The organism is Actinoplanes sp. NPDC023801, assembly GCF_040639655.1.
GTDB lineage: Bacteria > Actinomycetota > Actinomycetes > Mycobacteriales > Micromonosporaceae > Actinoplanes.
In genome coordinates, this window is sequence record NZ_JBFAAI010000039.1 from 1 (window position 1) to 57671 (window position 57671).

Genomic DNA, 57671 nt, shown 5'->3' on the forward strand with positions numbered 1-57671 from the left:
GTGGGCTCTTTTTGTATGTTGGTTTTTTTGTGTTTAAACAACCCCGTGCCCGCCCCCCCTCCGCGTTTGGTGGGGCCCCCCCCCCGGGGCCCCCCCCGACCCGAAAACGATCACTAGCGCATCACGGTTCACCTCAGACTGATGCCATGACGGCAGGAGGCACCTATGGTTCCTCCTACGTGTACGGACAGGAGGCCCCCCTGTGACTTACAGCGCGTTCGGCATCTCTTCCGGGAGACCGACCGGTGTACTGGCTGACGTCTGGGGTCGTTCCGTCGTACGCGATGTGCTCCTGCCCCTGGGCGCCGCCGCCGCCGTCGGTCTCGCCGCGCAGATCGCCATCCCGGTACCCGGATCGCCCGTCCCGATCACCGGACAGACCTTCGCGGTCCTGCTGGCCGGGGCGGCTCTGGGCGCCACACGCGGCGCCACCGGCATGCTGATCTACATGGTGGCCGGCATTCTCGGAGTTCCGTGGTTCGCGGGCGGCACCTCCGGATGGCCCTCGGCGACCGCCGGATATCTCGTCGGGTTCGTGCTCGCGGCCGCTCTGATCGGCCAGCTCGCGGCCCTGGGCGCGGACCGCCGCCCGACCTACACGATCGGCCTGATGGCCGCCGGCAACGCGCTGATCTATCTGGTCGGGGTGCCGTGGCTGGCGTTCGCGACGGGGATGGACCTCACCGCCGCGGCGAGCCAGGGCCTGGTGCCGTACCTGATCGGCGATGTGGTGAAGACGCTTCTCGCGGCGGCCCTGCTGCCTGTCACGTGGTTGCTGATCAACCGCCGCCAGGATTCCAACGACCGATACTGATCAGTACGGGCAGTGGGAGCCGGTGATCTCCCGCAGCTGAGCCGTCCGCCGCGTTCGCCCCACAGCAAGCATCTCGGCGCCGTAACCCACAGGCTGTGCACACAGCCTGTGGATAACTCGAACACCTGTGCGAATGCGGTCAGCGGACCAGCCGGGGCAGCCCGATCCGGGTCCGCACACCCGGTGACGAGTGGACCAGTGGCCCGCCCGGCGGGGCCGGCAGACCGGCCGCCGCCGTCAGATCCTGCTCCAGGTCCAGCACCTCGGCCCGGTACAGCACCCAGGACGGATGCCACACGTCGACCGAGATCAACCGGCCGGCCACGACGGTGTAGAGCCGGTACTGCGTGGTCAGGTAGTGATCGATCGGGCCGAGCTCCTCGATCGGGAACGGCTCACCGGCACGGACCCGCAGCCGGTACCCGGTACCGCGCGGCTCGGCGAGGCGGCTGCCCCGGTACTCGGTCACGGCGCCGTCGGTGCGCAGCGACATCCGGGACCAGCGGTACGGCAGGTGAAGCGTGGCCCGCGCGAGCGCCACCGCGGGCAGCCGGGCGGCGTCGAGCGAGAAGAAGTAGATCCCGGCGTGACCGTCCGGGCCGCGTACGTACGTCCGCAGGTTCGTCTCCGGGAACGTGGAGAGGTACGGCAGCCCCGGCAGCCAGGGTGGGCGCACCTCGTCCATCAGGAACGGGAGCATTCCCACCCAGACCTCGTCGTCGTCGGTGTCGGGGACAAGACCGTCCGGGAGCAGGGGGCGGACTGCATCGACGGGGTACCGCCAGTGCAGGAACGTCATCCGCCGCCACTGCTGGATCATCATGGCGGTACGGATCTCCGCCATCGGGGGCGCGAGCACACCCTCACTCTAGATGTCGAGCGTCCCCTCGATCCGCTTCAACCGGTGACGGGCCAGGGCCAGGTTCGCCCGGTCCTTGTTCAGCGCCAGATAGAGGAACAGCCCCTGCCCGGAACGTCCGGTCAACGGCCGGATCAGGTGGTACTGGGTGTCCAGCGTGATCAGGATGTCCTCGATCTTCTCGTGCAGGCTGAGCATCTCCATCGTGCGCAGCTTGGCGCGTACCACCTCGGTGTTCGCGGCCGACGCCACCTGGAGATCGAATTCGCGGCCCCCGCCGGCGACCCCCAGCGCCATCCCGCTGGAACGGTCGACAAGCGCGACACCGATGGCGCCGTCGATCTGCATCGCGTCCTTGAGCGCTACGTCCATTTCCGGCATATCGATCCTCCACTCGCTCCGGGTCTGCGGCAGAGCGTGTACGACACCGGACGGAAGCGGTCGCACACCGCGTGCGCCTCGGTGACCGCACAGCGTGGGTTCATGGTTTGTGCGACGACCGACTTGAAGATTTCTGCAACTCCGAAACTGCTGATCGCTTCAGGTAGCGGTCCGTCGTGCGCGCGCATGCATGGAGCAACTTCTGCGGTACGCCGTAACCATGCCCGCGCCTCAGCGGTTGGATGCCGGTAGAGCTGGAATCTCGGCGGAGAGGGCGCGACGTGTCAGTGCCGCTGTACCAGGCGAAGGCCGAGATGTTCCGGACGCTCGGGCATCCGGTCCGGATCCGGGTGCTGGAGCTGCTCCAGAACGGCCCCCGGCCGGTCCGCGACCTGCTCGCCGAGATCGACGTGGAGGCGTCGAACATGTCGCAGCAACTCGCGGTCCTGCGCAGGGCCGGCATCGTCACCTCGTTCCGGGACGGGGCGCTCGTCATGTATGCCCTCAGCACCCCGGACGTCGCCGACCTGCTGGCCGCCGGCCGGCGCATCCTGGGTGCCGTCCTCACCGACCGGGACGGCCTGCTGGTGGAACTGCGCTCACAGAGCCCTAGCTCTCGCAGTTGACCGCGATGTCCGGCACCTTGTACGTGCGGTGAGCAGCACGACCAGCCCCAAGCGGGTCACCGGTCCGGCGGGCGCTGTCCTCGCCGGCCGGGCCGCAGCGACATCAGGCCCAGCAGCGGAAAGAGGCGTTTGGGTCCGTACGGCATCCCCGGAATCGTCGGTTCGATCTTCGGCACCGCAACGGCCGGTGGCGTGCTCACGACGCCCTCCGGGCCCAGCACCCGCCGCAGCCGATCGACGAAGACCGCCATCGCATCGATCGCCGGCACCGGCGTCAGGACCTCGTCGAACAACTCGGTCAGGCCCGGCCAGTCGCCGATGATCCGGTCGTCGGCCTCGCCCCGGCCCGGCCACGGATTGCCGGTGAGGGCCAGGAACAACAGGGCTGCCAGATCGGTGACGTCACCGCCCGGCGTCCGCACCCGGTTCGGCCGCGGCACGGCGAAATCGGTGAGCATCGGTACGCCCGACGCGGCGACGAGGATGTGCCCGGCCCGGATCCGGCCGTGGACCATCGGCGGGCGCAGCGAATGTGCCCAGACCAGCGCGTCCGCCAGCGTGATCGTCAGCCGCAGAGCGTCGGCCGGGGACGGCGGATCGTCGCGGAGCACCTCGGCCAGGATGCGGCCCTCGATCAGGTCGAACGCCAGCCACGGCCGGCCGGTCGCGGTGATCCCGCCCGCCCGGACCGGCACGATCGCCGGATTGCGTCCCAGACCGACCGAGGCGGCGATGTGCGTGGCGAAGGCCGCCTCCTCAGAACGTCCGCCGACGAACCGGTGGAAGAGCTTGAGAACCGCCCAGCGGCCGGCGCGCTCGTCCCAGGCCCGGTAGACGTCGGCTGCCGCGCCTGTGCCGATCCGTTCCAGGCGGGTGTAGCCGGCCGGGGTGTCTATCCCCGCCACGTATCGCCTCCCTCGCGGTCGGTCACGCCGCCGACGTCCCCGAGGCCGTCGCGGATCCGCTCGGCGAGCACCTGATCGAACACCATGCCACCAACCTAGGCTCTCCGGCCGGTCCCGTCCTGCCGTGATCGGCCGGGGACCGGTTCGCGGGCGTCGTTGACCGCGAACCGGTGGTCTCACCGGCGCCGGCGAGCGTCAGATGCTCCGGTAGCCGGCGATCGTGTCGGCCAGGATCTCCCGGCCGGGGCGCTGCCAGAGTTCCTCGTTCATCACCTCGACCTCGATCGGGCCGGTGTACCCGGCCTTCTCGACCGCCGTGTGGAAGGCGCGCATGTCGACACAGCCGTCACCCGGCAGGCCCCGGCCGGTGAGGACGCCGGCCGGCAGCGGGGTGATCCAGTCGGCGAGCTGGTAGATCGCGATCCGGTCGCCGGCGGCCTCGATCTTCGGCAGCACGGTGTCGTCCCACCACAGGTGATAGGTGTCGACGGTGACACCGACCTGACCGGCCGGGTGCTGCTCGGCGATGGCCATCGCCTGGTCCCATGTGTTGATGACGCAGCGATCGGCGGCGTACATCGGGTGCAGCGGCTCGATCGCCAGGGTCACCCCGGCGGCCGCGGCGTGCGGGACCAGCTGGGCGATCGCGTCGGCGACGTGGGCCCGCGCGCCGGCGATGTCCTTCGAGCCCTCCGGCAGGCCACCGGAGACCAGTACCAGGACCGGGGCCCCCAGGGCGGCGGTCTCGTCGATGGCCCGGCGGTTCTCGTCGAACCAGCCGTCGAGCTGGAAGAAGCCGCTGCGGCAGAGCGTCGTGACGGTCAGGCCGGCGTCACGGACCAGGGCTGCGGAACGCTCCAGGCCGTATTCGGCGACCGGCTCGCGCCACAGCGCGACCTTGTCGACGTCGGCCTCGACCAGACCCTTGACCAGGTCGGTCAGTTCCCAGTGCTTGGCCGTGATCTGGTTGAAGGAGAACCTGCTCATCCGGCCACCACCTCGAAGAACCGGTTCGCCCGGTGGGCCGCCAGATCGGGATCGAGGAACAGGTCGGCGTCGTCGGCGAGCTCGATCAGCCTGGCGAAGTGCGGCACCGAGCGTCCCGACTGCAGGCCGCCGACCATGGTGAAGTGGTCCTGGTGACCGTTGAGCCAGGCAAGGAAGACGATGCCGGTCTTGTAGTAGAACGTCGGCTTCTGGAAGATGTGCCGGGACAACGGGACCGTCGGATCGAGGCACCGGTTGTACGTCTCACGGTCGCCCCGGTCCAAGGCCTCCAGCGCCCCGGCGGCGGCCGGCGCGATGGCCGCGAAGATCCCGAGCAGCGCGTCCGAGTACCCCTGCTCGTCACCCATGATCAGCTGCGGGTAGTTGAAGTCGTCGCCGGTGTACATCCGGACCCCGTCCGGCAGGCGGCGGCGCAGCCGGATCTCGTGGTCGGCGTCGAGCAGCGAGATCTTGATGCCGTCGACCTTGGCCGGGTTGCTGTTGATCAGCTCGAGCACGGTCTCGGTGGCCTTGTCCACGTCGGACGAACCCCAGTAGCCCTCGAGCGCCGGGTCGAACGCGGTGCCGAGCCAGTGCAGCACCACCGGCTTGTCCGAGGCGTCCAGCAGCTCACGGTAGATGCTGAGGTAGTCGTCGGCGTCCCGGGCCGTGGCAGCGAGGTGCCGGCTGCACATCAGCACCGGGTCGGCGCCGGCGGTCAGGACGTCGGCGAGCTGCTCGGCGTAGGCGGCGCGGACCTGGTCGAGGGTCACCGCACCCGGCGCGAGCTGGTCGGTGGCGACGCCCGCCACGATCCGGCCGCCGTGCGCGGCGGCCTCCGCCGAGCTCCGCCTGATCAACTCCCGGGTGGCCGTGTAGTCCAGGCCCATGCCGCGCTGGGCGGTGTCCATGGCCTCGGCGACCCCGAAGCCGTACGACCACAGGTGCCGCCGGAAGGCCAGGGTGGACTCCCAGTCAAGGGCGGCCGGTGCGCCCGGAGCATTCTCCGCGAACGGGTCGGCCACCACGTGGGCCGCGGCATAGGCGATCCGCCTGCTCGGCGGGGCGGCCGGCGGACCCCACCCGGCCTCGGTGGAGAGGGTCAGTGCCCGCCCGCCGGGCAGGTTGACGATGCTCATGTCAGGCTTCCCCGATCGCGATCCGGCGGCCCTCGCGCGCCGACTGCAGGCCGGCCTCGGCCAGGCGCACACCCCGGGCGCCGGACTCGAAGTCCCAGTGGAACGTCTCGCCCGCGACGACGTGCCGCAGGAACGCCTCCCACTGGACCTTGAAGCCGTTGTCGAACTCCTCGTTGTCCGGCACCTCGGTCCACTCGTCGCGGAACGACTTACCGGTGAGCGGCAGGTCCGGGTTCCACACCGGCTTCGGGGTGCTCGCCCGATGCTGGATCTTGCAGCCGCGCAGGCCGGCGACGGCGCTGCCGTGGGTGCCGTCGACCTGGAACTCGACAAGCTCGTCCCGGTTGACCCGAACCGTCCAGGAGGAGTTGAGCTGGGCGATGATGCCGCCCTCCAGCTCGAAGATCGCGTAGGCGGCGTCGTCGGCGTCGGCCGCGTACTCCTCGCCGCGCTCGTCGACCCGCTTGGTGATGTGGGTGGCCGTGGTCGCCTGGACCGTGCGGACGTTGCCGAACAGCTCCTCGAGCACGTAGTTCCAGTGCGGGAACATGTCCATCACGATGCCACCGCCGTCGGCGAGGCGGTAGTTCCAGCTCGGACGCTGAGCGACCTGCCAGTCCCCCTCGAAGACCCAGTAGCCGAATTCACCGCGTACCGAAAGGATCTGCCCGAAGAAGCCGCCGTCGATCAGGCGCTTGAGCTTGCGCAGACCGGGCAGGAACAGCTTGTCCTGGACCACGCCGTTCTTGATGCCCGCGGCGGTGGCCAGCTCGGCCAGCTCCAGCGAGGCCGCGGAGCTCTCGGCAAGCGGCTTCTCGGTGTAGACGTGCTTGCCGGCGGTGATCGCCTGGCGGATCGCCTTCTCCCGCTGCGAGGTCACCTGGGCGTCGAAGTAGATCTCCGCGTCCGGCCGGGCGAGCGCCGCGTCCAGATCCGTGGTCCACTCGGTGAGGCCGTGCTGGGCCGCGATGGCGGCGAGTTTGTCGGGGTCGCGGCCGACGAGGATCGGCTCGGGCCAGATGTGCCCGCCGCCGGCGAGCGGAACGCCGCCCTGCTCACGGATGGCGAGAAGGGAGCGAACCAGATGCTGCCGGTAGCCCATCCGGCCGGTGACACCGTTGACGACGATTCCGATCGATCTACGCGCTGCCATTCGGCATCCCTCCGGAGGTTAATAGGAAAGCGCTTTCCTGCTGCTGGCAGCGTAGGCGTACAAACCGCTTCCGACAAGTCCTAGTTGATCACCGCAGGCAGTCGGCCCTGCCAGAGCCGCTTTCCGGACCTCCCATGCACGGGGTGACTTACGGCTCACCGGTGGGCGCAGGTGTGGTGCGATCTACGGAACAGATGGCGGAAGCTCGGCCAGCAATCGGGCGCCTACCTCGGCGACATCGTCCGCGGTCCAGTCCAGAGCGGGCCCCGCCACGGTCATCTCGGTCATCGCCCAGCCCGGCACGTCCGCGTCCCGCCAGTTGCCGGCGAACCAGATCCGGTCCCGCTCGGCCATGGTCAGCACGGCCTCGTTGAGGGCGTCCGCCGGACCGGGCAGCCACAGACGGAACTGATGGGTGTGCGGTGGCTGCGGGAAGACCTTCGCCCCCGGCAGGGCGGCCAGAGAATCGGCGATCGTACGGGCATGCGCGACATATTCCGGCAGCCGGGGCAACTCACGGTCGAGGCCCGCCATCGCGATGAGCACCGCCGGCCACTGCTGGAAGAGCGTCCCGCCGTACCGGTGGCGCCAGGCACGGGCGTACCGGCCGAGGTCCTCGGTCCCGGCGAGCACCGCCCCGCTGATCCCGTCGATCGACTTGTAGAAGGAGACGTAGACGCTGTCCGCCAGCGACGCCACCTCCCGCAGCGAATGTCCCAGATGTGGTGTCGACTCCCAGATCCGGGCGCCGTCGAAGTGCACCCGGGCGCCGATCGCACGGGCGGCCTTGACCGCGTCCACCAGTTCGTCCCAGTCCGGCAGCACGAATCCGGCGTCCCGCAGCGGCAGCTCGAAGACGACGGTGCTGAGCGGCTCGGCCAGCGCGACGATCTCCGCGGCGGTCGGGTTGCACGGCCGATCCGTGGAGGCGATCCCGCGCAGGCCGGTGAGCGCGGCGTACGCATGCCGTTCGTGCACCTCCTGATGGCCGAGCGGATGCAGGGCCGCCGCCGGGATGCCGGTTCGGTCGGCGCCGTACCGCACCGCCACCTGCTGCGCCATCGTGCCGGTCGGGAAGAACACCGCGGCGTGTGTGCCGAGCAGGCCGGCCACCCGCTCCTCGAGGGCCTCGACCGGGCCGTCGCCGTAGAAGTCCGGCCATCCGTCCAGATCACCACCGGCCTCCAGATCGGCGAGCCGGTCCCGCATGGTCTTCGGACGGATACCGGAGAGGATCCGGTCGCAGTCGCGCATCGCGGTGAGTCGGCGCAGCTTCTCGTCGGACATCTGCGGATGATCGCATGATCGCCGGTTCCTGTCCGACCTGACCGTCCGAGCAGCCACCGGCCGAGGGCGGGGCCCTTCGTCCCGAGTCGGGCCGGTGACGGATCAGGCGGCGCGGGCCAGGTCTTCCGGCTTGTCCGGGTACAGGTTGCCCAGCTCCGCGAAAACGGCCGCGTTGTGGCGGAAGGCCGCCTGGGCCTCGCCGATCAGGGTGACGGCATCGTCCTCGGTCAGAGGCAGTGCGTCGAGGCGCTCACGGTAGGCGATCTTGTAGGCGCGCGGGTCGGGGATCCGTTCGAAGCGGTAGAACGACGTGCCGGCCTCGCCCAGCCCGTAATGCTTGGACAGGGTGCGCCCGATCATCTGGCCGCCGCTGAGGTCGCCCAGGTATCGGACGTAGTGGTGGGCGATGAAGTGGGTGGGTGAGGTGGCCGCGAGGTTGCGCAGCCGGTCGGTGTAGGCGCGGGTCGAGTCCAGGACGGTGATCGTCGACTCCCGGTCCGCTCCGTGGAGGTGTGCCAGGTCGGCCTCCAGAGCGGGGGCCCGGGTGAGCGCCGGGTCGGCGAACCCGGAGACGGGACCGGCTTCGGTGCGCATCCGGTCGGCGGCGGCTTCCAGTTCCCGGTAGACGGCGAGGTACTGGGCGGTGAGGGCGACGAGCCCGGCCATCGGAACCTCGCCGGCCATCAGGCGGGAGATGAAGCCTCGAGTCTCGGCCTCCCGGTGCTCGGCCATAGTGGCGCGGCGGAGACGGGTGGAGAAGTCGCTCATTTCGGCTCGTCCTTCCTGATCACCGAGTTGCGGCGCGTGCGGATCGTCACCGGCCGGCGACACGACGTCGATGTCTTACTGATCATCCTCACTGCCCGGGGGTCAGGTCCAGAGGTACCGGATTCTTTCTGTCCCTCGCGCGGGGTCGCGCGGCACGAGGCCGCGGTGTCCGGGAGGCCGTCGCCGCGGCGATCTCGCGGTTGATCATCGTCGTGGCTTCGCGGACGAACAGCGCCGGATCGTTGCGGTACAGGGCGAAGGTCACCGGCCGCAGGCCGGCCAGGATGGCGCATACCGTCCGGCGGGTGAGCCCGGTCCGGGCTGTCATCTCGCCGAGCAGGTCGATCCGGTCGTCCGGCCGGTCGTCGTAGGTGCGCTCGCCGCTTGCGGTCTGCACCGTGTACCTGGTGGCAGGCACGGTCAGATGAGCGTCCAGCGCCGTCACGCACCGCTGCACCAGTGCGGCGGAGTCGAATTCCACCAGGGCGAGCGCCGGGTCGTCCCGGGGCTCGGGCCGGCGGCGGACCGGCCGCCGCCCTTCGGCTATCTCCCCGGTCTCGCCCTCGGCCTGCAGCGCGGCCACGAACGCCGAGTACGACTCGTCCGCCACCACGGTCAGCTCGTTGACGCCGTCGACCCGTTCGCCGCGCTGGTCCACCGCGAGTCGCAGGCCACGGCCCACCTCCTGCCGCCGGGAGACGGTGTTGTCGCTGCTCTTGAGCATGCCGATGACGAAGACGTTCGGGTTGTCCCAGCCTTCGCGCAGCGCCGAGTGGGAGAACACGAACCGGACCGGCTCCTCCATCGAGAGCAGACGTTCCCGGTCGCGGAGGATGAGGTGGTACGCGTCCACATCGGAGGCGTCGGCATCCACCATCCGGCCCGTTCGCCGGTCGATCGCGAAATAGCCCTGATGGGTGCGTTCGACCGGAATCGTGTCGAGGTACCGCCGGTACGGCCCGCCGGGTTCGCCGGCCGTCTGGGCGCGGTACTCCTCGACGAACATCCGGGCGTAGTCGCCCAGCTGGTCGGGGCGCGAGTAGTCCCGGTACCGGACGACCTGGTCGATGAAGAGCAGCGACAGCACCTTGATGCCGCGCTCGTGCAGTTCCCGCTCCCGGTCCAGGTGGGCGCGGATCACCTCGCGGATCTGCACGCGCCGTTTGGCGGGTCCGGGTTCACCGTCGACACCCACGACGGCGATGCGTTTGACCAGTCCGCGCCGGTGGGCGTCGACGGCGTCGAGGCGGTGCACCAGGTCGTGCCGGGCACGGTGGGTCGCCGAGTAGCGCAGCACCATGAGCGGGCCGAACCGGCTCAGTGACTCCAGTGAGCGGGCCGATCCGATCCGCTGCGGTTCGTCGATCACGACGATCGGCCGGGACGCGCTGATCACGTCGATCGGCCGGCGCGACGCGAATCCGTCCAGTTCCTCGTAGATGCGGCGGTTCTCACGGGTGGCCGAGTTGAACGCCTGCAGGTTGATGATCATGACCTGGATACCGGCGCCGGTGCGGAACCTCTCCAGCTCGTGCAGGCGGGAGGAGTCGTAGGTGAACGGGCGCGGGCATGTCCCGTACGCCTGCCGGAAGTGTTCGGCGGTGACCTGGAACGCCTTGCGCACGCCTTCGCGGATCGCCACACCCGGCACCACCACGATGAACCGGGACCAGCCGTGCCGCCGGTGCAGCTCCATGATCGTCTTGATGTAGACGTACGTCTTCCCGGTGCCCGCCTCCATCTCGATGTCCAGGTTCGGCGCGTCCGGCGCCGCGTCGCTGCCGGCCAGGGTCGCCGACAGCGGCAGTCCGGCCCGTTCCTGCACGGCCCGCACGTTCGCCAGCAACCGTGCCGGGTCCAGCTCGAGCGGGGCGTTGCGGGTGCCCGGCCGCCGGTACGGCTGCCCGGCGAAGCAGTCGGCGACCGCGTGCACCGCCACGGTCTGGAACTCCTGCACGCGGAACTGGAGCCGCACCTATCCGACGGCCTTCACGTCGGTCGACGGCGACAGCTCGGCGAAGATCCGATCGGCGTTGATCCTGGTCGCGTCGTCGGCGAACCCCGATTCCCGGAAGACCGCACGCCGTGGCCGTCGCGCGGCGATCGTCCGTACCACCGCCGGGGTGATCGTCCGGTCGAAGCAGGCGACCAGCTCGTCCGCGCCGGCCACGAACATCCCGTCAGCGGCCGAGATCGGCAGGCCCGGGTCGAGGCCGGCGTCCAGCAGTGCCTGGAACAGCAGGTCCGCACCCGTCCGGTCCGGTTTGACCCGATCGGCGTACGACGTCAGCGCGTCCTGGTCGAGCTCGCCGGGCGGCACCCGGGCGTCGACGAGGTTCGGCGAGTCCAGCCGCAGCACCCGGAAGCCCAGGTCACCGGAGGCGCCCGACGCGTCGAGTTCGGCGGCCACGTTCCGGATCCGGGTGAGGCCGATCTCGAAGATCGACCTGAGGCCGTGCTCGGCGACCGGCAGCGGCTCCGGGATCTGCACGCCGACGAACCGCCGGTTACCGCCGTCCGCGGCGTTCTGCACCAGCACGGCGTGTGCGGTGGTCGCGCTGCCGGCGAAGAAGTCGAGCACGATGTCACCGTCACCGGGGCGGCCGGCCAGCTGCAGGATCCGCCGCAGCAGTTCGACCGGTTTGACGGAGTTCAGAACGTTTGCGGTGTGCTCGAACGGGACGTAGCGCAGCAGGCTCCGCTTGGCGTCCTGGGTGTGTCCGACCTCCCGGTACGACCAGAGCGTCTGCGGGGTGCGCCCGGCCGACACCTCGGAGAGGAACCGTTTGACCGCCGGAGTGTTGTCACCGCCGGCACCCCACCAGATCCGGCCGTCCGCGTTCAGCTCGTCGAAACGCTGCCGGGAGATCCGCCAGTAGCTGCCGCGCGGCGGCCCCTCGATGACCCGTCCGGACGGCGTGGTGATCGGGTACACGCCGGCGTCGTACCGGTTGCGGGCCGACATGTTCTCCGGTTTCCACGGCCCGCGCGGATCGCCGTCCGGGTTGCGGTACCGCGCCTCCATCTCCTCGGTACGGGCCAGCGGCTGCGGCCGCCAGCGGTCCTTGTTCCGGGCGAAGACCAGGATGTAGTCGTGGTCCTCGGAGAACCAGCGGGCGGTGTTCTTCGGCGCGTAGACCTTCTGCCAGATGATCTGTGCGACGAAGTTCCGTTCCCCGAAGATCTCCGCGCAGATCTTCCGCAGGTTGTCGATCTCATGGTCGTCGATCGAGACGAAGATGACCCCGTCGTCGGTGAGCAGGTCACGGGCGAGCAGCAGCCGCGGGTACATCATGCTCAGCCAGTCGGAGTGGAACCGGCCGCCGGTCTCCGGGTTCGCCACCAGCGGCAGCCGGTCGCCGTCCACCTGCCCGGATCGCGTCAGGTAACCGGCCCGCGTCTGGGAGAAGTCGTCGTCGTACAGGAAGTCGTTGCCGGTGTTGTACGGCGGATCGATGTAAATGACCTTGATCCGGCCGAGGAACGACTCCTGCAGCAGCTTCAGCACGTCGAGGTTGTCCCCCTCGATCAGCAGGTTCCCGGTGCGGTCGAAATCCCGCGACTGCTCCCGCACCGGCCGTAGCGTTCCGGTGGCCGGCTCCCGCGCCGCTTGCTGCGCCCGGCGCTTGCCCGGCCACTCCAGCCGGTAACGTTCCCGGCCGTCCTCGCCGCCTCCACCGAGACGTTGCCTGAGCAGCTCGAAGTCGACGACCCGGGTCAGCCTGCCGGACGCGTCGGCCACCTCGGTCACGGCCGTCGGAAACAACTCGGCGAGCCGGTCGACGTCGCGCGTCGCCGGATCGGGGCGCGTCAGCTTCTCCACGGGCCGTCCTAGGTGGTCTCTACGCGTCCTAGGTATTGGAAACCCGTACCCTACCGGCACTCGACGACAAAAGCCCCTTTCCACGCCGCCCCGTCGTGGAACGGTCACGCGTCAGCCGGGCGTCGCCCGCAATGTCATGGCACCGCGGATCAGCGCGCCGATCGCGTACCCGAGCAGCAGCACCCCGACCCCGGCACCGACCACCGTGCCCGGCGGCACCGACGACACCGCGCCGGCGATCAGACCGGCGAACGCCGCCAGACAGACCAGGATCGCGAGGACCCGCAGCGCCGGATCGCGCAGCACCGGGGCGAGCGGCCAGAAGTGCGCGCCGACGACCGCACCGATGAGCACCGGGATGTACGCGGACCGGCCGGTCACCGCGAGCAGCACTGCACCGAAGCCGGCCGCCGCCAGCTCGGCCGCGAAGATCACCAGGTATTTCCGGTCGCCGGCCGCGTCCCGGGTCATCGGGCCCTCGGTACGCGCCCGGACCACAAGCGCGCCACCGGCACCCGCTGTCATCAACGCCGCGACACTCGCCGCCACCAGCACCGCGCCCAGCGGCGGCCCGGCCGCCGGCACACTGAGCCAGATCGTCGCGAAGATTCCGAGGTAGAGCGCTGTCAACCCGGCCCGCCGCCGGGCATCCGCCAATCCCGCCACCAGTGCCACTCCTTCCACAGCCCCAGTAGTGACCGCTTCGAGAGCGGCCCAGAGATTATTACGCATGGTTACGGGCGGCGAGTGCCCGCGGATCGGGTCGTCTCGTACCCGACACTCCGGGATGGATTGACCGCACGGAGAGTAGTGACGGACAGTGGTCGGGTGAAGAAGGCCATGGCCGCGCTGACCGTGGCCGCGTTGACCACATTGGTCATCGACGTGCTCGGTGACGGCCGGTCACCGTACTCGCTGCCCCCGGCGGCGGCGTTCGTGCTGCTGGCCACCTTCGGGTACGGCCGGGTCGAGCGAGGCGGGCAGCGGCGATACGCGTACGCGTACATCGCGGTGCTGTCGTTGCTCGGCCTCGGGGTCTTCGCGTTCTCCGCCGCCTCCGTCGGTGCCACGCTCATGCTCGTCGTGCTGGCCATCCGGGCCACCCAGCTGCTGCCGCTGCCGGCCGTCGCCGTGGTGGTGCTGCCGTTGCCGCTGCTGCACGCGGGCATGGAACTCGACGAGGGCCTGCGGGAAGGCGTGGCGTTGTTCGCGGCGGCCGGGTTCGGGGTCGTCCTGACCAAGGTGCTGATGCGCGAACAGCAGGCCAGAGCCGAGCTGGCCCGGGCGCACGAGCGGCTTCGCGAGTACGCGGCGCAGGCCGAGCGGCTGGCCGCCGTGCAGGAACGCAACCGGGTCGCCCGGGACATCCACGACGGCCTCGGGCACGCGCTGACCGTGGTGCAGATGCAGATCAAGGCGGCCCGCGCGGTGCTCGCCCCCGATCCGGAGCGCGCCGACACCATGCTGATCAAGGCACAGGATCAGGCCGAGGAGGCGCTGCGCGAGGTACGGCGGTCGGTGAGCGCGCTGCGGGAGAGCCGGCCGCCGCTTCCGGAAGCCGTGCGAGCGCTCGCCGGTGACGCGGGCGTGCCCACCGAGGTCGACGTCAGCGGGACCGTCCGCAGCCTGGTCGCCGACGCCGAGGAGGCGCTGTTCCGGGCTGCTCAGGAGGGCCTGACCAACGTACGCAGACACGCGGGTGCCAGCCGTGCTCTGGTGGTTCTCGACTACACCCGGCCGGCGGCGGTCCGCCTCGAGGTCCGCGACGACGGGACGTTCTCCACGGGCGACTCCGGGTTCGGGCTGCTCGGCCTGCGCGAACGCGCCGCCGGCCTGGGCGGGACACTGAGTCTCACGCCCGCGCCCGGCGGCGGATCCACCCTGCTCATGGAGGTTCCGGGATGACCGTCCGGGTGTTGCTCGCCGACGACCAGGCGCTGTTCCGCGAAGCGCTCGCGGTGCTTCTCGGGGTGCACGACGACATCGAAGTGGCCGGCGAGGCCGCCGACGGTGCGGAGGCGCTGCGAAAGGTCGCGGCACTCCGGCCGGACGTGGTGCTGATGGACCTCCGGATGCCGGTGCTGGACGGGATCGCGGCCACCCGGCGGATCCGCGCCGACCACCCCGGGACCCGGGTGATCGCCCTGACCACGTTCGACGACGATGAGGACGTGTTCGCCGCCCTGCGCGCCGGGGCCGTCGGCTACCTGCTCAAGGACGTGTCGTCGGAGCGGCTGCTGGAGGCGGTGCGCGCTGCCGTACGCGACGAGTCGATCCTGCATCCGTCGGTGGCGGCCAAGGTCGTCGCCAGGTTCGCCGCGCTGCCCGACCCGGCCGCTCCCGCGCCGCCGCAGCCGCTGGTGGATCCCCTGTCCGAACGGGAACTCCAGGTGCTCGACCTGCTGGCCCGCGGCCGCAGCAACCGGGAGATCGCGGCGGCGCTGTTCCTCGCCGAGGGCACCGTGAAGAACCACGTCACGAACGTGATCGCCAAACTGGGGGTCCGGGACCGTACCCAGGCGGCGCTCCGGGCGCGGGCGCTGGGCCTGCTCATGCCCGGTCGTGACCCTCGACCATGACCTTCGGCACCCGGCTTCCCGCCGTCCGGCCGGGACCATCGTCGGCATGCTTCGATTCCTCGGTCACTACCTGGAAATGGTCATCGCGATGTTCGCCGGCATGTTCGCGCTCGGCCCGATCTGGTCGTTCGCGCTGCCCGGCCTGCACGATCATCCGGACGCGCACGCCATGGTGATGGCCACGAACATGGCGATCGGCATGGCGCTGTGGATGCGGATCCGCAAACACGACTGGCCGCACATCCTCGAGATGTGCGCCGCCATGTACGTCCCGTTCGTGGTGCTGCTGCTCCCGTACTGGCTGGACCTGATCTCCGGCGGCACAATGATGACCGCCGGCCACATCCTGATGTTCCCGGCCATGCTGATCCCGATGCTCCGCCACCGCCGAACCCCCAGCTGTACGGCACCGCTGTCTCGAGCCCGCTGAGACAGCGGTGGTGTGCAGCCGGAGTTATTCGCGGGGCTGGGGGGTCAGGCGGCGCCACAGCCAGGACGGGAAGACGGCCAGGCCGGAGCCGAAGGCGCTCTGCAGGAACAGATCGGTACCGATGCCGACGCTGCCGGGAGCCCGGCGCAGCACGTGCAGCATGTGCCGGGCCGCGCCGCGGCGGCCGGTCAGTTTGAGGGCGACGCCGAGAGCAAGTTCGGCGCGGAGCGTGTTCGGGTGGGTGTCCCCGACGGCGGTGCGGAAGCCGTGGAAGGCGCCCTCGAAGTGTTCCGCCGCGTCCTCGTTGCGCCGGCTGCGGGCGGCGGTGAAACCGAGCATCAACTCGGCCCGGAAACGAGCGGGATGTTCGGGGGCGAACCGGTCGAGCACGTCGTCACGTACCGCCTGGAGCTCTTTCCGTGCCTCGCCGGGCCGGCCCAGTGCGGTCAGCGCCTCGGCGTGGGCGACCGTCAGCGCGAGGGTCAGACTGTGCCGCGGGCCGTGACTGACGACGTAACGATCACGGAGTCTTTGCAGCTCACGAGCGGTCTCCTCCCAGATCGGCCGATCCTCTTTCGAGTCGGTCAGGGGCGGGACGAGGCGTGCGTCGATCAGCACACGGACGGCCTCTGCCACGGTGACGTGATCGTTGAGGCCCGGGTACGCGTGCGCCGCGACGACACCGGCAGCCCGTCGCCGGGCGGCCGGATGAGCGTCCTCCTCGATCTCGTTGCGGGCCAGCTCCAGCTGAGCCTGCTGCACCTGGTCGAACACCGCCTGCCGGATGCCGAGCCGGTCGATCAGCTCGGTCAGCCCCTGCCGTGCCTCGTCGTGGCGGCCGCGGAGCCGCCGCGACCGCAGGTACGGCAGCGCGGTGTCGTCCTCCGAGGTCAGCAGCGTCCACAGATGGTCGGCGCGGCCGGTCTCGCCGAGTTCGTCGAGGACTTCGGCGAGCAGGAGCCGGGCCCGGTGCCGTAGCGCCGGATCGGTGGCGAGCGGCACCGCGCGTTCGGCGCAGTCCCGCGCCTCCCCGGGTTCACCGCAGGCGCGCATGATCTCGGCGGCCTCGACGAGCACGGCCGGGTCGTCGAAGTGCCGTCCGGCGAGTTCCCGGTGGTGCGCGAGGGTGAGGAGCGGTTCGCGCAGTGCGGTGACCCGCCGGTGCAGCCGGTCCACAATGGCCGGCGGCAGGTCGGGACGGCCGGAGAGCCGGGCCGCATGCCGGTTGACCAGGAACGATTCGACCGGATCGGACCACGGATGGTCGATGACGGCGTCGGCGAGGCGCCGGGCCAGTGCCGTCCAGTCGACGGGCGGCAGATGCTGCCGGGCCGCGTCACGGACCAGCGAGGGCACCTGCCAGGCACCGTCGACCGGTTCGGCGAGCAGCTCTCGGTGCAGTTCCTCGACGGCCTCCTCGGCGCCGGGCCGGCCGAGCAGCAGGCGCAGCAGTCCGGGCGGCATGGCGGCCGGTGAGCTGAGTGCGGAGTATCGCAGCACCCGGCACGCGGTCTCGCCGAGTCCGTCGAACCGGTCGCGGAGCAGCATGGTGAGCGGTGACGAGGCGGTGGCCAGCCGGTCGGCCAGGTCGGCCGCGCTGTGTTTGCGCAGCGCGAGAGCGGCCAGGCGAAGGGCCAGCGGGTGTCCGCCGACCAGCTCGGCGATCTCCGGGCCGCCTTCGGTGCCGAGGATTCCGGCCGCGTCGTCGCCGGCCATCGGCCCGAGGTCGAGCACCGGCGCCGGGACGCCGGGGACACCCCGGCTGGTGATCAGCACGGTACGCAGGCGCCGGCCGGCCGGGCGCACACTGAGCCAGTCGACCAGGTCACCGGTGTGCCCGCCGGGGATGTCGTCGACGATCAGCAGGCTCGGGCCGGGTTCGGCCGCGATCCGCTCGGCGAAGACCTCGAGGACGTCGCTGACCTGTGGATTGCCCATCCGGGCGCGAAGTCCGGCGGCCAGGGTGGCGGCCATCTCGCCGGGGTCGGCACTGCTGCCGGACAGACTGACCGACCAGACCCCGCCGGGGTGGACGCCGTCCGAGGCGTACGCGGTGGCGAGCGCCGACTTGCCGATCCCGGGAGGACCGGTCAGCACGCACACCCCGCTCTCGGTGAGCGCGGTCCGCAGCTCCCGCAGTTCGGTTCGGCGTCCGATGAACACGCGCAGGAAGATACCGACCGTCCGGCCGGTCCGCTCGGGCGGCGCTCGGAGGTGTCACTCACATGATCTGCTGGCGGATGTGCCCTAGCTTGATCACATGACTGTGCGTCGCATGAGCTCACGCCGCGTAGCGTTGACGGCGAGCTTCCTCGCCCTGGCCGCCGGTGGTGCCGCCGCCTGCGACAGTCCGGAACCCGAGGTCGTGGAGTACGAGACGGTGACCTCCGCCGACGATCCCTACGTCGAGCCGGAGTCCGGGCCCGAGCCGGAGGACGAGGACGAGGACGCGTACGAGGACGAGGTGTTCTACTGCGCCGACGAGGAAGGCACCGTCGTCGACGAGGAGTACTGCGACGACGGGTACACCGGGGCCGGCACCTTCCTCCTCTGGCACTCCCCGTCGTACTCCCGGGATCTCCGGCCCGGCACGCTGCTGGACGCCGACGGCGCCTACATCTCCCCGGGCGACCGGGCGGGCCGGAAGTCGTTCGGCCTTCCGGCGACCGGCCCGGTCTCCAACGGCACCATCAAGACGGGTGTCGTGGGTAAGAGCGGCAGCGGAACCGGCTCATCGGGCGGCTGACATCGGTACCGGCGCGATGCCGCGGGCCACACCGGCCGCGGTCAGCCGTTTCGCGACGACCAGGCCGATCTGGGTGAAGGCGGCCGTGCTGACGAACAGCAGGCCGACGAAGGCGATCTGGGCGGCGAGCGCCATGTCGCCGATGTTGTAGAAGGCGAACGAGGCCGGCGCGTAGTACAGCTGGAACAGCGCCCCGGTCAGGAAGAACAGCCAGGGCCGCCAGATCCAGTAGCGGGTGATCAGGAAGCCGGCCTCCAGTGCGGCACCGACCATCAGGTTGGTGACGATGGCGCTCGGCCCGGCCGGGGACGCGACGGCGATGATGCCGGCCAGGAACATGGTCACCAACGCCACCCCGGGACGACGCAGTACGGCGAGGGCGATCACCGGTCCGAGGAATCACACACCGGCCATCGCGGCGTAGATCAGCGGAAACGTCGCGGAGACGGCGAACCCGACGAAGTTGGCCGGGATCAGCAGGACGCCGGTGGCGGCGCCGATCGCCGCGCACGCCATCAGGTAACGGGTGGTGAAGGTCTTCATCCGAGGGCTCCAGAGAGGTGAGGTACGAAACACACGGCGAGCAGCCAGGCGGCCAGCACGGCGTCGCGCGGGCGCAGCGGCACCCGGCGGCGTTCGGTCCGGGTCCGGTGCGCGCCGAATCCGCGAGCCTCCATCGCGAGCGAGACCCGGTCACCGTGCCGCATGGCTCCGGCGAGCAGCGGTACGGCATAGCCGCCGTACCGCCGCAGGGTGGCCACCGGCCCGCGTGCGCCGTCCACGCCACGAACCCGGTGCGCCAGCCGGATGATCTCCAGGTCGCGCTGGAACCGGGGCACGAACCGCATCGCCGCGAACCCGGCGTACCCGACCCGGTACGGCACCCGCAGATGCGCGACCATCGAGCGGACCAGGTCAGGCCCGTCGGTGGTGAGACCCGCGATCAGGGCCAGCAGCATCACGGCCGCCACCCGCAGGCCGGTGGCGAGCCCGGTGAACAGCGCGCCGGACCAGAGCGTGAACGGCCCGATCTCGAGCAGCGCAGTGGTGTGGCCGACGCGGGCCGAGTCCGTCCACACCCCGAACGACACGGTCAGCAACACGACCAGCAGCGGCGGCCCGGCCAGGGTCCAGAACAGCGTCCGCCCGCGCGGGCCACCGCCGATCAGCAGCATGAGCAGCGCGATCGCACCGATCGCGGCCGGTGTCCACAGATCGCGGGACAGCGCCACGACGATCATCGCGGGCACCGGCGCAAGCGTCTTGACCACCGGGTTGTACGAACGCAGCGACCGGATCGAGTCGCTCATCGGGCGGTCGCCAGCGCGGGCAGATCGGCGAGCCGGGTCAGCCCGTGCCAGCCGGGATGACGGGTGAGCGCACGGGCGGCACGGGCGATCGGTGGCGGACGAAGCCCCGCGGCGGCCAGCACGCCCGCGTCGGCAAACACGTCGGCTGGTGTCCCGTCGGCGATCACCCGGCCGCCGGCCAGCACCAGGAGCCGGGTCGCGTACTCGGCGATCAGATGCATGTCGTGGCTGACCACGACGATCGTGGTGCCGTCCGCGTGCAGGCCGTCGAGCAGGTCGAGCAGTTCGGCGGCGCGTTCCCGGTCCTGGCCGAACGTAGGCTCGTCGAGTACCAGCACCTTCGGCTGCGTGACCAGGGCGGTGCCGACCGACAACCGGCGTTTCTGGCCGCCGGACAGCAGGAACGGGTGCACGGCCCGCAGCTCACGCAGGCCGAGGCGGTCCAGCAGGTCCTCGACGCGCGCGTCGATCTCAGTCTGCGGCCGCCGGAGAACCTTCATCCCGTACGCCAGCTCGTCGTCGACCCGGTTGGTGAGGAACTGGTGCTCCGGGTTCTGGAACACGAACCCGGCCGGCCCGGTCACCTCGACCGTCCCGCGCGGCACCCCGATGACCCCGGCGACAGCCTGGGCCAGGGTGGTCTTGCCGGCCCCGTTGGCGCCGGCCACCGCGACGAACTCGCCGGATCCGATGGACAGCGAGATGTCGTGCAGGACCGCCTTCGGTCCGCGGTGGACGGTCATCCCGCGTACCCGCACCGAGGTCTCGGTGATGACCGGAACTGCCGGCCGGACCACGGGAGCCGGCAGCCCGGGAACCGTGTCGAGGCCGGCGGCAAGCTCGGCCGGGGTCAGCGGCAGAGGCTCCAGCGGGATCCCGGCCGCCCGCAACCGCAGCGCCGCGAGGGTGGCGACCGGCAGCCACACGCCGAGCTCGACCAGCTCGTCCACGTGGCCGGTGACGATCGTCCGGGCCGGGCCGTCGAGCACCACCCGCCCGGCGGCGTCGAGCACGATGATCCGGTCGACGAAGTCGATGGCCGCGTCCAGGTCGTGCTCGACCAGCAGCACCGCGCGGTCCCGTCCGGCGGCGATCTCCCGCAGCGTGCGGTAGACCTCGTCGACCCCGGCCGGGTCGAGGTTCGCGGTCGGTTCGTCGAGGACCAGCACGGGGGTACGCAACGCGAGCGCGCAGGCGATGGCGAGGCGCTGCCGGCCGCCGCCGGAGAGCCGGTCCGGGTCGTCGTCGCGACGGTCCCACAGGCCGACGCGGCGCAGTGCCTCCTCGGCCCGGTCCAGTACCTCGGCGGCGGGGAGCAGCAGGTTCTCGGGCCCGAAGCAGACCTCGTCGAGGACGCTCGCGGTGACGATCTGGGCGTCCGGGTCCTGGAAGACCATGGCCACGTCACGGGCCAGGGCGGGGACCGGGGTACCGGCGGTGTCCCGGCCGGCGACGGTCACGCTGCCGTCCATGCGCGCGCCGATGACCTGCGGGATCAGGCCGTTGGCGGTGAGCGTGAGGGTGGATTTCCCGCATCCGGATAGGCATACCTCATTACCGCGCCTGTCACGGAGCGGGTCGCGCGCCTCACGGTCGGTCGATAGCCTGAGATCGTCTACTTCAGACACGGGGGAATGCGAAGTGAAAATGCTGTCTGCCCTGGCCCCTGCGGCCGCGGCCATCTGCTCACCGCCACACCCGCGCTCGCGGTGCCACCACCGCCGCCCGCCGAGGGGCCGCATCAAGGCCAAGTCGTGGGACCTCAACGGCATCGATGGTGTCGAACTCCTGGTCGACGGTGAAGTGGTGGCCACCGACGCCGGGAGCGCCTACAGCTTCACCATCGACCCGGAGAACCACGGCCCAGAATTCAAGGTCCAGCTCCGTGCGTACGACCGCGGGGGCAACGAGACGACGAGCAGCGAACGCACCGACCGTCGCTGAGTGATGTGATCGGGGCCTCCCGGCACGCCGGGCCCCGGCCGTTGACCTCAATTAAGGTTGAGGATTTAACGTCGTTTCCGTCGGCGGCGAGGGGCGAGGTGAGGAACCAGTGTTGAGCAGGATCGAGACCGGCCTCGGCGATCGGTTCAAGGCCGCCTTCCGCCGCTATCCGACCGGCATCGCGGTGATCGCGGCGCATGGACCGCACGGCCCTGCCGGGCTGACCGCGTCGAGTGTGGCGTCGGTCTCGGTCGATCCGCCCGCGCTCTCATTCTCGGTGATCGGCTCCCGCTCGGCGCGGGCGATCCTGGAGGCGCCCAGTTTCACCGTCAATCTCCTGGGTGCCGGGCATGCCGGTCTGGCTCGTGACTTTGCCCGGACCGGTGGCCCCCGGTTCACCCCCGAGCAGGGCTGGAGTGTGCTGCCGACCGGTGAGCCGGTCCTGCCCGGTGCCCAGGCGAGCCTGCGGGCCGCACCGCTGCACCTGATCCCGGTCGGCGACTCCACCGTCGTGGTCGCCACGGTGCTGGAGGTGCTGCTCGGCCCGGCCGGGGGACGGCTCGTGCACCATGACCGCGAGTTCTTCACACACGAACACGGAAACGGAAACGGAAACTGATGCGACTGCCCCGCCTGTTCACCCCGCGTACCGTCGTCAGCGCGCACTGCGACCTGCCGTGCGGCGTCTACGACCCGGCCCAGGCCCGGATCGAGGCCGAGTCGATCCGGGCGATCGCCGAGAAATACCAGGCCAACGAGGACCCCGAGTTCCGCACCCGTGCGCTGATCATCAAGGAGCAGCGGGCCGAACTGGTCAAGCACCACCTGTGGGTGCTGTGGACCGACTACTTCAAGGCACCGCATTTCGAGAAGTACCCGCAGCTGCACCAGCTCTTCAACGAGGCCACCAAGCTGGCCGGAGCCGGCGGCGCCAAGGGCTCGATCGACCCGGCGGTCGCCGACCGGCTGCTCGCGAAGATCGAGGAGATCAGCAAGATCTTCTGGGAGACCAAGCAGAGCTGATCCCCGGATGACGTCACTTCCCTTCGGGGAAGTCCTTGACGTCGGAGTATCCGGCCGGCGCGGGGGCCTCCGCGGGTGCGTAGATCACCCGGAGCACGCCGGTCGGGTAGGCCTCCGTGGCCAGCACCTTCAGGTGCTGGACCGGGCGCCCCTCGGCGAACAGCCGCTCGCCCTTACCGGCGGCCACCGGGTGCACCAGCAGCCGCAGCTCGTCGATCAGTCCGGCGGCGAGCAGCTGATGCACGACGTCGAGGGACCCCGGGATGAGGATGCCCTTGATGCTCTCGTCCGCCTTCAGCGCCCGGACGGCGTCGGTCAGGTCGCCGTCGATGAGTTCCGAGTTACGCCAGGTGAACTTCAGGTCCTGCCGGGAGGCGACCACCTTGCGCATGTCACCGAGCTGCTTGGCGAACGGCGCGTCGTCACCGCCGGCGGCCTCCCGCTCCGGCCAGGCACCGGCGAAGCTGTCGTATGTGTTCCGCCCGATCAGCAGCACGTCCGCGGTGTCGTAGTCCTCGCTGACCGCGCGGCCCATGTTCTCGTCGAAGTAGGGGAAGTGCCAGTCCGGGTCGATCTCGGCAACGCCGTCGGCCGCGATGAACAGGGTGGAGATGACCTTCGCCATGGTGGTGGCCCTTCGTGTCGGTGGTCTCGATCAGTAGACCGGGCCACCGACACGAACTCATCGGTCCGGGCGAAAATCGGTACGGAAGAAATCAGTTGAGAGCGTTCAGGAACGGTTCGTGGCTGTTCTTGAACTCCCAGCTGTAGAAGCGGTCCCAGTTGATCGACCACGTCATCAGGCCACGGAAGTTCGGGTTGAGGCCGCTGCGCGGGGTGTATCCGCCACAGGTGGTGCCCTTGACCAGGCAGTTCACTGCCTGCTGCACACCGGCCGGAGCGACGTACCCGTTACCGGCGCTGACCGAGCTGGGCGCTCCGAACGCGATCTGGTCCTCGCGCAGCCCCGGGAACACGTTCGCGGTGTTGCCGGCGACCGGGAATCCGGCAAGCAGCATGTCGGTCATCGCGATGTGGAAGTCGGCGCCGCCCATCGAGTGGTACTGGTTGTCCAGGCCCATGATCGAGCCGGAGTTGTAGTCCTGGACGTGCAGCACGGTGATGTCGTTGCGCAGTGCGTGGATGACCGGCAGGTACGACCCGGCGCGCGGGTCCTGGCCGCCCCACGGGCCCGACCCGTAGTACTGGTAGCCGAGCTGGACGAAGAACGTCTCCGGGGCCATGGTCAGTACGAAGCCGGCGCCGTACCGCGCCTTGAGTGATCTGAGGGCGCTGATCAGGTTGACGATGACCGGGGTGGTCGGGTTCTTGAAGTCGGTGTCGCCGGTGTTGAGCGACAGCGAGTGGCCCTCGAAGTCGATGTCGACGCCGTCCAGGCCGTACTTGTCGATGATCGCGCTGACCGAGCTGACGAACCGGTCCCGGGCGGCCGTGGTGGTGAGCTGCACCTGACCGTTCTGCCCGCCGATGGAGAGCAGCACCTTCTTGCCGGCCTGACGCTTGGCCTTGATGGCGGCGATGAACTGGGCCTCGGTCTCCACGCCGGGACACTCGGCTGCCGGGCAGAGGGTGAACCGGATGTCACCGGAGGTCACGCTGGTCGGTTCACCGAAGGAGAGGTTGATGATGTCCCACTCGGCGGGCACGTCGGCCATCTTCAGGTACCCGGCGCCGTTGGCGAAGCTGGCGTGCAGGTATCCGATGAGCGCGTGCTTGGGCAGCCCACCGACCGGGATCGGGGTGCTCGGTGAGGTGGACGGGCTCGGCGACGTGCTCGGGGACGGCGACGTGGACGGGCTCGTCGACGCTGACGGGGATGGGCTGGTCACCGACGGGGACGGGTTGGTCGTACCGCCGCAGGCGCCGTTGTTGACCCACACGTCCCACTGGCTGCTCTTGAGGGCCGGGTCCTCGCCCTGGGTCCACCACTTGGCGGTGTAGTTGTTGCCGCCCTTGGAGGCGACGTTGTCCTTGACGTAGACGGAGGAGGCGCTCCAGGCGGGAGCACAGGCCACGGCCGCATTCGCGGTGGAGGCCACGTAGACGAGGGAGCCCGCGGCGGCCAGGGTCGCTGCCGTGGCCAGGAGAACGGATCGACGCATGGCTAATTATTAGGACTGTTAACTGATTCTGTAAACACCACGGATCGAACCCGGTGGGAGCGACAGCCGTAAGGGACTAGGGTGGCACCGGCCACTCGGGCCATCCAGACGGTTGCCCCGGCCACGTACGGTCGTGGGATCATGCGTGTTCGATGTCGGAGCAGGGGTAGGAGAACGGTTGCCTAGGTCAGCGAAGCGGCGCACACCCCTGTGGGCGCGACTGTGCGCCGCGTTCGGCGCCGTCCTCATGGTCGTCAGTGGTGGCACCCTGATCACGGGCCAGACCCTGATCGCCAAGTACACCGGCGGCATCACCAATGAGGGCCTGCTCGAAGGCGATGCCGCACAGGCCGCCACGAGGAAGGAAGACATCAAGGGCCCGCTGACGATCCTGCTCGTCGGCATCGACCCGCGTAAGCCGGAGACCCCGCCGCTGTCCGACTCGATCCTGATCGCCCACATTCCGGCCGACATGAGCACGGCGTACCTGTTCTCGATGCCCCGCGACCTCTACGTGGAGATCCCCGCCGACTCGAAGTCGGGCGTCCGGGCACACCGCGGGAAGATCAACTCCGCGATGGCGCTCGGTAGCCAGGTGAACGGCAAGATCGACGTTACGAACGGCTTCAAGCTGCTCTCCAAGACGGTGCGCAACTACACCGGGATCGAGCAGTTCGATGCCGCGGCGATCATCAACTTCGGCGGGTTCAAGGACATGGTCGAGGCGCTCGGCGGCGTGTCCATGGTCATCGACATGGACGTGAAGTCGGAGCACCTGACTCCCCAGGGCAGGCAGCGCCCGCGCAAGCCCGGCTGCCCGGTGACCTCCAAGTGCGAGCACCCCTACACCGGCCCGCAGGCGTACTACAAGAAGAGCACCAAGCCGGTCCGGCTCCAGCCGTGGCAGGCGCTCGACTACGTCCGCCAGCGGTACCCGAACGTCGAGGGTGTCCCGATGAGCGACTACGACCGGCAGCGGCACCAGCAGCAGTTCATCAAGGCCATGGCCAAAGAGGCGATGAGCAAGGGCGTCATCACCGACGTCGGCAAGATGACGAAGATCCTGAACGCGGCCGGCAAGTCGCTGACCTTCGCCGGTGGCGGCAACAGCCCGATCGACTGGGCGCTGGCGCTCAAGGACGTCAACGTCGACGACATGGTCACCGTCAAGCTGCCCGGTGGGGGCAAGTACGAGAACCCCGCCAACAACACGGGCTACCTCGGCGAGGAGTTCCGCCCGGCGTCCCTGGCCGAGGACTTCTTCACGGCGGTCAAGCAGGACCGGGTCGCGCAGTTCCTGCTCGACCACCCGGACATCGTGAACATGGACAGCTAGGTTCTGTCTCGCGGCTCTTTACGGTCAGGTACGGCGCGCAGCCAGTCGAGCATCTCGATCAGGTCGAGGGTGGCCTGGCGGTTGGCGCCGTGCTTGTCGTAGCGAGTGGCGACACGCGCCCGTGTCTGCGTCGATTGAAGCCGCGTTCGGCCTGCTTACGGCGGCGGTACCCAATCGGGTCGAACGCGGGTGGCCGGCGGGCTCGGGCATGTCCCGCCACGGCGAACCGGTGCGTGATCCGCGAGACAGCACCTCGCCCCCTAACACCAAGCGTGGTGACCCGCGGTCTGGATTCGACCGCGAGTCACCACGCTTTGTTCTGGGTCCAGGATGCGTGGTGACCTGCGGTGCGGATTCGACCGCAAGTCACCACGCGGGTGTGAAACTCAGGCCCTGGTCCACTTCTGGTTGGCGGCGCCGACGCAGTCCCACAGGTGGAGCGGGGCGCCGTTGGCGCTGTTCAAGCCGGCGATGTCGACACACTTGTTGGCCGAGACGTTCACCAGGTCACCGGCTGCGGAGAGGGTGAACCGCTGCACCGGGTTGCCGTTGCAGGTGACCAGCTGGATCGGGGTGCCGTTGGTCAGCGCACCACCGGCCGGGTCCATGCACTTGCCCATCGCACGCAGGGTGCCGTCGCTGTTGAACGTCCACTTCTGAGCGGCACTGCCGTTGCAGTCCCACATCTGCAGCCGCGCACCGTCGACCGGGTTCGCGCCCGGGATGTCGATGCACTTGGCGTTGAAGTTGCTCTTCAGCGCGTTGCCAGTGGTGGCCGGCGGCGGGGTGGTGGAGTCGTTCCAGGCCGAGACGCGCACCCAGTCGACCAGCATGGTCTGCGGGAACGACGTGGAGGCGTCCGGGCTGCCCGGCCAGTTGCCGCCGACCGCCACGTTCAGGATCAGGAAGAACGGGTGGTCGAAGACCCACTGACGGCCGCCGAGTGAGGCCGGGGTGACGCGGAAGTACTCACTGCCGTCGACGTACCAGACGATCAGGTTCGGGGACCATTCCACCGCGTACGAGTGGAAGGCGTCCCCCAGCGGCGCGGAGAAGGTCCGGTTGCCGCCGATCGCGCTGCCGCCGGAGTAGCCGGGGCCGTGGATCGTGCCGTAGAGCTTGTTCGGCTCCTTGCCGACGTTCTCCATGATGTCGATCTCGCCGGACTGCGGCCAGCCGACGCTGCCCAGGTTGTCGCCGAGCATCCAGAACGCCGGCCAGATGCCCTGACCTCTCGGCACCTTGATGCTGGCCTCGAACCGGCCGTAGCGCTGGGTGAACTTGCCCGAGGTGAGGATCCGGCCGGACGTGTACTGGCACGAGCCGTACCAGCACTGGTAGCCGGCCGGGTTCTCCTTGCGGGCGGTGATCGCCAGGTGGCCCTGGCCGTCCTGCCGGACGTTGTTGGTGGAGTTGGTGTAGTACTGCAGCTCGCTGTTGCCGAAGCCGCCACCGCCGACGTCGAAGTTCCACTTGGAACCGTCGATCGCGGCGCCGGACGCTCCGTTGAACTCGTCGGACCAGGTCACCGGGCCGATCGCGGCGTCCGCCGTGTCACCGCTCGATGCCACGGTCAGGGCGCCGGCCAGGGTGACCGCCACGACGGCGGCACCAAGCAGAGTGCGTAACCCACGCATGGGGAACCTCCTGGGGGAGAGGGATGTACTGGAAACAGTGTTTGTAGTTCGACTGCCGTCAGTCAATGGGGACGGGTTCCGGAACCGTCGATAACACCTTTTTCATCCCTACACGGAACGACCCCTCGGGGCCAATGCGGCTTATGACGGTTTCGAGCGGCGAATTATGCCGCTGATTAAACAATCGTTAAGGCATTAAGAACGCCTATCTATGGCCTACGACACCATTCCGTACAACGTTGCGCCACTCATGTATGTTCAGTTGCGCCGGACCGGTCGAATACCCGCTCCGAGCTGCCCAAAAGGTGTTAAGAAACAATTCTTCGGGGAGTCGCAAGATGACGCCATCCACCGTCGTCAATAGACGCGCAGTGCTCCGCTACAGCGCCGCCACCGCGGCCGTTGCAAGCGGATTCGCCGGCGCCCAGATTATGGCCAATCCGGCCGCCGGGGCGGACCCGCGCGACTTCGAAATCGAATACCGGGGCAAGCGCATCCGTGGCGTGCACGTCGGTGCGCAGGAGATCCAGTCGCTCGGCCGGAACCGGAACCGGTCGCACGAGGTGTTCATCAACGACCGCAAGCTTGCCGTCATGGAGATCGAACTGCCGGCCGCCGGAGGCGGCGTGACGGTCGGGTTCATCAGCGCGATCAACCACTACGAGCCGGTTCTGATCGACACCGGCCGCAACCGGACCGGACTCCTCAAACTCACCAAGCGGGCGGTCGACGTCCTCGGTGACACCGAACTGACCCCGATGGCCGGCGTGGCCCACGAGCACGGGCGGTGAGGCATGGGCATCCGTAAGAACGCACGCGACCTGACCAGCGCAGAGAAGGCGGCCTTCGTGGCCGCCGTGAAGGCGCTGAAGACCCGGACGACCGGCCGCAACTACGACTGGTTCGTCACCACCCACATCAACTTCTTCGCCGCCGTCGGCGGGATCCGGTACGCCCACCAGTCCCCGTCGTTCCTGCCCTGGCACCGGCAGTACCTGATCGAGTTCGAGAGGGCGCTCCAGTCCGTCGACCCGGCCGTGAACCTGCCGTACTGGGACTGGACCACGGACCGGACCGTGACCGGTGTGCCGTTCACCGCCGACCTCATGGGCGGCAACGGCTCCGGGGGCAACGGTCCGGTCACCACCGGCCCGTTCGCCGGTGCAACGAACTGGCGGATCAACGTGAGCCCGTCCTCCTCGACGTCGCTGCGGCGCGCCATGGGCAGCGGCACCCTGCCGACCACCGCGCAGGTCGACTCGGTGCTCGGTGTCTCGGCGTACGACGCGGCTCCGTGGAACAGCTCGGCCACCGGTGGCATGCGCAACCGGATGGAGGGCTGGCAGTCGCCGAACCTGCACAACCGGGCCCACGTCTGGGTCGGCGGGCACATGGGTCAGCAGGACTCCCCCAACGACCCGGTGTTCTGGCTGCACCACTGCAACATCGACCGCCTCTGGTCGCGCTGGCAGACACGCTGGGGCTTCGACTCCGGCCGCTACCTGCCGGCGGCCGGCACCTCCGGTGTCGTCGACCTGAACGAGGCCATGCAGCCGTGGCCGGGTGTCACCCCGGCCAGCGTGCTCGACCACCGGGCGACGTACACCTACGCCTGAGGGGGCCGCTCGGGGTCCGCTGCCGCCGTCCGGCGGCGGATCCCGGGCGTGGTGCCGGCCGGCCGCAGGACGGGCAGGCAGACGGCGAGCGCGAGCGCCAGCCAGAGCCGGGCGTTGCCCAGGACTAACTCGGCACCGGGCAGGCGGGCTCCGTGGGACGTCACCGGCAGGATCATGATCGCCAGCACCACCGCGATCCAGACGAACCGTGCCCGCGGGCCTGCTCCGGCCGCCACCAGCACGGCCAGCACCAGCCACACCTGGTGGTGGGTCCAGGAGACCGGGGAGAAGACCAGCCCGGCGGCGCCGACGATCACGGCGGCGAGCAGCGGACGGCCCTGCCGGTACGCCAGTGAGGCCCGATAGAGGGCCACGGCCACCACGATGATCCCGAGAATCCCGGCGATCGCGGCGCGCGCGGACTCGGGCACCTCGGCGCGCAGCAGAGCGCCGTTCAGCGACTGGTTGCCGCCGGTGGCGATGTGGCCCACCCGGTTGACGTTCCAGATCTCGGTGAACCAGAACCGCACCGAGTCGGACGGCAGGATCAGCCAGGCGAGGGCCGTACCGCAGAGGAAGGTGATCGTCGAGACGATCGCCGTGCGGCGCTGACCCGAGAACCAGTAGTACGGCACGAAGATCATCGGGGTCAGCTTGATCGCGCCGGCGACACCGGTCGCGACTCCACGCCATCGTTCCGGTACCACCGCGAGCGCGTCCACTGCGACGAGAGCCACCAGGAATACGCTGACCTGCCCGAACCTGAAGTTGCTGGAGATCGGTGCGGAGGCGAACAGCGCGATCGCGAGCAGCGGTGCCAGCAGGCGCCGATCGAACCGGCGGATCTCCGACCGGCCGGCCACCGCCCACGCCAGGGCCGCCACGACCGCGAAGGTGCAGATCCCCCAGAGCGGCGCCAGGACCGCGAACGGGATCGGATGCAGGGGCGCGAGGACGAGACCCGCGAACGGTGGGTACGTGAAGGGCGCGGCCCCGTTCTGAGCGGCGAAGTCGTAGAGGGTCCCGCCGCGCCAGAGGTCCGCGACAGCGCCGAGATAGACCTGCAGATCGGAGAGCCGGTCACCGGGTGAGCGCCGGAGCCCGCCCCACGCCTGGAGCGTCGCGACGACCGCCGCCAGCGCCCACGCGACGGCTGTCCACCGGCGCCGAACCGGAGGGCGCACCGCCGGACCCACTGCCATCTACCACCCTGTCGTTCAGCAAAAGGCACAGTGTAGACACCGTGCGGCAAGTCGTTTCGCCGCGCCGAATCGGGTATTTAGGCGATTAGTCGGTTTCGGGATTGCCGCCCGCATAAGTTACGTGCGTGCGCGTTCTGGCCCGTACCTCAGCCGTGGTGTTCTCGTTCCTCGTCCTGGCCGCCGGCGCGGCGGTCACGCCGGCCACCGCCGCCCCGTCGCCGCCCCTCTGGGACCACATCGGCTACGACGCGGAGGACAGCTGGTTCAACCCGCGCGAGACCACCGTCACGGCGGCCACCGCCGGGCGGCTCACCAGGAAGTGGTCGGTCAAGCTGCGCCGAGCGGACACCTGCTCCGAGTTCAGCCCGCCGGTCGTGTCCGGTGGACGCATCTTCGTCGGCGACCAGGCCGGGATCTCGGCTCGCTCGATCACGACCGGAGCCCAGCAGTGGGCGTTCGACTGGGACGCTTTCGGGGACGGCACCCGGCCCCGGCTGGCTGTGGCGGACGGCCTGCTCATCGCCGGTTACCGCGACTGCGGCTCGGTCAGTGACCCGAACAGTCAGCTGATCGCTCTCGATGCCGCCACCGGGAGACGGCGCTGGGCCGTCCGTACCCCGGTGATGGGGAATTTCGCGGTGGACAAGGGTGTGGCCCTGGTGTCCGAGACCGACGGCGTCTACGGGGATACGCTGACCGTCGCCTACCGGGTACGCGACGGCAAACAGCTGTGGCAGGCGCCGAACCGGAACACCGGCGGCGTCTCCGCCAACGGCGTGGTGGCCGCCTTCACCACCGATGACGAGGGCATCCGCACCGGTGTTGCGGCCGCGCTCGACATCACCGGTGGTGCCGTCCGGTGGACGGTGAAGCGCCATCTGGCCGCCGACGCCGCGTCGCCCGCCGGGGACGTGTTCTACGGCAGGGACGGCTCCGACCGGCTGGCCGCGGTCGGTGTCAAGGACGGGCGGGTCCGATGGACCGCGCCGCCGGCCGAGGACGTCGAGAACAACTGGATCGCGGCCGACGGCGCCCGGGTCTACCGGTCGAGCAACCGGACCGTCACGGCGCTCGACGCGCGTACCGGCAAGCAGTTGTGGAACCGGAAGCTGAAGGCCTCCGCGTACCAGCCGCTCGTTGCGGGCGGGCTGGTCTACGCGGAGGCCGTCGTGCTGGACGCCACGAAGGGCACGGTGGTCGCCGGAGGCTCAACCTTCACCGGCGACCTGGTCGTGACCGGCGGGGTCGTCTACCAGGCGAACGAGGGCACCCTGAGTGCCTACGTGCCCAGAACTAGCTGACGCGCCGGCAGGGGTCACCGAAGTTCGGGTCGACGTGCAGCATCGCCTTGCGGGTGTTGGGGCCGTACTGGCCGTCGATCCCGGTGCCGGCGACACGCTGCACCTCCCGCAGCGCCTTCTCGGTGTTGCCGCCGAAGTTCCCGTCGACGGACAGCGGGTAGACCCGCACCCGGGTGAGGGCGGTGCGGTAGCAGTCGTTCATCGTGTCCTGGAGCCGCAGCACGCCGTCGCTGACGTTGCCGCGGACCATGTTGCAGGTGACCGAGCCGTTGGACGCGGCCGGCACCAGAGCGCCCTGGTAGGTGACCGACTTCGAGCAGGTCGGCGTGGCCAGGGTGGTGATCGGGTCGGCAGCCGCGGCACCGGCCGACACCAGCTGGACTCCGGCGAAGCCGGCCGCCATCAGTGCCACTGTCGCCGCCCGCCTTGTCATGCGTGTTGACATCTGTTATCCCCGTTCATCGTTGTTGCAGAGCAACCAGGGCGCACCGTACCAGAACAAAACGATATACATCGATGTCTTTACGTCGCGACCAACGACGCGGGTAAACATTTTTATCGGCTATGAGCGACCCCTCAGCGGGCCTACCAGCGGATACAGCCGCTCCGAGATTTTAGGAAGTTTAAGGTCCACACTCTTTACATCGACTGTTAACAGTCCTAAAGATTAGTGCACCCCCAGGTCATCCATGGAAGGACTGCGATGAAGCGCTCCAGATCGGTAATACTTGCCACGGTCATGGCGCTTGCCGCCGGCGGTGCGGCCACCTACTTCGCGGGGAACGCGTCGGCGGCCACCGCCTGCGCTCCCGCCTGGAGCGCGTCCGCGGTCTACGTCAAGGGCAACGTGGCCTCGCAGAACGGCCACAACTACACCGCCAAGTGGTGGACCCAGAACGAGGCGCCGGCGGTCCGCAGTGGCCAGTGGGACGTGTGGGCCGACAACGGCGTCTGTGAGGGCGGCACCACGCCGACCACACCGCCCACCACCACACCGCCCACCACCACGCCGCCGACGACCACTCCCCCCACCACGACGCCCCCGACGACCACGCCGCCCTCCAACGGCACGCTGCCGAAGCACTTCCTCACCGGTTACTGGCAGAACTTCGACAACGGCGCCGCCGCGCTCAAGCTCGCCGCCGTCCCGGCCACCTACGACCTGATCGCGGTCGCCTTCGCCGACGCCACCAGCACGCCTGGCGCGGTCACCTTCAACCTCGACCCGGGCCTGGCCACCGCGGTCGGCGGTTACACCGACGCCCAGTTCAAGGCGGACATCGCCACGCTGCACCAGCGCGGCAAGAAGGTGATCATCTCGGTCGGCGGCGAAAAGGGCACGGTCGCCGTCAACAGCCCGGCCGCCGCCACCGCGTTCGCCGACTCGGTGTACACGCTGATCCGGAACTACGGTTTCGACGGCGTGGACATCGACCTGGAGAACGGGCTCAACCCGACCTACATGGCGCAGGCGCTGCGCAGCCTCCGGGCCAAGGTCGGCAGCAGCCTGATCATCACGATGGCGCCGCAGACCATCGACATGCAGAACCCGGCGTCCTCGTACTTCAAGCTCGCGCTCGACATCAAGGACATCCTCACCGTCGTCTTCACCCAGTACTACAACTCCGGCGCGATGCTCGGGTGCGACAACAACGCGGCGTACGGCCAGGGCAGCATCAACTTCCTGACCGCGCTCGCCTGCATCCCGCTGCAGAACGGCCTGCGCCCCGACCAGATCGCCCTCGGCCTGCCGTCCAGCACCCGCGCGGCCGGTGGCGGATACGTCGCCCCCTCGGTGGTGAACGCCGCCCTCGACTGCCTGGCCAAGGGCACCAACTGCGGCACTTTCAAGCCGCCGGCCACGTACCCGGGCATCCGCGGCGCGATGACCTGGTCGATCAACTGGGACGTGACCAACGGCAACGCCTGGGCCAACACCGTCGACCCCCACCTCGCCACTCTCCCCTGACGGGAATGCTCATGAGACTCACCAGAAGAATCGCCCTCGTGGCCTCGGTCGCAGCGGTCGGCGCGGCCGCCGCGATCCTGCCGATGGCCACCTCCAGCGCGGCCGTCGCCTGCGCACCGGCGTGGAGCGCGTCCTCGGTCTACGTCAAGGACAACGTGGCCTCGCAGAACGGCCACAACTACACCGCCAAGTGGTGGACGCAGAACGAGTCGCCGGCCACCAACAGCAGCCAGTGGGCGGTCTGGGCCGACAACGGCGTGTGCGGAGGCGGCGGAACCGACCCGACCACCCCGCCGCCGACCGGCCCGACCACGCCCCCGCCCGCCACCGGCACCAAGATGGCGGCGGCGCCGTACCTCTACCCCGGCTGGGGCAACCCGCCGGCGCCGGCCACCATCGTGCAGGCGACCGGTATCAAGGCGTTCACCATCGCGTTCGTGCTGGCCAGCAACGGCTGCAACCCGGCCTGGGACGGCTCGTCCGGGCTGACCGGCGGCGCGCACGCCAGCACCATCGCGGCGATCCGGGCGGCCGGAGCCGACGTGGTCCCGTCGATCGGTGGCTGGAGCGGCAACAAGCTCGGCCCGAACTGCTCGACGCCCGAGGCGCTCGCCGGCGCGTACCAGAAGGTGATCGACACCTTCCAGCTCAAGGCGATCGACATCGACATCGAGAACACCGACGAGTTCGAGAACTATGTGGTGGCGGACCGGATCGTTGACGCGCTGAAGATCGTCAAGCAGCGCAACCCGAACGTGAAGACGATCCTCACCTTCGGCACCACGCCGACCGGCCCGAACGCGCACGGCGTCCGGTTGATCCAGCAGGCCAAGGCGAAGAACGCGAACATCGACATCTTCGCCCAGATGCCGTTCGACTTCGGCGGGCACGCTGACATGTACGCCGCGAACGTCGGCGCCACCGAGGGTCTGAAGAACGTCCTGAAGACCACGTTCGGCTGGACCGACGCCCAGGCGTACTCGCGGATCGGTCTGTCCGGCATGAACGGGCTCTCCGACCAGCAGGAGCTCACGACGGTCGAGACGTGGACCCGGATCCGGGACTACGCCAAGAGCAAGGGCCTGGCCCGCTTCACCTTCTGGGCGGTCAACCGGGACCGTGGCTGCGCGGGTGGCGGTGTGGTCAGCGACTGCTCCGGCATCGCCCAGGCCGACTGGGCGTTCACCAGGGTGAGCGCCGGCTTCTGATCCGATCGACGACGATGGCGGGGCTCCGGCCCCGCCATCCGGCTTCCCCCGGAAGGATCGGCGCACGCTGGTCACGCTCCGAATTGGCGCTGCGTGGTGACTGGACCGTCACGACGAGGCGGGCCCGACTCGTCCTTTCGCATGATCCCTTGTAGGTGATCTTCGATGTAGCGTCGCGCTCGAAACTCGACGCGTTCGCAGCGTCCCCATCCACGGGGGAAACATGGGTACAAGAAGGATCGGCGCGGCCGCGATAGCCGTGCTGACCGGCACCACCGGACTGACGATCGGCACCGCCCTCCCGGCCTCCGCCGACTCCAGCAAGAGCCTCTCCATCACGTCGGTCGGCGACATCCTCGTCGACGGTGTGCATGAGCGGGTCTTCCTGAGCGACCCGACCGGCGGCAAGGTCGTCGCGACCGACTACAGCGGTAATGAACTCGGCAGCGCGACGGTGACCGACGCGAGCCATCTGGCCCTGTCCGCCGACTCGTCGCAGCTCTACGTGACCTCGCCGAAGGGCAAGGCCGTCGTCGCGCTCGACACGACCACCCTGGCGAAGAACAACGAGTACTCCACCGGCGCCGTCGAGCCGAAGGACATCGCCGTCACCAGCGACCGGCTCTGGTTCTCCTACCAGAACGGCATCCCCGGCAACCTCGGCACGATCGACACGAGCACCGAGACCCCGACCGTTCTGCTGGACCGGTTCGCCACTGGCTGGACCGGCGTCGCGGAACTCGAGACCGCGTCCGCCGCACCGAACCGGCTGGGCGTCGCGTCCCTCGGCATGACCGCCATCGTCGATGTCTCCGGTGACACCGCCACACCGGTCGGCTCCGTGCTGACCAACCAGGACGTCACCGACATGTCCATCTCCGCGGACGGCAGCCGGATCGCCACGGTCTACCCGGGTGACAACGGGATCACCGTGCGCGAGGCCGCTGACGTGGCCAGCGCGCGGATTCTGCGGACCGACTCGTATCCGGCCGCCGTGGACATCGCGGCCGACGGCACCATCGCCGGTGGCATCTCGTCCTACTACGACAGCTTCGACGGGTACACCTTCGCCGCGGACGGCACCCTGATCCAGGAGTTCAACCTCCCCGACATCGGCCAGATCTCGCGGCACGGCACGGCCTGGGAGCCGAACGGCAACCGGCTCTTCACCGTCGCCACCAGCGGCTCGAACGCCCTCGTGCTGCGCACCTGGACGAACACCAAGCAGGCACCCACCCGGCTGGCCGTCACCAGTTCGCCGGACAACGTCCCCGGTGCGCCGGTCACCCTCAGCGGCACGCTGACGTCTCCGGCCGGACTACCCGCCGGCACCACGGTCGCGGTGTCCCGCGCCGGCTCGCCGCTCGCCGACGCCACGGTCGCGGCCGACGGCACGTTCTCCCTAACCGACAACCCGGCGACCGAAGGCTCGGTGCAGTACCAGGTCTCCTACGCCGGTGACGTCTACCATGCCCCGGCCGTTCAGCCGGTATCGGCCTGGATCGGCAAGGCCACGCCGGACCTGACGCTGTCCGGTCCGTCGGCGGCGATCCCGGGCGCGCCGGTCACCATCACCGGCACGCTGACCTCCCGCGTCCCGCTGGCCACCGGCACCACGGTCGTGATGTCCCGCGCCGGCACGCCACTGGGCACCGCCACGGTCGCGGCCGACGGCACGTTCGGCTTCACCGACACCCCGCCCGGTGAGGGCACCTGGGCCTACGAGGTGTCCTACGCGGGTTCCACCATCCACCAGCCGGTCGCCACGATGACGTCGATCGTGGTCTCCCGGACGGCGTCCACGATGACGCTCGCCGGGCCGGCCTCGGCGACCCGGGGGAAGCCGCTCACCATCACCGGCAAGCTGGCCTCGCCGCTGACGCTGTCCGCCGGCAGCAAGGTGTCGGTCACCCGTGTCGACCTGGAGTACCCGTCCGGCAGGTCGCTGGGCACCAGGACGGTCGCCGCCAACGGCACGTTCTCCGTCGTCGACACCCCGACGGCCGGTGGCACGGTCACCTACCGGGTCTCCTACGCCGGCGACCTCACGCACACCCCGGCGTCGGCCAGCAAGGCGGTCGCGGTCTCCCGGACCGCTCCAGCCCTGGCGATCAACAACAACGGCAAGACTTATGCGTACGGCCAGACGGTGTCCTTCACCGCGAAACTCGGCACCACCTACAAGAACCGGGTCGTGGAGATCTGGGCCGACCCGGCGGGCGCCGACCAGGCCCGGCGGCTGGTCAAGCGCGCCACCGTGAGCAAGTCGGGATATGTCTCGGCCAGCGTCAGGCTGACCCGCAACACCACGGTGTCCGCGGTGTTCACCGGTGACGCCCGGACCGCTCCGCGGACCGTGTACACGAACGTCGGCACGAAGGCGTACCTCAAGCTGCACCTGTCGAGGCACTACAAGACCGCCAAGATCGGCAGCCTCAAGTACCGGTTCTACCGCACCAACTCGGTCGCCTGGTTCACCAACGAGATGAACAGCGGCTCGCAGCGGCTCGTCTACGTCCAGGTCCAGCGTTACACCAACGGCAAGTGGAAGAACTGGGACGGTCGCTACTTCGACGCGACCGACATCCTGTTTTTGCCGGGCACCGGCCTGACCGGCGCCAAGTTCCGGATCCGGACGGCGTACGTGAAGGGCAGCTCCGGTGACAGCATGAACAGCAGCACCTGGACGCCGTACCAGTACTTCACCTTCACGAAGTAACACCCGGCACGCGAGGCGGCCACGGTACCCCGGCGGGGGCTCCGTGGCCGCTTTCGTTCAGCTGAGACGTCACCAGCCCAGATGGCTGCGGGTGGTGGCAGCGATCCGCTCGACGGCCGCGATGCCCTCCTGCCTGCTCCTGTGACCGTGCGACAGGACGGACAGCGCCACGTCGGTCTTCTCGCCGCTGATCCGCCCGGTGCTGTTGACGATCCACCGGTTGCCCTCGCTGGACCGCGTCATCCAGCCGTTCTTCTGCGCGGTCTGCTCGCCCTCGAACGAGGCGGCGCTGATGCCCCAGGTCTGATCTGCGTTGACCGACGACATGAGTTGCAGGATCAGCGCCTTGGAGTCGGTGTTCAGCGGGCCGCCGGGGGAGGTCAGCGCGGACACCGCCCGGGTCTGGTCCTTCGCCGTGGTGGTGGTCAGGCCGAACCTAGGATCCGGTTCGGTGTCGCCGAGGCCGAGACGCCCCAGTTTCTGCCGCAGCCCCTTCGCGCCCCCGACCTCGGCATACACCTTGACGGCGGCGGCGTTGTCGCTGGCCAGAATCATCTTGCGGACCCGTTTACGTTCGGCGCCGGTCAGCGCACGGTTCTCGTCCTGCGCTTGCAGCAGGAGCGCGGCAAGCAGTTGCAGTTTCACCACACTGGCCGTCTCGAACGCACGGTCGCCCCGGTAGTCGTACCGATTGCCGGTCTTGTGATCGACGAGGGAGACCGAGAAGTCCAGCCCGGCCGAGGTGAACTTCTGCAGGGCGTCGTTCAGCCGGGACACCCGTTCCGGCCAGGAGCCGACGGCCAGCGACCGGTCGACCAGATCACCCTTCTGCGGTCCCGGATAGATCAGGCCGGCCCTCATCTTGACGTCGCCCTCGAGCGTCTCCAGGTCGCCCGCCTCATGCCGGCCCACGAACGAGGCCGGCGGCAGCGGCTCGGCCTTGCGTCCGGCGAACGCTCCGGCGAGGAAATTCCGGAAGATGTCGTACGGCATGCCGTCGCCGTTGATGGCCCGGCCGTTCCTCGTGCGGATCGGCCCGGGCTTGTCGCGGCCCACCCAGACGACCGCGGCGAGTCCCGAGGCCCACCCGGCGGTCCACGCGTCGGAGGAGTCGGTCGTGTTGCCGTACTGCTGGGAACCGGTCTTCGCCGCCGCGGCGACACCCGGCACCCGTCCCTCCTCGGCCACCACCTGCGACAACACGGCGCCCATGTCGGCCGCCACGCCCGCGTCGAGCACCCGGACCGGCTTCTTCGCGAACCGGTGCAGGACCCCGCCGCCGGGTGCGGTGGCCGACACCACGAAGTGCCGATCCGCGCGCGCACCGCCACCGGCGAGCGTGGCGTAGACGCTCGCCAGATCGGCAGGGGCGACCGCGTACCTGCCGATGGCGATGTCGGCACGGGTCTCACCGGGCGCCGGCTCGCCCTTGACGTCGACCATGGTGACCTGGTCGCCGTACTTCTCCGGCACGCCCAGACGCCGCGCCAGGTCACGCACCCGGTCCGGTCCGACCCGCTCGGCCAGGGCGTAGAACGGCGTGTTCAGCGAGTGCACCATCGCGAGATCAAGCGGGCAGACCGGGCACTGCAGGTTGTCCTGGTTGTAGAGCGGCGCGCCGCCCCGGTCGGCGAAGATCCGCGGCGAGGTGCCGTTGTAGTACGACTGGAAGCCGATGCCACGTTCCTCGGCCGCAGCCAGCACCAGCGGCTTGAACGTGGAAGCGGGTGGCCGGGGCGCCAGGGCGTCGTCGAAGAAGCCGCGGCCACGATCACCGCCGTAGTACGCCCGGACCCCGCCGTCGTGCGGGTCGAGGGCCACCAGGGCCGGCCGCAACTCCGCCGGCTGGCCCTTCAACGCCTTGCCGATGCTCGCGGTGGCCGCCTGCTGCGCGGTGGCGTCGAGCGTGGTCGTGATGGTCAGGCCGCCGGTCCGGATCTGCTGGCGGGTGATGCCGGCGGCCACCAGCTCGTCCTCGACCCGGTCGGTGACGAGACCGATCGGACCGTCGATCGCGGCCGCGGTGACCGACTCCCCGGCGACGGCCGGGTAGGGCACCTGGTCGGCCGCCCCGTCCGGCAGCCAGTCCGCCTCGCTCATCGCCCGCAGGATCCATTGCCAGCGATCCTTGGTCCATTTCGGATCGACGGCCGGGTCGCCCCTGGTCGGGTCCTTGACCATCGCGGCGAGCACGGCACCCTGATAGGCCGTCAGCCGCTCGACCGACACCCCGAAGAAGGCGTGTGCCGCGGCCTCGATGCCGTAGGCGCCGCGGCCGAAATAGATCGTGTTGAGGTACCGCTCGAGGATCTCGTCCTTGCTGAACCGGTGCTCGACCTTCAGCGCGAGCGCCGCTTCCCTGGCCTTGCGGCTGACCGTCCGCTCCTGGGTCAGGTAGGCGTTACGCACGTACTGCTGGGTGATCGTCGAGGCGCCCTGCCCGCTGTCGCTCACCACGTTCGACCACAGCGCCCGCGCCAGGCCGCGCACCGAGACGCCGCCGTGGTCGTAGAACCCCCGGTCCTCGGCCGCCAGGAACGCCTGCCGGACACCGAGTGGCACCCGGTCCAGGGTCACGTCGGTGCGGTCGGTGAGGCCGATCCGGGCGAGAACCGTCCGGCCGTCGCGGTAATACAACACCGAGGCCTGCGGTGGCGCCGGATCCGGCGGCAGATCGATGGTCACGACGTAACCCGCGGCAGCGAGCACCAGCGCCAGCTGGGCCGCGACCAGTCCGGCCAGGGTCCGGCGGCACCACCGGGGCCGGCGTCGGAACCAGGCCACCGCCCGAGGCACCCCGAGCCGCGACACCATCACCCGCGTCCACCGCATCCACTGCGTCCATCGCTGTCCGTGACCGACTGGAGACTCCGGCATGGCACCTCTCCCTCCCGGACGCGACAGGCATCGACGTACGCCCGATATCGAGACGTACCGAGGGGGCGGATCGGTGTATTGCCGACGGTGATTGTGCAAAGTGTCTCAATCCGGCCGCGAGGGCAACCTGCGCAACATCGCCGATACAGCGGAGATCGCGGCCCATCGAATCGATGTATGGTGCTGGAGCTCGCGATCGGCCGGCACCTCTGAGCATTCGCCTCACGACAGTCCCGCCGACGCCCCACCAAGCTGCGTGAACAGGAGCGGGAATGGTTCGTGGGATTTCGCGCCACCGGCACCGGCTGCTGGCGGGTGCCACCGTCGCGGCCACCGTGGCCGGTGGAATGGCGCTGTCGGTGGGCACCGCCCTGTCCGCGGAGAACAGGTCCGCGCCGGAGCACCACCACACGGTGGCACGTGCCCTCGCCCCCTCCCCCGCCGCCCAGGTTACCGTCGGCAGCAGCCGGGTCGCCCTGAACCAGCCCGCCGACCCGTACTTCGCCAAGATCGTCCCCGGCGCGAACGCGCATCTCACCGGCATGTACTCGCCCCAGATCGCGTGGCCCATGATCGGCATCCACATGGTGCTGCTGCCCAACGGTCACGTGGTCAGCTACGGGACGCCGCCGGGCGTCGCCAAGCAGGCCGGCTTCTCCTACGACGACTGGAACCCGGCCGCCGGCGTCGACGCCGGTGCGCACGGGGTGACGGCGTCCATGCACCAGTACGACGCGTTCTGCAACTCCCTGGAACGGCTGCCGGACGGCCGGCTGCTGATGGTCGGCGGCAACTCCGTCAGCGACGCCATGATCTACGACCCGGCCACCGGCGAGCAGACCATGGGCGCCCAGCTGAGCCGCCAGCGGTGGTACGCCTCCGTGCTGCGCCTGCCCGACGATCGGATGCTGACCCTCGGCGGCGGCAACTCCTACAACGTCGACGCCTACCTGAAGCCCGACGACAACACCACCGTCGCCACCGTCCCGGAGATCGGCACCGGCACCGGCGACTGGAAGCAGCTGACCGGGGCGGACAGCACGGTGGCGTTCGGCGCCAAGGACAACCGCTGGTGGTACCCGCGGGCGTACAACGCACCGGACGGCAAGGTCTTCGGCGTCTCCTACGACCAGATGTGGAGACTAGACCCGGACGGCGACGGCAAGGTCACCTCGCTGGGCACGCTGCCCGCACCGATCGGCGTCTCCGGCTCCTCGGTCATGTACGCCCCCGGCAAGCTGCTGTTCGCCGGCGGCGGCCAGCACAACAACGGCAGCAGCGAGGTCGCCACCGAACGGGCCACCCTCGTCGACATCAACGGCGCCGAACCGGCGGTCACCGCGACCAGTTCGATGCGGCTCGCCCGGAACTGGCTCAACCTGACGGTCCTGCCCAACGGTGAGGTGTTCGCCAACGGCGGCACCCGGGTCGGCACCCAGCCGGGCGCGGCCAACTCCACGTACGACTCGGAGATCTGGAACGCGGGCACCGGCAAGTGGCGCAACGCCGCCACGGCCAAACGGATCCGCAGTTACCACTCGGCCGCGCTGCTCATGCCGAGCGGTTCCGTGCTGACCGCTGGTGGCGGCGTGCCGGCACCGGAGAACAACTTCAACGCCGAGATCTACTACCCGCCGTACCTGTTCACCAAGGGCTCCGACGGACGGGTGCGCTGGGCGAACCGGCCGCAGATCACCGGCATCAGCGGCTCGCTGACGTACGGCGGCACGGTGTCGCTCGGGCTCGCCGACAACCGCAAGCTCGCGTCGCTGTCGCTGATCCGGGCGAGCAGTGTCACCCATTCGTACAACACCGACCAGCGGCGGGTGCCGCTGTCGTACACCCAGAACGGCACCACCGTCACCGCGAAGATGCCGGCCGACGCGAACCTGCTGCCGCCGGGCTCGTACCTGCTGTCCGGGGTGGACACCAGCGGCCGCCCCGCCCCCGCCCAGATGGTGACGATCAAGAAGTCCGGCGCGGGCACGGTCACCGTGTACGAGAAGGACCGCACCGCCCCCGACTTCTCCGGCCCGTCCGTCAAGGTGCGCTTCCCGTCGACCGACGGTCACATCCGCGCGGGCGGCACGCTCCGGGTGGAGGCGACCGACCGCAGCGGGATCGCCGGCGCCGAACTGCTGATCAATGGCAAGCTGACCAGCAGCGTGAACGCCTTCCCGAGCGGCGGCGGCGCCTCGCTGCGCTGGAGCACCACCGCGAAGGACGGCACGGTCACGATGACGGTCCGCGTCCGTGACTCGCTGAACAACATCTCGGAGACGGTCCGGAAGGTCCGCGTCGACAACCGCAAACCGGCGGTACGCATCTCCGGCGGGCCGGCGAACAACAGCAAGCTGAGCAAGACGGTGACGATCTCCGCCGCCGCGTCGGACACCGTCGGCATCAACCGGGTCGAGATGCTGATCAACGGCAAGGTGGTGGCCACCGACCGGAAGGCCGCCTACCGGCTGGCTCTGAACCCGAAGAAGTACGGCAAGAAGTTCACCATGCAACTGCGGGCGTACGACCACGCCGGCAACGTCGCGTACAGCACCAAGCGCACGTACCGCCGCTGACTCCGGCCCGGCCCGCCCTCATCTCGGATGGGCGCGGGCCGGGACCCTCCGTCACGAGGCGTAGATCGAGAACTTCGCGGTCCAGCGGGAGGCCGTGCCGAACGACGACGGCCAGGTTCCGAACGGGCGTGCCTGACTCCATGCCCCCTGGCTGGCGCTGCCGGTGTCGTAGCTCATGTTGTTGTCACCGTTGGTGTTGTACATGAGCCAGTACGCCGTGTTCGGCGCCAGCGTGGCGGTGACCGGCCGGCTGTTCCACGAGTCGGCGGTCAGCGTGCCGGACGTACTCGACGCCACAAGCGTGCCGGGTGAACCGTTCGCGTCGGTGTAGATCGCCACCTGGTACTGGTTGCCCGGCGCGGCCTGGACCGTCCGCAGGTAGACCGACACCTGGCTCACCGTCAGCGCGCCGGCGCCGTTCACGAACCGCGACCCGTTCATGAAGTTCATGTCGCCGGCGTCCAGCGAGCCACCTACCTGGTCGTATCCGAACCGCGGAGCGCTCGGGCCGGCCGTGGTGAACGAGAACTGGTGACCGGCCGCGAGCGCGTTGCCCGCCGCGTCGGTCACGCCCGTCCGGACTGTAACCGTGTACTGCGTCGAAGGGGCAAGCGCCGCCGAAGGCGTGATCGTGGCCGCCTGACCGGCCGCGTCATAGGTGACGGTCCGGTTGACAAGCGTGCCGCCGGGACCGCGCAGTTCCAGGTTCGCCGCGGTGACGGTGCCCGCCGCCAGTCCCTCGCTGAACCGCACGGAGATCGGCGCGTTCGGGGCCACCCCGGTGGCACCGGCGGCCGGGGTCGTGGAGGTCACCGCCGGCGCGGTGGTGTCCGCGCCGGTGGTCGCGTAGATGGAGAACTTCGCGTTCCACCGGCTGGACGTGCCGAACGTGGCCGGCCAGGTGCCGAACGGGGTGGCTGCGCTCCACGCGCCCTGGTTGGCGGCCCCGGCGTCATAGCTCAGGTTGTTGTCGCCGTTGGTGTTGTACATCAGCCAGTACGGGGTGTTCGGCGCCAGCGTCGCGGCGATCGGCCGGGTGTTCCACGAGTTGGCCGTCAGCGTGCCCGAAGTACTGGTGGCCACCCGGGCCCCGGGCGATCCGTTCGCGTCGGCGTAGACGGCAAGCTGGTACTGATTGTTCGGGGCCGCCTGCACCCCCTTCATGTACACCGACATCGACGTGACGGTCGCCGGACCGGTCCCGGTGACGAACCGCGAGCCGTTCATGTGGTTGATGTCGCCGGCATCAAGCAGCGCGCCGGCCTGGGTGTGACCGATCCGTTGCGGCGCCGGGGCGGTCGCGTAGGTCGCGGTGTACGTGGTGGCCGCCGTGGGCGCGGTGACGATGTGGGTCTGCGCCCCGTCGTCGGACCACGACGTGAACGTCGACGCGCCCTGCGGTGACGGCGCGGACACCGAGTTGGTCGAGCCCTGGATCACCGTACGGGTGAACGGCGTGATGCCGGACACCGGTCCGACGGCGAGCTGGAGCCCGGACGGCACCGTGTTGAAGGTCAGGTCGACCGTGTCCGGGTCGAGCCGGCGCGTCACGGTGTGCTCGAGCCCCTCCTGGTCGGTCGCCACGAGCTTGAGCTCCAGATAGGACGGGAACTCGTGGTCGGGCGCCTCGAACGATCCGGAGGCCGCCCCCGTCCAGCTGCGGATCGCGTGTTCATGGCAGTTGTCCGGGGCGGAGCAGTGGTGCATGACCAGGTCCCAGTTCAGGCGGGACGCGGGCAGGGCGCCCTCCTGGGGATCGGTGGCGTGGCCGGTGAAGGCGATCGAGTCGCCGACCTTCCACGTCCGGCCCACCACCGGCGTGTCGATCACCGCGGTCGGCGCCTCGTTGCCGGGCGTGATAGGGATCGTGCTGGTGTGGGCGGCATTCAGCGTGTCGGTCACGGTGAGCCGCGCGGTGTACGAGCCGGCCGTGTCGTACGTGAAGGCCGCCGTCGGCGACGTCGAGTCGGTCACGCCGTCACCGGTGAAGTCCCAGGCGTACCGCAGGCGCCCCTCGTCCGCCGGATCCGGGTCGGTGGATCCCGTGCCGTTGAACGTCACGGTCAGCGGGGCCGGGCCCTGGGTCGGCGACGCGTCGATGACCGCGGTCGGCGGCTGGTTGCCGGGGTAGTAACGCACCCGCCGGATGGTGCCGCCCAGGTCGGCGTAGTAGAGCTCCCCACCCGGACCGACCTCCAGGTCGACCGGGCTCGCGGCGTCGGAGACGAACGTCTGCAGGTTCGCCGCGCTGGGCAGGGCACCCGGCGTGGACGGCAGCGACGCCCAGATGCACCGGCGCGAGTAGTCGGCGAAGAAGACCGCGCCGTGGTACGCGGCCGGGTAGGGCCCGCCAGCCGCCGGGTAGAACGCCACACCGGTCGACGACGAGCTGCCGGTGGGGCAGCCCTCGCCCGCGACGAGCTTGGCGGAGTGGTTCCAGGCGACAAACGGCTGGGTGTGGGCGGCCGCCTCGGTGTAGAGCGTTTCGCAGATCGGCAGGTTGGCGCTGTCGTACCCGGACTGCCGCGCATTGCCCTCCCAGCACGGCCAGCCGAAGTTCGTCACGCCGGCGGTCGGGTCGACCACCCGGTTGACCTCTTCCCAGGTGGTCCACCCGGTGTCGGAGATCCAGGTCTCGTTGGTGCCCGGTCGCATGGTGATCCGGTACGGGTTGCGCAGGCCGTTGGCGACGATCCGGCGGGTGTTCGGGTCGGTGGCGCCGAGGTTCGGGTTACCGGCCGCCGCGTCGCCGGTCGCCGGGTCGAGACGCAGCAGCGTGCCGTCCAGCTGGGTGGGATCGCCCGGGGTGCGGACGTCCTGCGCACGCAGTGCCCCGCCCTCGCCGGCCGGGTCGGCACACGGATTGGTGGGCGCCCCGGACGGGAACTGGCCGTAGTCGACCGCGCTGAAACTCGCGCCGTCACCGGCGGCGACGTAGAGCATCCCGTCGGCGCCGAACGCGATGTCACCGACGGAATGGCTCGGGAACTGCTGGCACCAGTCGTGCAGCAGCACCTGTTCGCTGCCGGTCATCGTGTTCCCGTCGGCTCGCAGCCGGGAGAGCCGGCCGGTGACGATGCAGCGCCCGTCGTTGGCGTTGGTGCAGGCGTCGTTCCAGACCGGGGCGGTCCGGCCGGGCGGCGCGTCGTAGGTGTACAGCACGTAGACGTACGGATCGGCCGGGAAGCCGGGGGCCAGCGTCATGCCGAGCAGACCACGGTCCCACTGGCTGTGCACGTTGGCCGACAGGTCGGCGAACACGGTCGGGGTCGTGTCGGCGAGGTCGTCGAACACCTTGATCCGGCCGCCCTTCTCGGCGACGAGGATGCGCCCGTCCGGCGCGAACTCCAGGTCGACCGGCGAGCTGAGGCCGCTGAAGACGATCTGCTCCTGGAAGCCGCTCGGCAGCGCGACGGCGGTCGCGGGCGGTGAGCCGACGAACGATGACAACATGACGACCGTCACCAATGCGACGACCCCACTGAACGCACGCCGGAGCACGGGCATCCCTCTCCCCATTCGCGGAACACCTGGCAATGGTCGAATCCTAAATGGATGGCTGTTGCGGGAGGCGTCGGCTGTCCGCCTCGACCGGCGACCGACCGGCCAGAACTCGCCGTACGTCCGGACGATGCCCGTCGATCGATGACCGGCGCCGTGTTTGCATGTCCGGATGATGTTGGCTGCGCTCGGCCGAACGTGTGCCCGCCTGAGATGGCCGCTGCTCGGCACCTGGCTCGTACTGATCACCGCCGGCCTGGTGCTCGGCGGTCAGGTCTACGACCGGCTCACCACCACCGGCAATCTGCGGCCGGATGCCGAGTCACAGCGCGCGGAGCGGCGGATCGACGAGTTGCAGCCCGAGGGCCCGGTGGTCGTCGCCGTCGTCGGTGGGCGCGACGTGTACGACCCGGCGCTGGTGGCCGACGTCACGGCGATCACCGGCGAGATCCGCGGGATGAGCGGCGTCACCGAGGTCGAGGACCTGTACGGCGCTCCGGGCGGCCGGATCGGCGCCGACAACCGGCGCTCACTGATCCGGGTCGAGCTGGAGCGGGGCCTGCCGGACGACAGGCGCGAACGGGTGGAGGACGCCGTCGCCGACGCACTGCACCGCATCGACGCTCCCGAGGTGCTGGTCAGCGGCGAGAAGCTGGCCGAGCGTGCGTTCGCCGACCAGGCCGTCGCGGACGCCGCGCTCGGCGAGTCGGTCGCGCTGGTCGTACTGCTGGTGGTGCTGACCCTGATCCTCGGCGGATTCGTGGCCGGCGCCGTCCCGCTCGCCGCCGCGCTGGCCACCGTGACCGTGACACTGCTCGGCCTGTTCGGACTGACCGCGCTCACCGGGGTCAGCGAGTTCACCGTCAACGTGGTCACCCTGCTCGGCATCGGACTCGCCGTCGACTACGCGTTGCTGGTGCTGTCCCGGTTCCGCGAGGAACGCGACGCCGACCCCGGTGCCCCGATCGCCGAACTGCTCGCCCGCACCAGCGCGACGGCCGGCCGCACCGTGCTGTTCTCCGGTCTCGCCGTCGCCGCCGCGATGTCCGGCCTGTCGGCGTTCGCCGAACCGCTGCTCGGCGCGATGGCCCTCGGCGGTGCGGTCGCGGTCGTGCTGGCCACCGCGGCGGGGCTGACCCTCGTACCCGCGCTCATCGCCGTGGCCCGGCACCGCATTCCCGGACCCCGCGAGACGACCTGGCCGCACCGGTTCCGCCGTACCGCCCTGAGGCCCGGCCTGCTGCTCAGGCTGGCCACCTTCGCGCAGGCCCGGCCCGGTCCGGTCGCGCTCGCCGTCACGGCCGGCCTGCTGGTGATGTCGCTGCCGTTCCTGCTCTCGGTCGATCTCGAGAACTCCGACGCCCGCGCGTTACCGGCCTCGGCCGAGGCCCGCCGGCTGCAGGAAGCGGTGCAGCGCGACTTCGGTGGCGGCCAGGCCGACCCGGTCGCCGTGGTGATCGGCGCCGATCCGGCCGGCGCGCCGGTACGGGACTTCCTGAACGCGGTCAACACGCTCGACGGCGTCCTGCGGGTGCAACCGCGGCCCGACATCACCGGACCGGTGGCCGTCGTCGACGTCACCCCTGAGGGCGGCACCTCGGACCGGCCGGCCCGCGACCTGGTGGAGGCGATCCGCGCCCTGGATCCGCCGTTCCCGGTGCTGGTCGGGGGCGCCGCCGCGGAGCTCGTCGACTACCGCGACTCGGTGGCCGCCCGCTTCCCCGTAGCGCTGCTGGTGGTGCTGCTGTCCACGGCGGTGCTGCTGTTCCTGCTGACCGGCTCGGTGGTGATCCCGCTCAAAGCGCTGCTGATGAACGCACTGACCCTGCTGGCCACGCTGGGCACGCTCGTCGTCGTGTTCCAGTGGGGCGTCGGCGACACGCTGCTCGGCTTCGACTCGTGGGGCGCGATCGACGTCACCACACCGGTCCTGCTGTTCGTGTTCGTCTTCGGCCTCTCGATGGACTACGAGGTCTTCCTGCTGGCCCGGATCAAGGAGGAGTGGGATCTGACCCGCGGCGTGCCCGGCGGCGCGGCCGCCGGCGACCGGGCGGTCCGCGCCGGTATCCAGAAGTCCGGCCCGGTGGTCACCGCCGCGGCCCTCTGCATCGGCGTGGTTTTCCTGGGCTTCCTGCTGGGCGAACTGACCGCGGTCAAGGAGATCGGCTTCGCCATGACCGTGGCACTGCTGCTTGACGTCACGGTCGTCCGGGGCCTGCTGCTGCCGGCACTGATGAGCCTGCTCGGCGAATGGAACTGGTGGGCACCGGCCCCACTGCGCCGCGAACGGGGGCAGAATGCGCATCAGATCCTCTCCAAGTGATCGTGGTGAGCCGCTCTGTGACCGGGAAGGAGGTTGATGAGTTCCGACGACGAGCTCGCCGAGCGCCTGCGCGCCGGCGACGAGACGGCATTGCGTGAGGCGTACGACCGGCACGGCGCGGCCGTGCTTCACCTGGCTCAGCGACTGCTGGCCAACCGAGCCGACGCGGAGGACGTCACCCAGGCGACGTTCGTGGCGGCCTGGACCGGCCGGGACGGGTACGACCCGCAGCGCGGCACGATACTGGGCTGGCTGCTCGGCATCGCCCGCCGCAAGGTGGTGGACCGGATAAGGTCGTCGGCACGCGAGCAACGGACGACCGCAACCGTGCAGGCGCAGCCATCGGTGCCGCCGGCCGGGGAGTCGCCGGAGAAGATCGTCGACCGGCTGGTGGTCGCCGACGAGCTGGGGCGGCTGCCCGACGAACAGCGGCGCACACTGGAATTGGCGTTCTTCGACGATCTCACCCATCCGCAGATCGCGGCGGCCACCGGGTTGCCGATAGGTACGGTCAAGAGTCACATCCGGCGAGGGATGGCAAACCTGCGACGCCGTTGGGAGGTGGACGGTGCAACATCTGGATCCCGATCGGCTGGTCCTTCTCGCGCTCTCTGAGGAATCCGAGGAGCTGACCGAACTCGATCACCTGGAGCACTGCGCCGGCTGCCGGCACGAGATGCAGGCTCTACGTGACGTCGCGGACATCGGCTCACAGGTTCGTGAACTGCGCGATCTGCCCCCACCGCCGGAGCACCTCTGGCAGGCCATCGAGGCTGGAATCGCCGGCACGGCCGCGCCGTCCGCACCCGCGGCGCCGGTCGTCGACATCGCCGAGCGCAGGTCGCGGTCCCCCAGGTCACGGCCACGCTGGCGGACACCTCTCGTCGCGGCGGCCGCGGCGGCCGTCCTCGCGGTGGCCGGCACCGTCGCCTTCGACCGGATCACCGACGACCCGGCAGTGGAACGGGTGACGGCACGGGCGACGCTGACTCCACTGGAGACGGTTCCGCCGGCCGCGGGCGGCGACGTGCGCGTCCTGTCCGACGGGAGACTGCGGATCGACGTACGCAACCTTCCGGCGACCCCGGGGTTCCATGAGGTGTGGCTGCTCGACCCGGACACCCCCGGCAAGATGGTGGCTGTCGGGAACCTGCCCGGCAAGGCGGAGGCGGTGCTCACCGTGCCGCCGGGCACCGACCTGAACAGGTATCGGCTCGTCGATGTCAGCGACGAACCCCACGACGGCGACGCCACCCACTCGGGAAAAAGTCTGCTGCGCGGAACTCTTCAAAAATAACTGCATCCATCCGGTGGGGCCCGAACGAAGTACGGGTGGTGGCTGAGGAGCCACCACCCGTACCCCCGATCGGAAAGAGGCTCGAAGATGAGGTTCACCCGTCTCGGCAAGCAGGCCGCCGCCGTCGTCACCGCCGCGCTTGTCGCCTCCGCCCTGGGCGCTGCGCCCGCGCAGGCCACCGGCAAGAAGCCGCTCAAGACCAAGTCGCTGGCCGCGGTCCTCACCGCGGACAAGAGCGGCTTCGACCGCAACGGTCACGACTACGACATCCTCACCGCCGCGGTGCAGGCCGTACTGAAGGCCAAGCCGGGCAGCAAGGTCGCCGTTCTCGCCGACGGGAAGACCGCCCTGACCGCCTTCCTCCCCAACGACCGGGCGTTCCAGCTGCTCGTGGCCGACATCACCAAGTCGAAGCGGCTCCCGAGCGAGAAGAAGGCGTTCACCGCCGTCGCCGGTCTCGGTATCAACACCGTCGAGTCGGTGCTGCTCTACCACGTGGTGCCGGGCGCCACGGTCACCAAGAAGGCCGCACTGAAGTCCGACAACGCGAAGCTGGCGACCGCGGCCGGCGCGAACATCAAGGTCAACGTCTACGGGCCGCGCTGGCACAAGCGGATCTCGCTGATCGACGCCGACCGTAGCGACCGCAACCCGCGCATCAACCGCTTCGACATCAACAAGGGCAACCGCCAGATCGCCCACGGCATCGACCGGGTCCTGCGCCCGATCAACCTCCCCTGATCTTCACTCCTCAGCACGGCCCCGGGCGTGAGGCGCAGCTCACGCCCGGGGCCGTCCCTTCTTTCTAAGGGCAGGGCGGCTCGTACGGCAGCTCGTCGCCGACGTACTATCGCCACGCTTCGGCGGTCAGCGCCGGTCCGGTGACAATGCACAGACGTCCGGCAGGCGTCGTCCGGTTCACCGGTCTTCGCCGCGGTCGCGGGGTCGCTGACGTCCCGGAGCCGCACGGTCGCGTCGGCGCCGCCGGTGACCTCTATCCCGAGCCGGTCACCTGTCTCTGACCTCGAAGCCCGGCGCGGCACCACCCAAGGGCGGGCACCGCGCCAGCCAGAGTTCGGACGCCGGCGATCTACCGGAAGGTGAAGTACCGGTACGGGCCGTAGGTCGTGTAGTTGAGGCTGTCGCCCGAGGTACCGGCGACGTATGCGGCCCGCACCCGGTACTTGACGCCGGTCTTGTGCGTCCCGGTCAGTGTGTGGACCGACTTGCCGGCGCTGGTCATCGGAACCGTGGAGGTTCGCCAGGCCCGCCACTTGCCTGCTGACCAGTACTCGAAGTACAGCCGCGGCTTGCGGTTGGCGGACGGGGTCATCGTGGTGGTGAAGACCGGATGCTTGGCCTTCTTGAAGTAGTAGTAGCCACCGCCCGTCCGGTACTGCCCCGTCACCGTGGTCGTCACGCTGACCCGGGTGTGGAGGGTGGCCTTCACCGAGCGGGCCGCGAATCGGGGATCGCCGGTGAAGGTAGCGGTGATCACGGTGTTGCGGGTGAGCCGGACGCTGGTTCTCAGATAGCCGCCGGCGTCCACCGTGGCCCGCTTGAGCAGCCGGTTCGCCTGGTCGCCGCCGGCCGGATCGGCCCACAGCTCCACGGTCCGGTTGCGGTAGGTGGAGCCCAGCCGCGCGCTCACCGTGACGGCCGCGTTGTAGTTGCTCACCGTGCCGCTGGGAGTGAGGGTCAGTGCCGGCACCGACTTCGGCACGGTGACACGGGCCGTGCCGGAGGCTGCCGCGAAGTCGCCCGCTCCGGCGTACGAGACCGTGTAGGTGATCGTGCCGCCCGCCTGCGGCTGGTCGGTGAAGCGGAAGGCGCCGCTCGCGTCCGTGGTGACGGAGGCGAGTGCGGTGCCGCTCGGCGACTCCTCGTCCGTACGCCGGACGGACAGCGGCGTGCCGGCCGGCAGTGACTCGCTGATCCGGCCGGTGACGGTGAGGGCCGCGCCGCGCGTGGTGCCGGCCGGCGCCGTGAGCGTGATCGCCGGCTTGGTCCTGGTCGGGCCCTCCGCGACCCATAGCTTCGTCTGCCCGCTCGCCGTCGTGATCGCGGCGAGCCGGCCGCCGCCCCGCTCCCAGGTCAGACCGCCGAGGCCGCCGTCGAACGAGTTGGTCTCGAGACGGATCTCCCGGGCCGGGACGGTGGCTCCGGCCGGCAGGAGCAGCACATGCCCGAAGCCTGAGTACGGCCGGCCGGTGGCGAGCCATCCGTTGTCGGCGACGTCCATCTCGACGGACGCGTTCATCGGGTAGCTGCCGGTGACCTTGAGACCGGCGTCCAGCGACAGGAACGCGATCCCGCTGTAACCGGCCAGCGCCAGTCCGTCCCTGGTGAACTCGAGGTCACGGAAGTTCGTGACACTGTCGTACGGGACGGAGCCGTTGTAGCCGATCTGCCGGGCCGCCCCGCCGGAGATGTCGTAGAGCGCGACCGGACCGCTGGTGATGCCCGGCCCGGCGGAGACCGCGATCAGGTCGGGGTTCTCCGAGCTGGCCGCGATCAGCAGTTCCCCGCTGCCGGAGGACCACGGGTTGTAGTCGCCGTGGTCGTGCAGGGCAGCTTTCCCGGTGGTGAGGTCGAGCGATCCGAAGCTGCCCCACGTCGTGTACCAGAGCCGATTGCCGGCGCGCACCATCTCGACCGGTGCACCCTCGACCGGATAGGTGTTGATCTCCTCGAGGGTGTCCGCGCGCAGGGCGAGGATGGAGTTCTCGCCCTCGACCGCGGCGTAGACGGTGCTCGAGTCCTCGGACAGCGCCAGACCGCTGACGCCGGGCAGCCCGGTGGCCTGCGCCGCGGTCGTGCCGTCGAAGTTCAGCGACACCAGCCGGCCGTCGGTCGGGTCGCTGACCAGCACGTGGCGGCGGCCGCCGTCGAGAACCAGGCGGTCGATCGAGGAGAAGTTCGTGGTCGTGACCCCCGGCGGGGACGGCACCAGGACGGGCAGCGTCTCGGCGGCGCCGGCCGTGCCGGTCACGGCCTGGAACAGATAGCCGGAGACCCCGGCGATCACGGCGGCCGCAAGGGCGGTCCGGGCGGCTTTCCTGCGCACGGGTCGACGTTATGCGACGGCCCGGACCTTGTTGATCATCCAAGTGGTCAAAACGGAAGTGAATTGTCGCTACGGTTGCGTACTCCCGAAGCTCCAAGAGCTGGTACGCACGACGGCGGCCACCGGTGCGATTCGCACCGGTGGCCGCCGCCTTCACGTCGGAACCGCTTCGGCGCTAGGGCCGGGTGAGTGTCAGGGGTAGGCCACGACCTGGCGCGGCGTGGTGTTGCCGGCCGGGTTCGGGACGGCGCCGCCGGTGTCGTTGACGACGTTGGCGATGGTGCCGACGTCACCGAGCGAGACCGTCAGGATGCTGCGGAGCTGCACGCCGGGCCGGTTGGGCACCTCGAACGCCCGGTCCACCCGGACGCTGGGGTTGACGTTGAAGTAGGCGTACGAGCCGCCGCCCCAGAGCTGGTGGTCGGTGACGTTGTCGGCGACCTTGTAGGCGGCGTAACCGTTTCCACGGGGCCCGATCCAGGCCGCCTGGTTGGGCACGTCGTACGGCTTCTCGTTCTGGAAGAAGATCGTCTTGCCGCGGTTGCCGTTCCAGATCACCTCGTACTTCTGGTAGTGCTCGACGAACAGGCCGGTGGCCAGCACGTCGTCACCGTTCACGATGAGGCCGGTGTCGCCGGTGTTGACCGTCCAGCCGGTGGGCGCACCGCCGTGGTCGGCCCGCCAGGCCCAGATGTGGTCGATGATCGTGTCGTCGCTGTGCACGGCGAGGGTGGTGGTGGCCTTGCCCTGGACGCTGCTGCCGATGCGGAAGAAGACGTCCTGCAGGCTGATCGGGTTCGCGGCGTGGTCGGTGTGGACACCGGCCCGGCCGACGCTCATCAGGGTGGGGCTGTTGGTCGTACCGGCGTCGAAGGTCAGGCCGCTGACCTTGACCCCGTCGACGTCGGCGACGTTGAGGGCCTCGACTCCGCCGGTCGGGATCAGGGTCGGGAAGCCGATGCCGGTCACCACGGTGTTGGCGCGGGTGACCCGGATGGTGTCGTTGAGCGAGTAGGTGCCCGGGGTGAAGAACAGGTTCAGGCCCTGCGCGAGGGCCTGGTTGATCCGGGCGGCGCTGTCACCGGGCTTGGCGACGTAGAACTCGCGCATCGGGATCGAGGAGCCGGCCGTGTTCGGCCAGTTGGCGCCCGCGGAGTTGCGCCGCAGAGCGGGCACGAACACCCGGTAGAGGCCGGCGCTGTCGACGTAGAGGAAGGGCTTCTCCCGCGTGACGGGCGTGGTGGCCAGGGTGGTGTGGGGCGGGTTCGGGAACGCGTTGGCCGGGGCACCCTGGACGCCCGAGTAGACCATGTTCCAGACGCCACCGTCCCAGCGCCCGATCCGGCTGTCGCGGGTGTACCACTGCTGCTGGGAGCCGGAGGACACGACACCGTCGACCACGGAGTCGGCCAGGTAGCCGCCGCTGGAGTAGCCCTGCCCGTTGTCCTGGTTCGAAGGCGCCAGGGTCAGGTTGCCCTTGATGTGCACCCGGCGCATCGGGGCGGCCTGGGAGACGGCCCACCGGTTGGTGCCGCCGTCGGGCACGATCGACAGGTTCTCCATGCTGCGCCAGAAGTTCTGGGTCGCGTTGCTCTCGTCGCCGAAGTTCCAGCCGGAGTCCACATTGACCGCACCGTTGATCGTCACATCGTCGGGGTTGAGGCCGAGACCCGCGATCGTGGTGTAGAAACCGACGTTCGCCCACACCCGCCCGTACGTGCCGGGCTTGAAGAGGAACACGTGGCGCTGGGATCCGAACTGCGCGGTGGGGCTGCGCAACTGCGCGTTGAACGCCTGGTCCACCGCCGTCTGGATGGTCGACGCCGGCGTGGACGGTTCGAAGATCCGCACGTTCGGGCCCAGGTCCGGGGTGTCGGACGTCGGAAGGGCCGGCGTGCTGGGCGACGGCGACGGGTTCACGCCGCCGGCGAAGACCTGGAACTCCCACAGCGAGTAGCCGTACGGCGTGGCCCGGGTCGTGCCGTTCATCCGCACGTACCGGCCGCTGCCCGTGACGTTCAGGGTCTGGACGCCGGCCCGGCCCGTCGTGACCGGGCTGATGTTCGTCCAGGTGGTGCCGTTCGGAGAGGTCTGGATGGTGAAGGCCGAGGCGTACGCCGCCTCCCAGTTCAGCACGATCTGGCTGATCGACTGGGTGCTGCCCAGGTCGACCTGCAACCACTGAGGGTCGGCGAACGTGCTGGACCAGCGCGTACCGGTGTTGCCGTCGACCGCCGCGGACGCGGGGAACGCGGCACTCTCGACGGACGAGGCGGTGGCCGTCTTGCCCTGCGACACCGGGAGGTCGGCGGCGCTGGCGTTGGAGGTGACCGAGGCGACGGTGACGCCGAGGGCTGCGGCAAGGACGGTGCTCAGCACGACGCGCCCGCGGCGTCCGCGTTTCTGCGAGGGTGGGGAAGTCAGGATGGGAGGTGTCATTTGCCTGCCTGTCGGACGGGTTGCCGCGCGCCCCTGGGGGCAGACGTGCGGCGGGTCGGGGGCGAAAGCGTGGCCGATCAGAGAGCGCTCTCCGCCTTCATGTTAATTCTTTGTTGCGGCGCGTCAATGTCCCGGCAACAAAAGATCCGCCTGACGGATACGGCCAGCTCCGCTAACCGTTTTTCCGGCTGCCCGAAAGCCGATTTTCTGAAATATTTCTGCGAGCACTTCCCAGAAAAACTGTTATCGAGGTTGTTAAGTCCGGTTGATCCCAAATGGGTGCGGCCGCTCGAGACATCGCCCCCCGCCCCGCTCCAGCCGCCGACCGGTCCCGGGCAGGCGATCAACGCGAGCCCGGGACCCGTCAGCCGGCCGGGTCGTCAGTTACCGGCGGCCCGATAGGCCTTCCCGGCCTCGGTGGGAGTGGTCGCGTCCCGGTACAGGCCGTAGTCGACCGAGTCGCCGACCGCCGGCAGCGAGAACCAGGCGTACCGCTCGACGTACGGGGCGGCGTCCATCTGAGACGTGGAGCTCCTGATGAACCGGGTGATCTGCTGGGTGTCCGGGAACTTCGGGCTGCCCGTGAAGTTCATGAGGCCGTACTCGGTCACCCAGATCGGCAGCCGGTAACGATCGTGCACAGCCTTGACGTAGCCCATGAACTGGCCGGCCGCGGCGTCGCTGAAGTCGGAGCCGTACCAGTGCAGGGTGATGAAGTCGACCCGCAGGTTGCGCTGCCGGGCCCCGGTCATGAATCGGTCCAGCCATCCGCCGGGCGTGTCCCCGCCGAACGCCACCGCCGGGCTGCCCAGGCGCATGCCGGTGGCCTGCAGCTGCGGCCACAGATCCAGCGCCTGCTCCACCGTCATCCCGGCCTGGCCGGCCAGGTCCGGCTCGTTGAAGCCGAGGAGCGTACGGCCCTCGGTCCGCACCTTCGCCAGGTTCGCCGCCGTGACGACGTTCTCGTCCCAGATCATCGGTACGAACTCGGCGTCCGCCGGCATGCTGTCGTTGTCGGTACCCCAGTTGTAGTACCACTTCGCGCCGACGTCCTTGACCGCGCCCGGCAGGCCCGGGAACTGCCAGGTACTGATGCCCTTCTTCGCGCCGCCGGCGACCGGCGGCGAAGTCGGTGCGGTCGTCGGCACGGTGGCCGCTCCCGGCAGCTGCCACAACTGACCGGCGGCGCCGGTGCACGTCCGGATCTGCAGCGGCGTACCGGGGGCCGAGCTGTCACCGGTGGCGCCGAGGCACTTGCCCGAGCCGATGTTGACGAGCTGACCGTCACGAGCCGCCCACTTCTGCGCGCCGGTGCCGTTGCAGTCGTAGAGCTGCACCCTGGCTCCGTCGGCGTGCGACCCCGCCGCGACGTCGAGGCACTTGCCGAGAGCCTGGACGCGCTCGCCGTCGACGGTCCAGCGCTGCGCGCCGGTGCCGTTGCAGTCCCAGAGCTGCACAGCCGTGCCGTTCGCCGGACTGGCCCCGGCCACATCGACACACTTGCCGCCGAGACCCGTGACGGGGCCGCTTTCCGCAGCCATGGCGGTGGTGACGCCCGCGATTCCCAGGGCGGTGACAACGGTGCTGGTGAGTGCTACGGCAACGATCCGCCGCCGATTCGGTCCTGACATGAGGGCGAAGTTATCCGGCCGGAAACGCCGCCGGAGACGCCCGTCAATGACTTAACCAGGGCCTAAGAAGGTCGA

47 protein-coding genes are annotated in these 57671 nt (G+C 69.7%); 21 read left to right on the plus strand and 26 right to left on the minus strand.

All coding sequences use genetic code 11. From position 1 onward, the window contains the following. The first annotated feature begins 202 nt into the window (after positions 1-202). Positions 203-814 (plus strand): biotin transporter BioY, encoded by a 612-nt coding sequence (locus tag AB0G04_RS39910; RefSeq protein ID WP_360994486.1) that lies wholly within the window; start codon positions 203-205, stop codon positions 812-814. Positions 815-953: 139 nt separating this feature from the next. On the opposite strand, the gene AB0G04_RS39915 is transcribed toward AB0G04_RS39910, so the two are convergent. Both AB0G04_RS39915 and AB0G04_RS39920 read right to left on the minus strand, forming a co-directional pair. Next, positions 954-1673, minus strand: coding sequence for a DUF2071 domain-containing protein (locus tag AB0G04_RS39915; RefSeq protein ID WP_360994489.1), 720 nt, complete (start codon positions 1671-1673; stop codon positions 954-956). A 9-nt stretch (positions 1674-1682) separates the two neighbouring features. After that, positions 1683-2054, minus strand: a complete 372-nt coding sequence (locus AB0G04_RS39920; RefSeq protein WP_360994491.1) for a hypothetical protein — start codon at positions 2052-2054, stop codon at positions 1683-1685. A gap of 281 nt (positions 2055-2335) precedes the next feature. On the opposite strand from AB0G04_RS39920, the gene AB0G04_RS39925 reads away from it, so the two are divergent. Next, on the plus strand, positions 2336-2680 hold the full coding sequence (locus tag AB0G04_RS39925; protein ID WP_360994494.1) for a metalloregulator ArsR/SmtB family transcription factor: 345 nt from the start codon (positions 2336-2338) through the stop codon (positions 2678-2680). Between the two features lie 56 nt (positions 2681-2736). On the opposite strand, the gene AB0G04_RS39930 is transcribed toward AB0G04_RS39925, so the two are convergent. The 9 genes from AB0G04_RS39930 to AB0G04_RS39970 all read right to left on the minus strand — a co-directional run bounded on the left by AB0G04_RS39930 (position 2737) and on the right by AB0G04_RS39970 (position 13408). Further along, positions 2737-3585 carry a phosphotransferase gene (locus AB0G04_RS39930; protein ID WP_360994497.1) on the minus strand — a complete coding sequence of 283 codons (849 nt, stop codon included), beginning with the start codon at positions 3583-3585 and terminating at the stop codon, positions 2737-2739. A 195-nt stretch (positions 3586-3780) separates the two neighbouring features. After that, positions 3781-4572, minus strand: coding sequence for a sugar phosphate isomerase/epimerase family protein (locus AB0G04_RS39935; protein ID WP_360994500.1), 792 nt, complete (start codon positions 4570-4572; stop codon positions 3781-3783). Further along, complete coding sequence (locus tag AB0G04_RS39940; protein ID WP_360994503.1) at positions 4569-5711, minus strand: dihydrodipicolinate synthase family protein; 1143 nt, start codon at positions 5709-5711, stop codon at positions 4569-4571. Before AB0G04_RS39940 ends, AB0G04_RS39935 begins: the two co-directional genes overlap by 4 nt. 1 nt (position 5712) lies before the next feature. Then, the gene (locus AB0G04_RS39945; protein WP_360994506.1) at positions 5713-6864 is read right to left on the minus strand and encodes a Gfo/Idh/MocA family oxidoreductase; all 1152 of its coding nucleotides are present in this window, start codon (positions 6862-6864) and stop codon (positions 5713-5715) included. 183 nt (positions 6865-7047) lie between these two features. Then, positions 7048-8151: a beta-eliminating lyase-related protein gene (locus tag AB0G04_RS39950; RefSeq protein WP_360994507.1), complete on the minus strand. Its 1104-nt coding sequence runs from the start codon at positions 8149-8151 to the stop codon at positions 7048-7050. A gap of 102 nt (positions 8152-8253) precedes the next feature. Next, the gene (locus tag AB0G04_RS39955; protein ID WP_360994509.1) at positions 8254-8919 is read right to left on the minus strand and encodes a biliverdin-producing heme oxygenase; all 666 of its coding nucleotides are present in this window, start codon (positions 8917-8919) and stop codon (positions 8254-8256) included. An 88-nt stretch (positions 8920-9007) separates the two neighbouring features. Next, positions 9008-10894 carry a DEAD/DEAH box helicase family protein gene (locus AB0G04_RS39960; protein ID WP_360994512.1) on the minus strand — a complete coding sequence of 629 codons (1887 nt, stop codon included), beginning with the start codon at positions 10892-10894 and terminating at the stop codon, positions 9008-9010. Then, positions 10895-12742, minus strand: a complete 1848-nt coding sequence (locus AB0G04_RS39965) for a site-specific DNA-methyltransferase (RefSeq protein ID WP_360994515.1) — start codon at positions 12740-12742, stop codon at positions 10895-10897. Between the two features lie 111 nt (positions 12743-12853). Then, positions 12854-13408: a hypothetical protein gene (locus AB0G04_RS39970; protein ID WP_360994518.1), complete on the minus strand. Its 555-nt coding sequence runs from the start codon at positions 13406-13408 to the stop codon at positions 12854-12856. A 162-nt stretch (positions 13409-13570) separates the two neighbouring features. Here AB0G04_RS39970 and AB0G04_RS39975 point away from each other — a divergent pair, with 162 nt between their 5' ends. Genes AB0G04_RS39975 through AB0G04_RS39985 form a run of 3 tightly spaced genes read left to right on the plus strand, consistent with a single transcriptional unit; the run spans position 13571 to position 15751 of the window. Beyond that, a complete protein-coding gene (locus AB0G04_RS39975) occupies positions 13571-14647 on the plus strand; it encodes a sensor histidine kinase (protein WP_360994521.1) in 1077 nt (358 codons plus the stop codon). Beyond that, positions 14644-15321, plus strand: coding sequence for a response regulator transcription factor (locus AB0G04_RS39980; RefSeq protein WP_360994525.1), 678 nt, complete (start codon positions 14644-14646; stop codon positions 15319-15321). The genes AB0G04_RS39975 and AB0G04_RS39980 overlap by 4 nt, the downstream gene beginning before the upstream one ends. A gap of 46 nt (positions 15322-15367) precedes the next feature. Further along, entirely contained in the window at positions 15368-15751 is a 384-nt protein-coding gene (locus AB0G04_RS39985; RefSeq protein ID WP_360994528.1) for a hypothetical protein, read from the plus strand. Positions 15752-15775: 24 nt separating this feature from the next. On the opposite strand, the gene AB0G04_RS39990 is transcribed toward AB0G04_RS39985, so the two are convergent. Continuing rightward, on the minus strand, positions 15776-17914 hold the full coding sequence (locus tag AB0G04_RS39990; protein ID WP_360994531.1) for a hypothetical protein: 2139 nt from the start codon (positions 17912-17914) through the stop codon (positions 15776-15778). Positions 17915-18026: 112 nt separating this feature from the next. Here AB0G04_RS39990 and AB0G04_RS39995 point away from each other — a divergent pair, with 112 nt between their 5' ends. Continuing rightward, complete coding sequence (locus AB0G04_RS39995) at positions 18027-18497, plus strand: hypothetical protein (protein WP_360994533.1); 471 nt, start codon at positions 18027-18029, stop codon at positions 18495-18497. Here the strand turns inward: AB0G04_RS39995 and AB0G04_RS40000 are convergent. The 4 genes from AB0G04_RS40000 to AB0G04_RS40015 are packed head-to-tail and all read right to left on the minus strand — an operon-like array spanning position 18483 to position 21549. Next, positions 18483-18884: an ECF transporter S component gene (locus AB0G04_RS40000; RefSeq protein WP_360994536.1), complete on the minus strand. Its 402-nt coding sequence runs from the start codon at positions 18882-18884 to the stop codon at positions 18483-18485. The genes AB0G04_RS39995 and AB0G04_RS40000 overlap by 15 nt on opposite strands. 12 nt (positions 18885-18896) lie before the next feature. Continuing rightward, positions 18897-19040, minus strand: coding sequence for a hypothetical protein (locus AB0G04_RS40005; protein WP_360994539.1), 144 nt, complete (start codon positions 19038-19040; stop codon positions 18897-18899). Then, positions 19037-19807 carry an energy-coupling factor transporter transmembrane component T gene (locus AB0G04_RS40010; RefSeq protein ID WP_360994545.1) on the minus strand — a complete coding sequence of 257 codons (771 nt, stop codon included), beginning with the start codon at positions 19805-19807 and terminating at the stop codon, positions 19037-19039. Before AB0G04_RS40010 ends, AB0G04_RS40005 begins: the two co-directional genes overlap by 4 nt. Beyond that, positions 19804-21549, minus strand: a complete 1746-nt coding sequence (locus AB0G04_RS40015; RefSeq protein WP_360994548.1) for an ATP-binding cassette domain-containing protein — start codon at positions 21547-21549, stop codon at positions 19804-19806. Before AB0G04_RS40015 ends, AB0G04_RS40010 begins: the two co-directional genes overlap by 4 nt. On the opposite strand from AB0G04_RS40015, the gene AB0G04_RS40020 reads away from it, so the two are divergent. From AB0G04_RS40020 to sodN, 3 genes are all read left to right on the plus strand, one after another. Continuing rightward, positions 21455-21751: an Ig-like domain-containing protein gene (locus AB0G04_RS40020; protein WP_360994551.1), complete on the plus strand. Its 297-nt coding sequence runs from the start codon at positions 21455-21457 to the stop codon at positions 21749-21751. The two genes, AB0G04_RS40015 and AB0G04_RS40020, sit on opposite strands and share 95 nt — an antisense overlap. 112 nt (positions 21752-21863) lie before the next feature. Beyond that, the gene (locus AB0G04_RS40025; RefSeq protein ID WP_360994554.1) at positions 21864-22370 is read left to right on the plus strand and encodes a flavin reductase family protein; all 507 of its coding nucleotides are present in this window, start codon (positions 21864-21866) and stop codon (positions 22368-22370) included. Beyond that, on the plus strand, positions 22370-22774 hold the full coding sequence (gene sodN, locus AB0G04_RS40030; RefSeq protein ID WP_360994556.1) for a superoxide dismutase, Ni: 405 nt from the start codon (positions 22370-22372) through the stop codon (positions 22772-22774). Before AB0G04_RS40025 ends, sodN begins: the two co-directional genes overlap by 1 nt. A gap of 13 nt (positions 22775-22787) precedes the next feature. On the opposite strand, the gene AB0G04_RS40035 is transcribed toward sodN, so the two are convergent. Further along, the gene (locus AB0G04_RS40035; RefSeq protein ID WP_360994559.1) at positions 22788-23399 is read right to left on the minus strand and encodes a dihydrofolate reductase family protein; all 612 of its coding nucleotides are present in this window, start codon (positions 23397-23399) and stop codon (positions 22788-22790) included. 91 nt (positions 23400-23490) lie between these two features. Beyond that, positions 23491-24897: a glycosyl hydrolase family 18 protein gene (locus tag AB0G04_RS40040; protein ID WP_360994562.1), complete on the minus strand. Its 1407-nt coding sequence runs from the start codon at positions 24895-24897 to the stop codon at positions 23491-23493. Positions 24898-25144: 247 nt separating this feature from the next. Here AB0G04_RS40040 and AB0G04_RS40045 point away from each other — a divergent pair, with 247 nt between their 5' ends. Next, positions 25145-26233: an LCP family protein gene (locus AB0G04_RS40045; RefSeq protein ID WP_360994700.1), complete on the plus strand. Its 1089-nt coding sequence runs from the start codon at positions 25145-25147 to the stop codon at positions 26231-26233. A gap of 386 nt (positions 26234-26619) precedes the next feature. On the opposite strand, the gene AB0G04_RS40050 is transcribed toward AB0G04_RS40045, so the two are convergent. Continuing rightward, the gene (locus AB0G04_RS40050) at positions 26620-27870 is read right to left on the minus strand and encodes a family 16 glycosylhydrolase (protein ID WP_360994565.1); all 1251 of its coding nucleotides are present in this window, start codon (positions 27868-27870) and stop codon (positions 26620-26622) included. Between the two features lie 338 nt (positions 27871-28208). Here AB0G04_RS40050 and AB0G04_RS40055 point away from each other — a divergent pair, with 338 nt between their 5' ends. Both AB0G04_RS40055 and AB0G04_RS40060 read left to right on the plus strand, forming a co-directional pair. After that, positions 28209-28661 carry a tyrosinase family oxidase copper chaperone gene (locus AB0G04_RS40055; RefSeq protein WP_360994568.1) on the plus strand — a complete coding sequence of 151 codons (453 nt, stop codon included), beginning with the start codon at positions 28209-28211 and terminating at the stop codon, positions 28659-28661. 3 nt (positions 28662-28664) lie between these two features. After that, positions 28665-29486: a tyrosinase family protein gene (locus AB0G04_RS40060; RefSeq protein WP_360994570.1), complete on the plus strand. Its 822-nt coding sequence runs from the start codon at positions 28665-28667 to the stop codon at positions 29484-29486. Here the strand turns inward: AB0G04_RS40060 and AB0G04_RS40065 are convergent. Further along, positions 29477-30670, minus strand: coding sequence for a glycosyltransferase 87 family protein (locus AB0G04_RS40065; protein WP_360994573.1), 1194 nt, complete (start codon positions 30668-30670; stop codon positions 29477-29479). The genes AB0G04_RS40060 and AB0G04_RS40065 overlap by 10 nt on opposite strands. A gap of 143 nt (positions 30671-30813) precedes the next feature. Between AB0G04_RS40065 and AB0G04_RS40070 the strand changes: the two genes are divergently transcribed. Beyond that, entirely contained in the window at positions 30814-31989 is a 1176-nt protein-coding gene (locus tag AB0G04_RS40070; protein ID WP_360994576.1) for a PQQ-binding-like beta-propeller repeat protein, read from the plus strand. On the opposite strand, the gene AB0G04_RS40075 is transcribed toward AB0G04_RS40070, so the two are convergent. Next, positions 31982-32434: a peptidoglycan-binding domain-containing protein gene (locus tag AB0G04_RS40075; RefSeq protein ID WP_360994579.1), complete on the minus strand. Its 453-nt coding sequence runs from the start codon at positions 32432-32434 to the stop codon at positions 31982-31984. The two genes, AB0G04_RS40070 and AB0G04_RS40075, sit on opposite strands and share 8 nt — an antisense overlap. 258 nt (positions 32435-32692) lie before the next feature. Here AB0G04_RS40075 and AB0G04_RS40080 point away from each other — a divergent pair, with 258 nt between their 5' ends. The 3 genes from AB0G04_RS40080 to AB0G04_RS40090 all read left to right on the plus strand — a co-directional run bounded on the left by AB0G04_RS40080 (position 32693) and on the right by AB0G04_RS40090 (position 37885). Continuing rightward, the gene (locus AB0G04_RS40080) at positions 32693-33958 is read left to right on the plus strand and encodes a glycosyl hydrolase family 18 protein (RefSeq protein WP_360994582.1); all 1266 of its coding nucleotides are present in this window, start codon (positions 32693-32695) and stop codon (positions 33956-33958) included. 11 nt (positions 33959-33969) lie between these two features. Further along, positions 33970-35166 (plus strand): glycosyl hydrolase family 18 protein, encoded by a 1197-nt coding sequence (locus tag AB0G04_RS40085; RefSeq protein ID WP_360994585.1) that lies wholly within the window; start codon positions 33970-33972, stop codon positions 35164-35166. Between the two features lie 223 nt (positions 35167-35389). Then, positions 35390-37885, plus strand: a complete 2496-nt coding sequence (locus tag AB0G04_RS40090; RefSeq protein WP_360994588.1) for a hypothetical protein — start codon at positions 35390-35392, stop codon at positions 37883-37885. Between the two features lie 69 nt (positions 37886-37954). Here AB0G04_RS40090 and AB0G04_RS40095 read toward each other — a convergent pair whose 3' ends face one another. Continuing rightward, a complete protein-coding gene (locus AB0G04_RS40095; RefSeq protein ID WP_360994590.1) occupies positions 37955-40762 on the minus strand; it encodes a transglycosylase domain-containing protein in 2808 nt (935 codons plus the stop codon). A gap of 272 nt (positions 40763-41034) precedes the next feature. On the opposite strand from AB0G04_RS40095, the gene AB0G04_RS40100 reads away from it, so the two are divergent. Then, entirely contained in the window at positions 41035-43338 is a 2304-nt protein-coding gene (locus tag AB0G04_RS40100) for a galactose oxidase-like domain-containing protein (RefSeq protein WP_360994593.1), read from the plus strand. A 51-nt stretch (positions 43339-43389) separates the two neighbouring features. Here the strand turns inward: AB0G04_RS40100 and AB0G04_RS40105 are convergent, their stop codons facing one another. Further along, positions 43390-46845, minus strand: coding sequence for a PQQ-dependent sugar dehydrogenase (locus AB0G04_RS40105; protein ID WP_360994596.1), 3456 nt, complete (start codon positions 46843-46845; stop codon positions 43390-43392). Between the two features lie 166 nt (positions 46846-47011). Between AB0G04_RS40105 and AB0G04_RS40110 the strand changes: the two genes are divergently transcribed. The 4 genes from AB0G04_RS40110 to AB0G04_RS40125 all read left to right on the plus strand — a co-directional run bounded on the left by AB0G04_RS40110 (position 47012) and on the right by AB0G04_RS40125 (position 51200). Beyond that, positions 47012-49162 (plus strand): MMPL family transporter, encoded by a 2151-nt coding sequence (locus tag AB0G04_RS40110; protein ID WP_360994599.1) that lies wholly within the window; start codon positions 47012-47014, stop codon positions 49160-49162. A gap of 36 nt (positions 49163-49198) precedes the next feature. Then, positions 49199-49777, plus strand: coding sequence for a sigma-70 family RNA polymerase sigma factor (locus tag AB0G04_RS40115; RefSeq protein WP_360994602.1), 579 nt, complete (start codon positions 49199-49201; stop codon positions 49775-49777). Further along, positions 49731-50459 (plus strand): anti-sigma factor, encoded by a 729-nt coding sequence (locus tag AB0G04_RS40120; protein WP_360994605.1) that lies wholly within the window; start codon positions 49731-49733, stop codon positions 50457-50459. Before AB0G04_RS40115 ends, AB0G04_RS40120 begins: the two co-directional genes overlap by 47 nt. A gap of 87 nt (positions 50460-50546) precedes the next feature. After that, positions 50547-51200 (plus strand): fasciclin domain-containing protein, encoded by a 654-nt coding sequence (locus AB0G04_RS40125; RefSeq protein WP_360994607.1) that lies wholly within the window; start codon positions 50547-50549, stop codon positions 51198-51200. A gap of 349 nt (positions 51201-51549) precedes the next feature. Here the strand turns inward: AB0G04_RS40125 and AB0G04_RS40130 are convergent, their stop codons facing one another. The 3 genes from AB0G04_RS40130 to AB0G04_RS40140 all read right to left on the minus strand — a co-directional run bounded on the left by AB0G04_RS40130 (position 51550) and on the right by AB0G04_RS40140 (position 57596). Continuing rightward, positions 51550-53526, minus strand: coding sequence for a hypothetical protein (locus AB0G04_RS40130; RefSeq protein WP_360994610.1), 1977 nt, complete (start codon positions 53524-53526; stop codon positions 51550-51552). Positions 53527-53718: 192 nt separating this feature from the next. Beyond that, the gene (locus tag AB0G04_RS40135; protein ID WP_360994613.1) at positions 53719-55965 is read right to left on the minus strand and encodes a discoidin domain-containing protein; all 2247 of its coding nucleotides are present in this window, start codon (positions 55963-55965) and stop codon (positions 53719-53721) included. 380 nt (positions 55966-56345) lie between these two features. Continuing rightward, on the minus strand, positions 56346-57596 hold the full coding sequence (locus AB0G04_RS40140; RefSeq protein WP_360994616.1) for a glycosyl hydrolase: 1251 nt from the start codon (positions 57594-57596) through the stop codon (positions 56346-56348). Positions 57597-57671: the final 75 nt, after the last annotated feature.

Excerpts from the sequence above, each read along its gene's own strand:
- AB0G04_RS40135 (WP_360994613.1), bottom strand. The coding sequence starts at position 55,965 with ATGACACCTCCCATCCTGACTTCCCCACCCTCGCAGAAACGCGGACGC.
- AB0G04_RS40040 (WP_360994562.1), bottom strand. The coding sequence starts at position 24,897 with ATGCGTCGATCCGTTCTCCTGGCCACGGCAGCGACCCTGGCCGCCGCG.
- AB0G04_RS40095 (WP_360994590.1), bottom strand. The coding sequence starts at position 40,762 with ATGCCGGAGTCTCCAGTCGGTCACGGACAGCGATGGACGCAGTGGATG.
- AB0G04_RS40010 (WP_360994545.1), bottom strand. The coding sequence starts at position 19,807 with ATGAGCGACTCGATCCGGTCGCTGCGTTCGTACAACCCGGTGGTCAAG.
- AB0G04_RS39980 (WP_360994525.1), top strand. The coding sequence starts at position 14,644 with ATGACCGTCCGGGTGTTGCTCGCCGACGACCAGGCGCTGTTCCGCGAA.
- AB0G04_RS40060 (WP_360994570.1), top strand. The coding sequence starts at position 28,665 with ATGGGCATCCGTAAGAACGCACGCGACCTGACCAGCGCAGAGAAGGCG.
- AB0G04_RS40055 (WP_360994568.1), top strand. The coding sequence starts at position 28,209 with ATGACGCCATCCACCGTCGTCAATAGACGCGCAGTGCTCCGCTACAGC.
- sodN (WP_360994556.1), top strand. The coding sequence starts at position 22,370 with ATGCGACTGCCCCGCCTGTTCACCCCGCGTACCGTCGTCAGCGCGCAC.
- AB0G04_RS40005 (WP_360994539.1), bottom strand. The coding sequence starts at position 19,040 with ATGAAGACCTTCACCACCCGTTACCTGATGGCGTGCGCGGCGATCGGC.
- AB0G04_RS40020 (WP_360994551.1), top strand. The coding sequence starts at position 21,455 with ATGCTGTCTGCCCTGGCCCCTGCGGCCGCGGCCATCTGCTCACCGCCA.
- AB0G04_RS39950 (WP_360994507.1), bottom strand. The coding sequence starts at position 8,151 with ATGTCCGACGAGAAGCTGCGCCGACTCACCGCGATGCGCGACTGCGAC.
- AB0G04_RS39945 (WP_360994506.1), bottom strand. The coding sequence starts at position 6,864 with ATGGCAGCGCGTAGATCGATCGGAATCGTCGTCAACGGTGTCACCGGC.
- AB0G04_RS39920 (WP_360994491.1), bottom strand. The coding sequence starts at position 2,054 with ATGCCGGAAATGGACGTAGCGCTCAAGGACGCGATGCAGATCGACGGC.
- AB0G04_RS40075 (WP_360994579.1), bottom strand. The coding sequence starts at position 32,434 with ATGTCAACACGCATGACAAGGCGGGCGGCGACAGTGGCACTGATGGCG.
- AB0G04_RS40125 (WP_360994607.1), top strand. The coding sequence starts at position 50,547 with ATGAGGTTCACCCGTCTCGGCAAGCAGGCCGCCGCCGTCGTCACCGCC.
- AB0G04_RS39955 (WP_360994509.1), bottom strand. The coding sequence starts at position 8,919 with ATGAGCGACTTCTCCACCCGTCTCCGCCGCGCCACTATGGCCGAGCAC.
- AB0G04_RS39940 (WP_360994503.1), bottom strand. The coding sequence starts at position 5,711 with ATGAGCATCGTCAACCTGCCCGGCGGGCGGGCACTGACCCTCTCCACC.
- AB0G04_RS39935 (WP_360994500.1), bottom strand. The coding sequence starts at position 4,572 with ATGAGCAGGTTCTCCTTCAACCAGATCACGGCCAAGCACTGGGAACTG.
- AB0G04_RS40050 (WP_360994565.1), bottom strand. The coding sequence starts at position 27,870 with ATGCGTGGGTTACGCACTCTGCTTGGTGCCGCCGTCGTGGCGGTCACC.
- AB0G04_RS40090 (WP_360994588.1), top strand. The coding sequence starts at position 35,390 with ATGGGTACAAGAAGGATCGGCGCGGCCGCGATAGCCGTGCTGACCGGC.
- AB0G04_RS40140 (WP_360994616.1), bottom strand. The coding sequence starts at position 57,596 with ATGTCAGGACCGAATCGGCGGCGGATCGTTGCCGTAGCACTCACCAGC.
- AB0G04_RS40015 (WP_360994548.1), bottom strand. The coding sequence starts at position 21,549 with ATGCGGCCCCTCGGCGGGCGGCGGTGGTGGCACCGCGAGCGCGGGTGT.
- AB0G04_RS40100 (WP_360994593.1), top strand. The coding sequence starts at position 41,035 with ATGGTTCGTGGGATTTCGCGCCACCGGCACCGGCTGCTGGCGGGTGCC.
- AB0G04_RS39985 (WP_360994528.1), top strand. The coding sequence starts at position 15,368 with ATGCTTCGATTCCTCGGTCACTACCTGGAAATGGTCATCGCGATGTTC.
- AB0G04_RS40080 (WP_360994582.1), top strand. The coding sequence starts at position 32,693 with ATGAAGCGCTCCAGATCGGTAATACTTGCCACGGTCATGGCGCTTGCC.
- AB0G04_RS40115 (WP_360994602.1), top strand. The coding sequence starts at position 49,199 with ATGAGTTCCGACGACGAGCTCGCCGAGCGCCTGCGCGCCGGCGACGAG.
- AB0G04_RS40105 (WP_360994596.1), bottom strand. The coding sequence starts at position 46,845 with ATGCCCGTGCTCCGGCGTGCGTTCAGTGGGGTCGTCGCATTGGTGACG.
- AB0G04_RS40110 (WP_360994599.1), top strand. The coding sequence starts at position 47,012 with ATGATGTTGGCTGCGCTCGGCCGAACGTGTGCCCGCCTGAGATGGCCG.
- AB0G04_RS40045 (WP_360994700.1), top strand. The coding sequence starts at position 25,145 with ATGGTCGTCAGTGGTGGCACCCTGATCACGGGCCAGACCCTGATCGCC.
- AB0G04_RS39995 (WP_360994533.1), top strand. The coding sequence starts at position 18,027 with ATGAGCTCACGCCGCGTAGCGTTGACGGCGAGCTTCCTCGCCCTGGCC.
- AB0G04_RS40035 (WP_360994559.1), bottom strand. The coding sequence starts at position 23,399 with ATGGCGAAGGTCATCTCCACCCTGTTCATCGCGGCCGACGGCGTTGCC.
- AB0G04_RS40085 (WP_360994585.1), top strand. The coding sequence starts at position 33,970 with ATGAGACTCACCAGAAGAATCGCCCTCGTGGCCTCGGTCGCAGCGGTC.